We start from the raw sequence: 48,046 nt of genomic DNA on the forward strand, positions 1-48,046 counted from the left end.
GGCAGGATGCCGGAAGCGACCGCCGCACAGGGACGTGCCAGTGTCGCGGGAGGCAGGATGCCGGAAGCGACCGCCGCACAGGGATGTGCCAGTGTCGCGGGAGGCAGGATGCCGGAAGCGACCGCCGCACAAGGATGTGCTAGTGTCGCGGGAGGCAGCATGCCAGCAACAGCCGCCGCCCCCGGTTTGCAGGTGGATGTTTATGGCCGCTATTGGGATCAGGACCCCGAGGTGGCGGCGTATTATCGCGGCGAGTTGCAACATGGCGTGGCGGTGGCGGATGCTTATCGTTCGGCGCGCTATGCCTTGGTTTGCCATCCTTTCGAAATCAACTCCCAGCGCCTTGCCGAAGTAGCCGCCTGCGGCTGTATTCCGCTGGTATACGATTGCCGGGATGTCGCCGAGCCGCCGCATTGGGACGAGTATTGTCTGTTCTTCAAAACAGCCGAAGAATTGCAAAATATCCTGCGTCAGCGCTTGCAGCCGGCCAAGCCGCCGGAGGGCCTGGCCCGACAGTTTACGTATAAGGCCGCAGTCCGGCGTTTAATCGATTTAACCGATTTACGCGCGCTGAGCAATAGTGAGCATATCAGAGCACCGGAGCCGGACCCGGTAGTAGTTTTGCCCGCACTTTGTGGCGAGAACGTATTGCTAATCAATAGCTTGGAGTCTGCGCAGCAAACCTGTCTTGCCAATCTGCAAAACAATCTGTTGTGCCTGGCCGAATACCGCCCTGAGTTAGGCCAAGCCTTACTTGCCGCCTGGCCGCGGCAGCAGATAGCCATCACGGTCGAGCAAGCTATCGCCGGTGAATATTGGCGGATTTCGGTGGAGACGGATGGCAAAGAAAGCTATCGGCTCGACAATATTGCACTGCTCGAGCATAAAGGCTTGATCGATAACAACGTTGCTGAGATGATCCGCGAAAATACCTGCTGCTATGCTTTGGTGGGCTTGGGTTCTGGTTACGAGTTATTGGCAGCATTTAATACGACTGCTCTACCGATCACCGAGATGGCAGAATTTGAAGTACCCGTTTATTTGATCGAATCCAAGCCGGAAATATGGCTATTGAATCTGTTATTGCATGACTTACGGCCTTTATTGCTTGCCCCGCGTGTGCGCATTTATAACGATGAACATGTTGAGGCCGATTTATTTGTCGAGTTTTCGAAATTCGAAGCCGCCGTACCGGACGTGTTGTTCAATCTCGATCCGCAAGCGCAGATTGCGGCAGAGCGAGTTTATCAATTATCCATGGCAGCCAAGCAAGATAAAGCCGAGCGGCATCTTGTAAATTTGCAGCAAATTGCTGATTACTATCGCGGTATCACAGCAGATGAGTGGCGGCGGAAATTTAGTCCGGAACACGTCGGCCAACTGCGCGTGCTGGGGTATATCTCGCGTTTCTCCAGTTTTCTCAAATACTGCATGCGCGACTGGCTGGACGGTTTCGAGCGTTCGGGAGCGACGATCCGCTTATGTAGCGAAACTGAAAATTATTACTTGAGCAATATCGAGCATTTGCTAGACGAGATTAATTCTTTCAAGCCGGACATTATCCTGACCATAGATCATTTTCGGCATGAGTTTGCCGGCATTCCCGAGTCCGTGCCATTTGTAAACTGGATACAGGATATGTTGCCCAATATCACGGGTAACACACTGGCGATGGCTAAAATGGATTTTACCTTCGTGTTTTCTCAACATTGGCTGGCAATGAACGGCGGATCTTTATACAAAGATTTTCCGGTCGAGTATCTGCCTGTGGGATTCAACGATCAGTATTATCATCCGCAGCAGACCAATGCTTTCGAGTACGATTTTCTGGTGATCAGTCATTTAGTCGATGCGGAACGGACGTTTTTAGCGTTTGAAAATGTTTCCTCCGAACATTGGCGTTTCGATCATCATGAAACTGCGCTATTGGATCAGGGAATATTCGAGCGTGCCGAATTAGTCGACATCTACCGATGCGTAATCGCTTATCTGCAAGGATTGTCGGCCAACCAGTTTCATCAGCTCAGGGTAGATAGTCAAAGTGACGGCTTTTCCGCCGTCGCGGCCTTGTTGAAAAGCCAAGGTGTTTTGGTGGACGCTGCGGCAGTTAATTTATTGCTGGCTGGAAGTTCCACCCGGTTTCATTTTGACTATTTGCTGAGAATGAAAACAGCGCCGATTGCCGCGTTGATCGATGCCGGCTTGAATATTAAATTGGCGCTGTATGGCAGAAATTGGGACAGATTTGACCGGTTTGCGCCTTATGCCAAAGGTATTGCCGACAACGGCGAATTTATTAACCACCTAATGAATTGCTCGAAAATCTGTTTTAACGGCAGTCCGGGGACGACGCTACATATGCATGCTTTGGAAATAATGGCGGCTGGCGCATTCATGCTGTCCCGGGCCATCTACAAAGATGGCGCGCCACTAGCCGATTACTATGACGAGCATGAAGTGGCCTATTACAACGATGAAGCCGATCTCGTCGAAAAGGTTAAGTATTATCTAGCCAACGGCGAAATACGTAGGAAAATCGCCGAGCGAGCCTATGAAAAAACTGTCGGGTTATTTTCTTATCAGGCTATTTCAGGGCGGGTTTTGGATGCTATATGTAATAGATTCGGTGCTAATTAGTCGGTTAGTGTATTTCAGGATAGCGGAGTAATGGCATGTTGATGAGTGGTCAAGAGTTTGGCGAGTTATTGGGGGTTAAACCCTTGCCAAACTTACATCTGGAAATATCACTGGGCTGCAATATCAGTTGTGCAATGTGTACTTTTCACGATAAGTTGAAAAAATTCCGAGTGATGTCCGCTGCTCAAGTTAAAAATTTGAAATCGGGTTTCGATTATTTCGGTCAAATTCATATTGGCGACGGTAGCGAACCGTATATCAATCCGGATTTATTCGAAATCGTCGGATATTTAAACGATATGGGTGCCAAAGTTTCGGTACAGACTAATGCCAAATTGATTAGGACTACCGCCGATGCCGAGAAATTGGTTAAATCCGGATTGATGCTGTTGTCGCTCTCGGTCGACGGCGTTGACGATGCTACGGTGCGCAAAATCCGTGGCGGCCTGGGGTTTAGCGAAATTTCCCGGGCTATAGATTTAATCAACGAGGCTAAATTGCGTTTGAACTCAAGTACTCCGCATTTGGCAAGTAACGCTGTTGCCATGCGCTGTAATTTGGATGAGTTGCCGGACCTTGCGCGCTATCTACTCGATAACGGTTTTTGCTCGTTTCGCATTGGTTTTTTGGAGCTACGGCAACCTAATAACGACTTGGTCGGAGAACTGCTGATTTACGATATTCCGAAGGCGATAGAGACTGTGGCGCGGGTCAGAAAACTTGTGGAGTGCCATCCAAAAGCTATGCATTTTGATGACAGTATTTTTCAAGTCGGCGTTGGTTTGTTACGGCGCGAACAATGCACCGGATATCAGGACAGACTATACGTCAATCATGCCGGCGATCTTTGGACCTGCTATGGCAAACAGAAATTAGGCAATATATTCGAAAATGGTCTGGAAGGGCTGATAGTTTCCGATACTTACGCCACTTATAAACGACAAGTGACCGAGCCGGGAAATCCGATATGTCAGGCTTGCACTTTTTGCCAGATTATGTCCTTGGATAAAGTAACCGATCATTTCGGAAAGCCAGCGCTGGAGTATTATTCTCTTGAGAAAATAGATGAATCCATTATCTATGCTAACTCGGGTGGTGAAGTGAGAAACTTTTGGCGAGATGCGGTTTTAACCACCTAAGCTATTTTACAAACATAATAAGAAGCAGACTGGATAGTCGTTAAATAAGTCAGATATTACCGGAATGATTAAGCATATTTCTATTTTCATGCCCACCGAAAGTGCGTTTCATCGGCGGCTGTTCCGCTTTATAGGTTTAGCGTTTCAAAAGCAGGGCTTACTAGTCAGCGGGGCTTGCAGACTATTGAACGAGCTGGAAATAAGGGATTGGGTCAGGGAGAAAAAACCTTGTGCTATTTTTGAAATGAACCGGGTTAAGGATGAAATTCCGGTATTGCACGAGCTGAATATTTTACATATTTCCTGGGTGGTCGATATGCAAGGCCGTTGTGAAAGTGACATTACCGGTAGTGATATTACCTATGCCTTGGACCCTGGATGGCTGGTAAATTTTAATCCTGGCGGATATTTGGATTGGATGCCGCCCGGTACCTGTATTGAAACCTATTTTCCTGAAAATATTGAGAGCAATAGCAATACTGAGTTCAGCTTTGTTGGTCATATTCCTCAACCGTGGACGACACAAGAATTATCCAGGGTTTTGCATCCGGATAATCAGTGTGTCACGTTTGAGATGTTGCTCAAACGATATAGCGACTATATGGATATCAATACCTATTGTGAGCAAACTCACGAGTCCTGCGTCGGTATAATTGATCGAATGACAACTGAATTGCTGGGGTATTCGTGCGAGTTGAGTGACGATATTTATTACGATCTACTAATTCGTATAAAACGCATGAGTAATCGTACCGAATTGATTGACTTTGCATTGCGGTATTCCGAGTCAATTGCTATTTACGGTAGTCAGAACTGGCGTGTCTGGAGTAAGTATCGGCAGTATTATCGTCGTTTTATAGAGAATCCGTTGGAACTCAACAGGGTTCATCAAAAATCCAATATCAATTTGCACGACGGCATTTCCTTTCATTTTCGCGCCATCGATTGCATGGCCTCGGGCGGATTGTTGATGTGGTATGACTATCGCGATGGCGATAAGTACGATAGCTATAATCCGGGAAGAGCAATTTATACCCGCGGACTTTCGGATTTTTTCACGCCGCAATTTCATTATTACGAGTTTAAATGGCTGGATTTTGACGATGTTTACCAGCAATTGAAAAGTATCCGCTATCAAGGCAGTCATGCGCAAAAGCAAACGCTGGAGCTCATTAAAAATCATCATACTTGGGGTGTCCGCGCCGAGCAGATTCTCGAGCATATTCAAGCGTTGTAGTACGTCCGGACTAGTTATTAATTTTTAAATTGAATCGCGACCGAGTGTTAATAGATTATTCAAAAAAAACTTTACAGGAATATCACGTTAGTGCTGTTCCCTTCGTTGGGCTTCAGCAGGAGTTTGCCGAACGCCGACAAATGTTGACTGCCGCTTTCGAGTCGGTAGGGTCTTCCGCCAGCTATATTTTGCGAGATGACGTAAGAGCGTTCGAGACGGCCATCGCCGATAAACTGGCGGTGAAGTTTGCGATTGGCGTCAACAGCGGTACCGACGCATTGTTTTTAGCGTTGAAAGCCTTGGGTATCGGTGCCGGCGACGAAGTGATAACCGTTGCGCATACTTTTGTCGCAACGCTGGCGGCTATTGTGCATTGCGGCGCCAAGCCGGTGCTTATCGATATAGGCCAGGACTTTAATCTAGTGCCCGATGCTTTGCGGGCCGCAATTACGCCGGCTACCAAGGCGATCATTCCTGTGCATATGAATGGCCGTTGTTGCGATATGCCGGCTATATTGGCAATAGCCGATCAGTACGGGGTGCCGGTGCTCGAAGACGCAGCCCAGGCGCTGGGAGCGCATATCGATGGTCGGTATGCCGGCAGTTTCGGCCGATTAGGTGCCTTTAGTTTGCATCCGATGAAAAATCTGCATTGTTACGGAGACGGCGGATTGGTGACCACTAACGATCCGTTACTGGCGGAGAAAATCCGGATGCTGCGCAACCACGGCCAGAATGAAAACAAGGATTTGATGGCATTTGGTTTCAATTCCCGGCTGGATAATCTGCAAGCAGCCTTGTTGAATGTGAACTTGCGATATTTTGCGGACGATATTGATAGACGTCGGCAGATAGCTGTTCGTTACCATGCCGGCCTTAGCGATTGCCAAGCTGTGCGTTTGCCCGTTTCCAGTCAGCCCACTGGGTATTTTGATGTGTTCAGCGCTTATCCGATACTTTGTCGAGACCGGGATGGGTTGATCAGGCATTTGCAGTCGCGCCACATCGAGTGTTTCGTGCATTGGCCGCAGCCCTTACATCTAAATCCGCATTTGCAGTTGGCACCGGTTTCTCTGCCAATGACCGAACAGGTGGCCCGAGAAGTGTTGTCATTGCCGATACATCCATTTCTGGACGATGCGCAATGCGATTATGTGATTGCGTCAGTCCGGGAGTTTGCCGGTGGCCGTTAATTATTTCATTACCGGAATCTGCGGCTTCGTCGGCAGTGAACTGGCTATCGCCTTGGCGAAAGCAGGCTATCGGGTTGCGGGCGTGGACAGAATGATGCCGCACGCCGACACGGCCGGCGAGTTTGCCACGCTAGGCATTCGGTTTCATCATTTGGATTTACTGGACAGGAGTGGCTTGACTCCGTTACTGACCGATATAGACATTGTGGTGCATGCTGCTGGAGTATCACGGGTTAGCGATGCTCGAGCCAACCCGATGGACTGCATCAACTCCACGGTTCTGGCTACGACCAACTTGATAGAGTTACTCGCCGGAGCGGCTCGCAAGCCATTGATTATCTATCTTAGCACCCGCGAAGTCAGCTACTACGATACTTTGGACGATACTCAGGTCAATGTCGATCACATCTACGCCATATCCAAAAAATCTGCCGAACAATTGTTGTTGGCTTTTGCCAATAGCTATGAGATGCCTCTAGCGATTTGCCGGCTGTCGGATGTTTATGGTGGAAAGCGCGATCACGTCAACAAATTGTTGCCGACGTTTGTAAAACGCGCCAAGCAGAATCAGGCGGTTAGGGTGTTGAATAACCAAACCCGCTTTCATTTCACCCACATCCAGGATGTCATCGATTCGATTTTGGATATTGTCATGCTGCTGCAAACATCAGGACATAGGCAGCGGTGTTTCGAATTATGGTCGGATGAGTCATACACCGCTGAAGAGTTGGCGGCTTTGGTTGTATCCAGTTTTAAGTCCAACTCGCGTATCGATTACGCTGTGCACGGTGTGGCGCAGGATATCGGGCGGATTCGGCTTGAATCTCGGACCTGGCAGTTCTCACCCAAATTTAGTCTGAAGGACGAATTGAACCGCCTTTCGGAAAGTTATTAGCCGGGCGGCTCTGAAAGATGTTGTCTTAGCCGGTAGCTTAGCCCTGAAAGCCCATCGACCTGAATGGATTTGCTACTGCTGTAAGCCGCCAGGTCTGCAAATCTATCCAGCAAACTATAAATATCGTGCAACGGATAGCGGAAAATGTTTTCGTCGGGGTAATCGCCTTGCAGCGCAGCAAAATTCAAGTCAACTTTTAAGTCATCAGCCAGATCTATGGCGGTGCGCATCTCAGCCAAGGTGCTGTTCATCACCACATAGTTCCAACGGACCAGTTTGCGGCCGCTCCGATTAGTCGCTTGAGCCGACGCCAGAATCCGCAAGGTCGCCATCACTTGCCGATAACTCAGCCCGAGCCGTATTTTTTCGAATGTCGATTGCTGAACGCCGTCTATCGACAGCAGAAAAAACACAGGATTGTCATGGTCGGTCAGCGCGGCAATCCGCTCTTCGGTCAGCAGGCTGCCGTTGGTGATCACATATTTGACGAGATCGGGATTGTCGGTCGTGTCGAATTGATGCAGATAATGGAAAAAGCTCTTGCTGCTGAATACCTCGCCGCCTTGCCAACGGAATACTTTGGCTGTTGCTCGCAGTGTTTCCAGTTTTTGCAATATTTCCTCCGAATGCCGCATGTCGCTCATGTGCGGTTGCGGACACATTATGCAGTCGGCATTGCAGCGTAATACCGGCTGAGTGTCGACATAGATTGGTAAGCCGGACAGCACTTGCGCCTTGTCGCTGTATTCGGCGATGACTGTGGCGATATTGCGCTGCAGGTCAGACTCTGTTGTGGGCAGCTCGAAGTCCAAGTTAATCAATTCGTTCGCTGGCGGCGGCTGATCCGGTGCGTCCTTGCGGCCACGCAAATAGGGACACTCGATTTCACAGCCGGCGGCTATGTAATCTCCCTCTGCTATCAGTCTTCGCACAGTTTGTGCGGCGTCCGAATTCCAGAGTTGCTCGATACTGTGTTGATGAATATTACCGAAGCGGCTACGGTTTTGCGGGCAGCAGGTGGCGTGCCCTGCGGCGTTGATCCACAGATCGGCCCACGGGTGTATGCAATGATGATGCTCAGCGGTATTTTGCAACTCCGAGAATGTCGCCGGTTTGTTCATTTCATACCGTCTTGTGAATAACTCAGAAACAGATTGGGTGGGCTGAATACCCAATCAACGGCACCATGTGCGAGCGCTTTGATGATGTCTTCGGCACTGTTAACGATGGGGTCTTCGTGCATATTGAAAGATGTATTTAATAGGCATAGCCCACCTGTTTTTTTGTGCCAGGCCATCAATAAATCATAAAAAAATGGGTTGGCTTTCCGGGTGACGATCTGCGGCCTGACGGTGTGGTCTACATGAATTGCTGCGGGTGAATTTAAGCTGAACTCAGCGGTAACCGGAAAACTCAGCGTCATAAATTCAGCGGATAAACAGGTGTTCTGATAATTTTGTAGGCAAAGGTCCGCTAGGTCTTCCGCTATGCTGGGTGCAAAAGGCATGAAATCATCGCGTTGCAGGCTATGATTGATTTTGGCAGTGATATTTCTATCCCGCGCCGAGGCCAATATACTTCTATGCCCTAAGGCCCGGGGGCCGAATTCGCTGCGACCCGATACGAGGCCGACGATAGCCTGGTTCTGCAGAATGCTTATCAGCTTTTCGATTGCATTGACTTCAACCACAGCGCGAACGCCATGTTTGAGCCAGGCATTGGCATCGGTCGATAATTCGCACTTTGGACCCAGATAGACATGATCCAGTAAGGTCGGAACTTCCGCCTTACTCAACAAATAATGATAAACACTGCCGGCACAGATGCCGGCATCGCTCATGGCTGGATAGACGAATACCTCGTCGACGCAGTCTAACTGACGGATTTTCTGGTTCAACTTAACGTTGGCAAAGACGCCGCCTGCCAAGCAGATTTGCCGCAAGCCGGTGGATTTGGCATGTTTTTCGATTAAGCGACAGACGATATTCTCCAGCTGTTGCTGGGCGGCGGCGGCCAGATCGTCGCGTTTGAAGCGCGCAGCTTTTTCGGTCAATGCCGCCGAATAATTGCTGAAAAACGGCGTGTAGAGTTCGCCGAACGCCGGACAAATGACCTCATCCTCCAAACGTATGATTTGCCCGATAAAGTCTTGCGCGGCTTGCGGATCGCCTAAAGCGGCCAAGCCTGTGACTTTGCCCTCATGGCGATTGGCGCTGAAGCCGCACAAATGGGTGATGCGGCCATAAAAATAACCCAGGCTGCGCCAACTAGGGCTGGCGTAGAGTTCTTCGATACCGTTGCTGCGGTCGCCGCGGCTAATAGTCAGCGATTTAAAGTCGCCGCGGCCGTCGGCGGTCATCACCAGCGCCTGGGCAAATGGCGATGGTGCAAAAGCCGCTGCCTGATGGGATTGGTGGTGGCTGCAATTGTGAATCGGCGTATCTGGAAACAGGTCGCGGATTGCCGCGAAACATGCCCGGCGTTTGGTTTTGTCGATTTGCCGCTCGGTTTCGACGCGCTGCCTGATGATGGCGAGAGTGGTTTCGTCGGTAGTGGTTTCCGCTGACAGTAAGCTGTCGATATAGGCTTGTTCGGCATCGCTGTCAGCAAAGTCTTGACTGAATCCGTAACAGATCAAGTCAATATCGTTGCACAACAAGCCACCTTCTTGCAGGATCCAGGCTATTGAGTGCGCGGGAAAACTATCGTCAAATTTTTTGCGAGTTAAACGTTCTTCACTCACCGCCAAAACTATTCGACCATTCTGAAACAGGCAAACGCCGCTTTCGCTGCCGGAGGTTATGCCCAGTATATTCATTGCTTAAGCCAGTCGCGGAAATAGGTTAACGAGGCGTCTAATTGCGCGATACGCCAATCCGCCAGCTTGGGATTAGGTGCGGCATCGGCGATTTGCCCGCGATAGGCATCGACGCCGCTGTGCTTTCTGACCAAAAAATACAGTGCTACGAGTACGGTGGCCGCGTCGCGCTTGGGGTAATGGCTAAGGCTTGCCAAAAGCTTGGTCAATTTGCCGGCCAACTCGGCGATTTCCGGTGTAGGCAGAGCGTTCTCGGTAAGGGCTTGGCCGGTTGCGATCAGCCGGTTGCTTGGGTTGATCGCGATAGGGTCGTCTATATGCCATTTCACGCGAAAGTTTTCATCCTGATCCGAGAAATCGAAGTCAAATGCCGCAGCCGAACACTGCCATTTTAACTGTAGTCGTTCGGCATCGGCGATGAATTGCTGTGGCCGAAATGCTAGCCATTGCGGGGTCAACAGGTCATCAATCAAGTCGCCGACAAACTGATTGTCCAGTGCGTATGGATGTAACAGGCGGTAAGCGCTTAGCAGCTGTTCCGGCGTTAATCTGCCGATGCTGGCGGTTCTTAACATCGCCACCAGCCAGCGGCTCCAGGTCCCGGCGCGGTAAACCCTGAATAAAATGTCGCTGTTTGCGGCCATGTTCGGCAATAGTTTACTTAGAAAGCCTTCGCGGTCTGCTAGGTGATGATAAACCCCGGCGACGAAGGCCAGATCAATGTGATGCGCGGAACCCAGCGAGCTGCTGATATCAGCTTGTTCACTGATAATATTTTTTATGCCGTTTTCAGCGATGTAACGATTTAGAAAATCGACGTGTTTGGCATTGATATCCAGGTGGTAAACCTGCCGGCAACCCAGTTCCTGGAAGACGATGGCCTGCCAGCCCGAACCAATATCGAGTATGGTTTTGTCGCGGAGTTGTTCTATCGAAATATCGAATTTGGCCAGTTCGGAGCAAATTCTGCGTCGATACTTTTGCAGAGTCTGGTGTGGATTGGCGTGGATATGGCTGTGTACATGTTCGGCGTAAAACTCGGTCATAGCCAACTGTGCCGGTGGCTCGGGATCAGACCACATGGTAATAGTCCTTGATGATCTTGGCGGCACGCTGAGTCCAGGTATGTTTGGCCTGGATTTGTTGGGCGGCGTTGGTGACGATTATTTGTCGAGCCTGTGCGTCGTGCAGATATTTCTCGGCATGTTCGGCAAAATCGTGTTCCGAAAACGGCACGTAATGCACGAAAGGTTCGAAAATTTCCAGGATGCCGCCCTCCGCTTTATCGTCCGGTGTCCGCTTTACGAACATCAGGCCACCGGCCGACATGGCATCAAATACCCGAAAATGCGGGCCAACACCTTCATGCAGATTCAATTTGGTGGACTGATAAATTTGCTTTAACTCATAACTGTGGTCGACAAAGTGATGATAGTGAGGGCGGTATTGCGGCCAGTCCTTCCAATTTTCCGAGCCGTAAATTCTCACAGACGCCGAGTTTTCCAGGACTAGCGACATCAACTGATGACGATTTCGGAGCCTGATCATGCGACAACCCAGATCGTAGCGTAGCCTTTGATCGGCGATCTCCACCGTATGGCCGTAACGTTCTTCGATCAATTGGTAGGCAGAGTTTAGGTAAGTTATGTTCTCAAAGTTTTCGAAACTGATGTTTTGCCAATAATCGATCAGTTCGTCGTGCAGCCTGCCGAAGTTGATGGGTTCTTGTTGATATCGGCAAATTTCTCGCGACAACTCTTCCTCGGTCCAGGGTTTGGGAATATGGCCGACAAACGAAAAATCCGAGAGTGCTTGTTGCGGTTGAAAGTTATAACTAACTTCGCATGTGCCCGGCGGTAACCAGTCAACCAAGCCACCGTCAGCAGTAAATGCGCGCTTCCAATTGCCGCCGAAAAAATAGGTTATGTCACTGCCATGGTAGTAATCTACGGTATGGCCCAGGGTGTCGACAATCCAGGCAATATGCTTGATGTGGGCCGGCAGATTGGGTAAGGCACTGCGGGCACGGTTCATTTCAAAGATCAGATCGGGTTTGAACTGATGGCAAAATTCCAGCAGGCAGGGTTCGTCATAATGGCTGACGGAGGCAAACACCTCGACGTTGTGTTGTTCCAGGCCTCTTTTTAAACCGAATAGTAAAGATAAGTAGAATGTGTTGGCGCGAGGCATGAATATTGCCGCGCGTAAGCGTCGCGAAGTCATAATTGCAGCGTATCAAATCCAGTTTTGATGGGGCCGATTGCGGACCCGAAAGCTAAAGCAGATTGGTCTATTCTTATGTAGAGTTCCAATTTTTCAGGACAAATTAAACCACGGGAATGCAAATTAACACACTCGTTGTCGTTCCGGCTCGGGGCGGCTCTAAAGGCTTGCCGGATAAAAATATTAAGTTACTCGGCGGCAAACCGTTGCTTGCCTGGACCGCGCATGCCATAGCGCAAGCTGGTTTGACCGGTTGTCTGAGCATCTTATCGACCGATTCGCAGAAATATGTAGAGGTGGCCGCGCAAATAGGCCTGGAAGCGCCATTTATTCGTCCCGATGATTGCGCGACGGATACCGCATCGGCCCTCCAGGTTGTAGAACATGCTTTGCTTTGGTTTCAACAAGCGTATGGCTATTTACCGGACCAGCTAATGTGGCTACAACCGACGTCCCCTTTCCGTTCCCCGGCTATAATCCATCAGGCGTGGACCATGCTGGAGTCGGGAACAGCCGATGCGGTGGTTGCTTGCAAAGAAATCCACCGCGACTTGAGCACACTGTTTCGTTGCGATGCCGGTTTTTTGTCGCCGCTGAACAAGGCTACGCCGGTCCAGACTACGCGTCAGCAGGTCCAACCCTTATTGACACCCAATGGTGCGATGTATTGCTGCAAAACCATGCACCTGCTCGAACATAAATCGTTTTATCCCGAGAGAACCGTGCCGCTGATTATGAATACGATCCAGAGTCTGGACATCGACACCGAAGAAGACTGGGCTATCGCGGAGGCTTTTATTAAACAAGGACTGGTATGAACAAGGTTTTAGTCACTGGCGCCGACGGTTTTATCGGCTCGCATCTTACGGAAATGTTGGTGGCGCGCGGCTTTCAGGTGCGGGCGCTGGCGCAGTACAACTCCTTCAACAATTGGGGTTGGCTGGAGGATGCGGCCTGTAAACAAGAGATTGAAGTGATTTGCGGCGATGTCCGCGACCCGCAGTTTTGCCGGCTTGCCTGCCGTGATATCGATACCGTGTATCATCTGGCGGCGTTGATCGCCATCCCGTATTCGTATCAGGCCCCGGACAGTTATGTCGATACCAATGTTCGCGGTACCCTGAATATTTGCCAGGCGGCGCGGGACAATGGCGTCGCGCGAGTGATTCATACCTCTACCAGCGAGGTGTACGGCACTGCGCAATATGTGCCGATAGACGAGAAGCATCCGTTACAACCCCAGTCGCCCTACAGCGCGTCGAAAATCGCTGCCGACGCAATGGCGATGAGTTTTTTCAATGCCTTCAATCTGCCGCTGACCATAGCTCGGCCGTTCAATACCTATGGCCCGAGGCAATCGGCGCGGGCGGTGATTCCGACTATCATTACCCAGATTGCCAACGGTAAAAAACAGATCCAGCTCGGCGATGTTTCACCGACCCGCGATTTCAATTACGTGGAAGATACCTGCCGGGGCTTTATCGCCTTGGCCGAAGCGACGCAAGCCATAGGCGAAACGGTCAATATCGGCTCCAATTTCGAAATCTCGGTTGGCGATACGTTAAATATGATTAAAAGTATCATGGGTAGCGATGTCGAGTTTTTGGTTGACGAGCAAAGGCTGAGGCCGGAAAAATCGGAAGTGAACCGCTTGTGGTGCGACAACAGCAAGATCAAGCAACTGACGGATTTTGCGCCACAAGTGAGTTTGGAAGAAGGTTTGCGCCGCACCGTGGCTTGGTTCGGCAACGCAGACAATCTGAAAAGATACAAAGCGGATATTTACAATGTTTGACAGTTTTATCCGCCTGGTCCGCGAGATTTATCAAACTAATGATTTTATTCCGCTACACGAGCCGCGCTTTGCCGGTAATGAAAAACAGTATTTGCTGGATGTGATCGACAGTACTTTCGTGTCTAGTGTAGGCCCTTATGTCAGCCAATTTGAAACCAAAATAGCCGAATACACCGGAGCGAAGCATGCGATTGCCACTGTCAACGGCACTTCTGCGTTACATGTGGCGCTGTTGTTGGCAGGCGTTAAGCCGGGCGAAGAAGTGCTTACTCAAGCTGTGACCTTTGTTGCCACCTGCAACGCGATTCATTACTGTGGTGCCGAGCCGGTGTTTGTGGATGTTGACACGGCGACGCTGGGGTTATCGGCGCAGGCGCTGGCGGATTTTCTCGTCGAATTTGCCGAATTGCGTGGGGATGGCGTCTGGAACAGACTTAGCGGCAAGCGCATAGCCGCTTGTCTGCCCATGCATACCTTTGGTCATCCGTGCGACATGGCTGGGTTGTTGCGAGTCTGTGGAGGGTATGGGATTCCTGTCGTCGAAGATGCTGCCGAAGCGTTGGGCAGCTTTATCGTAGGGGCGAATTCATTCGACCAATCGTCGGAGATCAAGCAGGCGAAGCACTGCGGTATTTTCGGCAAGTTAGGTGTGCTGAGTTTCAACGGTAACAAAATCATCACCACCGGCGGCGGCGGTATGATACTGACTGATGATGACGAGCTGGCTCGGCAAGCCAAACATCTGACTACCACCGCCAAACTGCCGCATGCTTGGAAATTCACGCACGATCAAATCGGCTACAACTACCGGATGCCTAACCTGAATGCAGCGCTGGGGTTGGCCCAACTCGAGCAGATGCCCTTATTTGTCCAGCGTAAGCGCGAACTGGCCGAACGTTACATTACCTGGAGCAGGCAAGCCGGCGTCGAGTTTGTCCAGGAACCAAACGGCGCGCAGTCGAATTACTGGCTAAACGCACTATTGCTCAACGACGCTGGCGAGCGCGAGCAGTTTTTGACCGACAGCAACGCTGAAGGGGTGATGACTCGGTCGTTATGGGAGTTGATGGCCAACTTACCAATGTACAGCCATTGCCAGCGTGACGGTTTGCTGGAATCCCACCGCTTGGCGCAGAGACTGGTGAATATTCCCAGCAGCGTGGTGTTATGACGGCGCGTAAAATTTGCGTGGTGACCGGCTCGCGCGCCGAGTATGGCCTGTTGTACTGGTTGCTGAAAGAGCTTCAGGCCGACACCGAGCTGGAATTGCAATTAGTGGTTACCGGCATGCACTTGTCGCCGGAGTTTGGTTTGACCTGGCAACAAATTGCCGCCGATGGTTTTTCAATTTCTCGCAAGGTGGAAATGCTGCTGTCGTCGGATACTCCGGTCGGGATCAGCAAAGCCATGGGTTTGGGGCTGATTGGCTTCGCCGATGCGCTGGCCGAGTTAGAGCCCGACTTGCTGGTGGTGCTGGGTGATAGGTTTGAGATTTTTGCTGCGGTTCAAGCGGCGATGAATCAACGCATACCCATTGCACATATCCACGGCGGCGAACTTACTGAGGGGGCAGTGGACGATGCGATTCGCCACGCCATCACCAAAATGTCTCATCTACATTTCACTTCAACCGAGATTTACCGGCAGCGGGTAATTCAACTCGGCGAGCAGCCTGACCGGGTATTCAACGTCGGCGCGCCAGGTTTGGATAATGTTTATCGCTTGCCGTTGCTGGATAAAGAGCAACTGGAACAGGTACTCGATTTTAAGTTTGGCGCACATAATTTGTTAGTCACCTTTCATCCGGTCACATTGGAAACGGCTACCGCTACCGAGCAGTTTGAGCAGTTATTGGGGGCTTTAGATGGCTTCGACAATCTGCATATCATATTTACCCACGCGAATGCCGATGCTGATGGCAGGGCTATCGCCGGGATGATAGAAGATTATCGGCAACATCATGCGGATCGGGTGGCGAGCTTTGTTTCCATGGGCTCTCAGCGCTATCTGTCCACATTGCGGCTAGTCGACGCTGTTGTTGGCAATTCTTCCAGCGGTATTTTAGAAGCGCCGGCATTTAAGGTTGCCACCGTTAATATTGGTGATCGCCAGCGGGGGCGAATCTGTGCGGATAGCGTATTACATTGTGCGCCGTACACCGGCGCGATCCGCGATGCATTGTTAAAAGTGTTTTCCGGGTCGTTTGCCAATACGTTGGCGCAGCTTGAAAACCCGTATGGTCGAGGCGGGGCATCGTTGAAGATTAAAAATTTACTCAAACAGACACCTGTGGATGGGCTACTGAAAAAGCATTTTTACGACTTAAAGGTGATTGAATGAGCGTTTTCATCATTGCCGAGGCGGGGGTTAATCATAACGGTTGCTTGCAAACCGCGATGCAACTGGTCGAAGCCGCTGTGGCTGCGGGTGCCGATGCGGTGAAGTTCCAAACCTTCAAAGCCGAGAAACTGGTCACCCAGTCGGCAAGCAAGGCCGAGTACCAAAAACAAACCACGGGCGCGGCCGAGAGCCAGTTAGAGATGCTGCGCAAGCTTGAGTTGAAATATGAGTTTCATTTCCAGTTGCGAGATTATTGCCGGCGCCAAGGCATTGAATTTCTGTCGACCGCGTTCGATATTGATAGCTTGGCGTTTTTGGTGAACGAGCTTGGAATATCCAGATTGAAAATTCCGTCCGGCGAAATTACCAATGGCCCGTTTTTGCTCGCCCATGCCCAAACCGGCAAGGAGATTATTGTCTCTACCGGCATGTCCACTTTGGGTGAAGTAGAAGCAGCGCTGGGGGTGTTGGCGTTTGGTTTTTTGGGTTGGGAACAACCGTCCTGGGAGGCTTTTCAACAGGCCTATAGTGCGGAGGCCGGTCAAGCCGTTTTAAAAGAAAAAGTCACTTTGCTGCATTGTACCAGCGAATACCCAACGCCTATGGCTGATGTGAATTTGCGGGCGGTGGACGTATTGCAACAGGCTTTTGGCTTGCCGGTTGGTTACTCCGATCACACTGAGGGGCTGGTGGTGCCGATTGCCGCTGTCGCGCGCGGTGCGGTATTGATCGAAAAGCATTTCACGTTGGATCGTCGTCAAAAAGGCCCTGATCATCAGGTTTCGTTGGAGCCGGACGAATTGAAACAAATGGTGCTGGATATTCGCGCGGTCGAGCAAGCGTTAGGTCGGCCTAGCAAAATGCCGCAAGCCGTGGAGTTACAAAATCGCATTGTCGCTCGCAAAAGTCTGGTTGCAGCTGCTTCTATAACAGCCGGCGAAAAATTCAGTGCCGAAAATTTGACAAGCAAGCGGCCTGGAACCGGGTTGAGTCCGATGGAATATTGGCGATTGCTCGGCCACACCAGCCACCAGGATTATCAGACGGATGATTTGATCGAATGAGCAAGCCGGTTATTTTGCTAGGTAGCGGCGGTCATGCCCGTGTTCTGTTGGATATGTTGCGGCGTCTGGGTGTTGAGGTGCTGGGCGTCGTCGATCCTAATCGATTGGCGGGCAGCGAGTATTTGGGTGTGAACATCCTGGGCGACGATTCGGCGATATGGGCTTATCCGGCGGATAGTGTTGAGTTAGTCAATGGTATCGGATCTTTGCCTAGGGACGCCGGTCTGCGCGCGGCTTTATTCGAGAAATGCCGTGCGCAGGGTTATCGTTTTCGCACGCTGATCGATCCGCACGCTTTTACGGCGACCGATGTAGTGTTGGCAGAAGGGGTGCAGCTGATGGCAGGCGTCATTATTCAGTCAGGCGCGGAAATTGCTGAGAATTGTATTGTTAACAGCGGGGCGATAGTGGAACACGATTGCCGGATTGGTTGTGATGTGCACATAGCACCAGGTGCGGTGTTGAGCGGTGGGGTGGAATTGGGCGATAAAGTGCATATCGGCACCGGTGCGACCATTATTCAAGGCATACGTATCGGTTCCGGTAGTGTAATTGGCGCAGGCAGTGTGGTGACTCGAGATGTAGGATGCAGCAGGATCGTCTATCCGGCCCGTTCACTTGTACAGGATTTGCAACAGGATTAACAGATGAGACAGCATTGGCAACAGGTATTGATTCGACCGGAAGCGACATTGCGGGCAACTATCGAGGTGATTGATCGCGCGGCGTTACAGATTGCCTTGGTGGTGGACGAACAAGAGCGGTTGCTGGGAGCTGTCACGGATGGTGATATCCGCCGAGCCTTGATTCGGGGATTATCCCTAGAGCATCCTGTTGGCGAGGTAATGAATAAGCGCCCGAAAGTTGCCGCCTTGCAGGATAGCAAAACCCAGTTGATTGCGATGATGGAAGGCCATCATCTCTATCAATTGCCTGTGGTGGACGATCAGGGCCGGGTGGTGCGACTGGAATCGTTGCAAGCACTCTACAAGCAGCCGACGTTTCCGAATCCGGTGTTTTTAATGGCGGGAGGATTCGGTACCCGTTTACGACCTTATACCGACGATTGCCCCAAGCCGCTTTTGGAAATTGGCGGTAAGCCGATTCTGGAAACCATTATCGAAAATTTCGTCAAGTCAGGTTTTCGGCAGTTTTACATCGCCGTGCATTATCGGGCGCAGCAGATAAAAGACTATTTCGGTGATGGTGGGCGTTGGGGAATCAAAATCGATTATATCGACGAGACGGAACCAATGGGTACGGCCGGCGCGATTGGCTTGATGCCGGACAATCTGCCCGACGTGCCGCTGATCGTGATGAACGGCGATATTCTGACCCAGGTCGATTTTTCCAGATTGCTGGCCTACCACAACGAACAACAAGCCATAGCGACGCTATGCGTGCGGCAGTACGAGTACCAAATTCCTTACGGCGTGGTTACTTTGGAGCAGCAACGTGTCATCGGTATCGAGGAAAAGCCGTTGCAAAGTTGTTTGGCCAACGCGGGAATTTATGTGCTGGATCACAGTTTGATCAACAGTATCGCGGCCGAGAAAAAGTTGGATATGCCGACTTTATTGAACCAGCAAGTGGCTCGAGGCGAGACAGTATCTATGTTTCCGGTCAATGACTACTGGCTGGACATTGGCCGCGAAGCCGATTTTTTAAGAGCACAGGGCGAGTTCGCCCAATATTTCTGAATTAGAGGGTTAAAGTTCTCCAAACCCGGGCCGATACATCATTCGAGTTTGAAACAAATCTTTTTAATTCAACACAACACAAAATTTTCGAAGCGCTGAACGTTCTCGAAATTTGGAGGGTAGCATCATGGCAATGGTAATCAGTACAAACGTCAATTCGTTGAACAGTCAACGTTTTTTAAATAAAACCAACGATTCGCTAGCGACCTCAATGGAGCGCTTGTCATCTGGTTTGAGAATTAACTCTGCACGGGACGACGCGGCCGGTCTGGCAATCAGCGATAAAATGACATCTCAAATCCGTGGTATGACCGTAGCGGTCAGAAACGCCAACGACGGTATTTCGATGGCGCAAACAGCTGAGTCCGGAATGGGCGCCGTTACCGAAACTCTACAACGGATGCGTGACCTTGCCGTCCAAGCTGCCAATAGGGCCGCAGTAAGTGGTTCAGACCGTGATAAGCTGCAAACTGAATTTAAGCAGCTCGGTCTTGAGATTAAAAGGATTATTCAGAACACCGAATTCAACGGTAAGAAAATTCTGAACGGTTCGTTGGCGGGTGCCAACTTCCAAGTGGGTGCTAATACTACGACCGACAACCAAGTATCTGTTACTGTTTCTAATTTGGAAAAAGTTAATAGCCTTAGTGCCTTGTTTGGGGCTGCTGGTTACTCAATCGGATCGGGTGCGGCTTCTGCTAAAGTCAGGTCAGCAATATCAGCTATTGATAGTGCCATTAAAAAGATCGATACTTTCAGGTCAACCTTGGGTGCGATTCAAAACCGGTTTATGACTACTGTTGCTAATTTGCAGTCTTCCATAGAAAATCAAAGCGCTGCTAGATCCCGGATCCTGGATACCGATTTTGCAACTGAGACATCCAATTTGAGTAAAACGCAAATTTTGCAACAAGCTGGTACAGCGATGTTGGCGCAGGCTAATCAGTCCGGTCAGTCCGTGTTGAGTTTGCTAAGGTAGTTTTGATAGGGAGGTTGCGGATCGTAACCTCCCATTTAATACGAAAAGCATAAGGTGAATGTCATGAACAGTGAGATTTCAAATGTGTTAAAGCTATCTCCCGTGACTGTTGCTAAAGCCGATAAGCAAACGGATGAAAAATCATTTGCGGGTGCCAAGGCCGACGCTGAAAAGCGTAGCCTTGGTGTTTCCGCTTTGCAAAGTGATTCGACTGTGTCCTCTTCAGTTTCGAACCAAGAGCAGGACAAACAGAATGAAGCCAAGCCTTCTTTCGATTCGGTGAAAAAAGCTGCGGATAAAGGAAATTCGCTGCTTCAATCAGTTAACCGCAATCTCCAATTCAAAGTAGACGATTCAACTAAAGAACTAGTGGTGAAAGTTGTCGATAGTGAAACAGGCGATGTTGTGCGGCAAATTCCCTCCGAAGAAATGCTGGCGTTTATCAGAAGAATGCAGGAGTTGGATGGTCAACAAGGCTCTATGATTCAGGATCGTGCTTAGTAAGTTAGTCGGATTAGGAGAGGTGTCATGAGCATAGTGTCGTCAACGGGTATTGGTAGCGGTATCGATATTAACTCCCTAGTAACTCAATTAGTGTCGGCTGACGGGCAGCCGGCGCTAAACGCTATTCAACGACAAGAAGACTCGGTAAATACTAGGCTGAGCGGGATCGGTAGCTTGAAAAGCGCGTTGTCGGATTTTCAGACTGCGGTAAACAAACTCAAAGATGGAAATCTATTCAAAACGCATAAAGCTGCGTCTGCCGACGAGTCAATCTTAAAAGTTGCCGCTGGCGCGGGATCCGTGGCCGGCTCTTATGCCCTGGAAGTTACCCAGTTGGCAAAGGCGCAAAAATCTATTTCGGCGGAGTTTGCCAGCTCGGCTGCCACCGTTGGCACGGGATCTTTGACTATTGCTACCACAGCGGGTGTCTCGTTCAACGTGACGGTTGGTTCCGGTAATAATACGTTGACAGGCATAAGAGATGCCATCAACAACGCTTCCGGTAATACCTCCGTTACCGCGAGTATCGTTAACGTCGACAACTCTACCGGCACAGGTACAATTTCCAAGTTGGTCCTCACAGCCAAAAACTCCGGACTTGCAAACGCATTTACCGTGACGGGTAGCGACGACGATGGAAACAACACCGATACCACCGGATTGTCACAGGTTTTCTCCTCCAATTTGAGCGCTCAGGCGACCGCAGCAGACGCTATTATTAAAGTCGATGGTCAGACCGCAACGCGTAGCACCAATTCGATAACCGACGTAGTACAAGGTCTGACTTTAGACTTGAAATCCGCTCAAGTGGGTACCAAGGTGAACGTTGATGTCAGCTTGGATAATGAAGCTATCAATAAAACTCTGACAAGTTTCGTAACCGCATACAACAAGCTACACACGACTGCCAAAGATTTGGGTAAATACGGTGGCGGTTCCAGCGGTAGCAGTTCCGGAAACGGCGCGCTAATCGGCGACGCCACACTGCGTTATGTGAACTCACAGATCAGACAAGATTCGACAAATCCGGTTTCGTCCTCGACCGGGAATTACAATTCATTAGCCATGATAGGCGTGAAGATAGATAAAGATGGTGTGATGTCATTGGATAGCACGCAGCTTAACACTGCATTGAGCGCCAGTTTACAGTCGGTCAGCGATGTGTTTTCGTCGTCTGACGGTGTGGCGACTCGGCTTTACTCAAAATTGGATAATTTGTTGCAATCGGGTGGGCCTTTGGATAGTCAGCAAACATCGCTGAAAAAACAACTGTCTACCTTGGGAGATCGCAGAGCCGATGTGCAGATTAGATTAGATAATCTACAAAAAACATTGCAAAAACAATTTACAGCGATGGACGTTACAGTCGGCAAATTTAAATCAACCGGTTCTTTTTTAAGTAACTGGATCAACAATTTGTAATATAGAGGTTTTTTCCCATGTACGTTGATGCTCATAGAAAAGGCGCTAGACAATATGCTGAGGTTCATACCTCCAGCAATTTTGGCGAGGAATCTCCCCATCGATTGATACAAATGTTGATGGAAGGATTTTTGGCTCGAATCAATTCAGCTAAAGGAGCCATTACTCATGGCGATATGGAAGCCAAAAGTATCTATATATCAAAGGCAATCGGCATAGTCGGTGGCTTAAATGAGGTGCTTGACTTAGAGCAGGGTGGTGAAATTGCTGCCAATCTTCGCCAATTGTACGATTACATCAATTTTAGGTTGCTACAGGCGAGTAGTGAAAACAGCGAAGACATATTGAATGAGGTAACTGTGTTGATGAAAGAGGTTAAAGAAGCTTGGGATGCGATTGCCTAATGTCTGTCGATGTCCCGGACCCTGATTTTTTGGAGTGGCAACAGCAGTTGCAAGGTTTTGCCGATAATATTCAAGATTGCATAGTAAAGGCGGAATGGGAGCGTCTAGCTGATATTTTAGAGGTCAGGCAAGCTTATTTAGAACAGTTTTTTGCGAGCACTGCGGCCTTTTCCGAGCAAAAAAAACGTCTTTTAAAGCAATTAGCTCAGTCCCTGCTTGAGCAAGATGCTGTTTTTATTTCTTATATCGAAGAGCAAAAAATGCGCTCGGTTTCTCAGCAATCGGCATTGGATCGTGGTCGGAAGGCCATGCAGGCTTATAACAGTTATTAAGTCGGCTAGCTCAGACCTATCCTCGTATTTTTCCAGATCATCCCGAAAACACGCTGTTCAGCGTATCGATATACCCCTTAATTTCACCTGATTAGTAATTCTACAAAAAAAGTCCGTCATGGCCGCTAGGGTACCCAATGGGCACAAGAGTGGCATCCAGTGCTATGGATGGCAAGCTTTGAGCTTATCCTTGCAGTTATTCATTCCCCTTGCCCCAGAGGGTATGCCGAAATGACGATTTTGCGGATGTGCGACGCATTCGGCTGAAGTAGCTTGCTAATCAGATAATTTCATTGATCGTTGTCCTAGCGGCAACGAAATGCCGCTTCCATTTCTCTTCCACATTTATGGCCGGCAATTGTTTGTCGGATTCTAGCTCACAATTTTCCTCGGTATTTTTGTAAGCCTTTCATCCATTAATTATCGATTTTCAAATTACGCGAAAATTTTCCATATTATTGATTTTAATTTTGTTTTTACGCTTTGTTGTGAGGTATTTGACATGTGGCTTTTCTAGGTAATGGTTTTCGGAGGGGGAGTCAAAAAAATGTCGTTCTAATTGCCTAAAGGCTGATTAAGCGGCAAAACGGGCTTTAATCAGGTGTGTTTGATGATATTAAGAGAGCTGTTATTTTGTTAATTGTTGAATTTAAAAGGGATTTTTATATATTGGCATGAAAAGTGATTGATGTTTAGTGGCGGCAATAATGCCTATTCCATTTAGTATCAACCGGGAGAACGATCATGCCATCATCAATGGTCATCAATACAAATATCGCGTCATTGAATAGTCAGAAGTTTCTGACGCGGACTAACGATAGTCTGCAAATGTCTATGGAGCGTTTATCATCAGGTCTAAGAGTCAATAGTGCTAAAGACGATGCCGCCGGTTTGGCGATTGCCGACCGGATGACATCGCAAATTCGCGGTATGACTGTTGCCATGCGCAATGCCAACGACGGTATCTCCATGGCGCAAACTGCGGAAGCCGGGATGGGTACAATCACTGAGACTTTGCAGAGGATGCGGGACTTGGCGGTCCAGGCGGCCAATAGAGCGGCTGTTAGTGGTGAAGACAGGCAAAAGCTTCATACCGAATTTAAGCAATTGGGTGCAGAAGTTAAAAGGATTATTCAGAATACCGAATTCAACGGCAAAAAAATTCTAAACGGTTCTTTAAAGAATGCGAACTTTCAGATTGGAGCTAACACGGCGGCAGACAATCAGATATCTGTTACGGTATCCGATTTGATAGCTGTGACAAGTTTAAGCGCGCTTTTTGGTAACAAGCATTCAATTGGATCAGCTGCTACCTCTGGAAATGTGCGCTCAGCAATCAATGCTATTGATACCGCAATCAGAAGAATAGATACATTTCGTTCGAATTTAGGTGCAATTCAGAATCGGTTTTCCACCACTATATCGAATCTACAGTCTTCCATTGAAAATCAAAGTTCAGCTCGTTCGCGGATTATGGATGCCGATTTCGCTGCCGAAACAGCAAATTTAAGCCGCAGTCAGATTCTGCAACAGGCGGGTACGGCGATGTTGGCTCAGGCGAATCAAGTAACCCAAGGCGTATTGCAATTATTGAAATAGAAGTAACCGCAGTATTTAGCCTGAATAGTCGGTGCATTTGAATATAGGAATGCTAAGCTGATACGTAGCTAGTGAGATTCCGTAAACTTTAATCAAGAAGTAGCAAATGGTTGATGAACTTGATCAGGTGAGACAATATGACTTAGGGCCAATATGCGTAAATAACTTTGGCGAAAAATATTTTTTCAATCTAAATAGAAACAGCTTCGATAAAGTTAGTGCCGAAGCGCTGTTTGACGCGAAGTACGGTAAGGATCTGTTTGCTGAAGATGCGCTTAATGTGATTATCGGCACGGATTCCGGGTTGCTGCCAAAATACTTGCAAAGCAAGTTTTTACCAAAAGGTACGCGTTACATCTTCATTGAACCGGAAGGTGTATTGCAGGGGTTAAAATACAACCAATTGCTTGATGGATTGGATGAGAAGATTCTGTGTATCGGTTTGGAACAATGGCCGGAGGCTATTAAAAATTTCAAAATAAACGATTATCTATATATCAACGCAGTACGATCCTACAACGCAATTTGTGCGCAAGACGATTATATAGAGGAGTATGCAGAGTTAAGTTGGTATATCACGGAAGTGCTATCGCAACTGCATTGGCAAATTAGTGTTGAGCTGGGTAGCGAGGCGTTTATTGCCAGGCAGATTATTAATTTAGCCGATAATGGAAGGCCGGCAAAATTGCTCGAAAAGGCCTTTGCCGACAAGACGGTGTTACTTTTGGCGGGCGGCCCCTCACTAGACGAGGTTTTGCCATGGCTCAGGTTGCATCGCAACGAGGTTGTGGTTTTTGCTGTTTCCAGAATTTCTCGCCAGTTATTACAGGCCAATATCGAGCCGGATTTTGTGTTTTCAGTGGATCCGACTGAGCTGAGCTTCGATATCAGCAAAGAAATGCTCGAGTTCAGCAGCAAGCCGATTTTTGTATATTCCTACCACACTGTCCCGACTTTAGTGAATCAATGGCATGGCCTTGGGCTTTATCTTGGTCCGCGACTGCCGTGGCCCTCGCCACTAAACGTAGCGAATATTGGCAGTGCGGGGCCGACCGTAACCAATACGGCGTTAAATGTGGCGTATCATTTTGGATTCAAGAGAATTGTGCTCGCCGGCGTAGACTTATGCTTTACCAAGGAAGGCTTTACTCACGCCACCGGTAGCGACGAACAACTGGCCGGGCCACGCTTTAATCTGACATCGTTGCAAGTAGAGACAAATGCCGGTTTTATGGCGCCTACTAGTTGCGACTTCGCTCAAGCCATTCTCTCGCTGAGTTTCCAGGCGAAACAGTTGTCGGACATGGGATGTCGGATTTTTAATATTTCCGGCGCTTCTGCCAAAGTCGACAATATCGAGTATTTGCCCATATCCGAAATAGAGTTTGGGGATGGTGCCATTGATGTGGCAGAAATCGTAGCCGAGCGGGTGAGTGAATCCTCTGAACATAAAAAATATCATAGACAAATTCTTGACGAGTTAGGACGCGCCCAATTTCAGATCAAAGGAATTGCCCGCCTGGCGGAAAATGCGCGCCGTGTAAACGATGAGATGTATAGTGCTGATGGAATCATTGAAAACTACAAGGATAAGAAAAGACTCGATCAGATCGAGAAGAAGTTTAAACGTGAACATAGGCATTACAGCAAACTGGTAAAGAGCTTTGGTATCAGAAGTTTTATCAAGTTGACTAAGGCATTTACCGATGAAGAATGGAGTGCTGAAGAAGCTAAGCAACTAGGCAATGTTTTCTACGACGCCTACCGGGAAGGCGCAACAAAGTTGATGTGTTTGTTGGATGACGCTGTCGAAAGAGTCCAAGCCAGACAACAGGAATATGCGGATGTGCCGAATTTTGGTTTGGTAATGGAGCAATATCGAAAGGACAGAAGTTTTGGGCGTGTAAGATTGTGGAAGGCTATTGCCGCTGAGGTACCGGCAGATGTTCAGGCTCAATTTGCCGAGTTTGAAAAACGCTTCGTAGAGATTGTTCATGATAAAAATACGCGGCATTTTGCCAGGGCCAAAAGTCAGGGGAATCTTTCAAGTCTGAAGCAACGGGCGGGCTTGCTATTCAAGCATAAAAAAATCGAAGAATTGAGTGATTTGCTGATCAGTTTGAACAAGTACCAGGATCAAAAGGCGGTAGAGCCGTACCGGTATTTGATTACCGGATACTTGGCCGAATTGCAGCGTTCGCCGGCTCTGGCTCTGGATGCGTATCGACAAATTGTTGACGATGGTGGTGTGTTGGTCGAGCAGGCCCTGATAAGAATTGCGGATATTGGTATCGACAGCGATAACGTTCATACCGCCAATCTAGCGTTACAGTGTTTGTCGCAATTGAATCCCTTTTATTTGCCTTTGTATGCGGAAATGCAGCGGCTACATGGTGATGTTATGGTCGCAATCGATGCTTACAATAATTACATAAGTCAATTCCCTCAAGATACTCTGGTGCAAATCAAGTTGGCTAATTTGTACACGGAGCAAGGGATCTACGATGCGGCTGGCATGATGCTGGATTATATTTTGGCTCAAAAACCTGGTCTTGAAGTCGCTGTGACCATGAAGGCTGCGTTGGTTTCCGCCGGATTTTAGCTGCGGATATTGTGTCTGTTAGTCTTGGGCTGTTTTAAATGCTCAAACTTTTTTCAATATCAATTCCAAAACCATTTTGCTGCCGAAATAGGCCAGCAGTAATGAAGTAAAGCCAATGAGTGTCCACTGAATTGCGCTTTGTCCGCGCCAGCCGTAGCGAATCCTGCCGAACAGTAGTGCGGAAAAAATTATCCAGGCCAGGATTGATAGTACGGTTTTATGAACCAAATGCTGTGCAAATAAATCCTCAACAAAAAAGAAGCCGGTGACCAAGGATGCGGTCAAAAACAGTAATCCCGTGGCAATCATTTGAAACAACAGCGATTCCATGGCCTGCAAGGGCGGTAAAGCCAACATAAAGCGTTTGGGGTGGTGATGGCGCAATTGTTGATCCTGAACGGCCAATAAAATGGCTTGTAAGGCAGCGATATTTAACAGGCTGAATGCCAATATCGATGTCAAGATGTGTGTGCTCATCTGCCAATTATGATTGATCAGCAGGTGCGGTGTTGCCGGATAACTCATATCTAAAGCCAGCATCGCTGCCGCCACTGGGAAAATCAATACGCCAAGTTTTGCTACCGGTTTGTCCAGTGAGGCAATTAACAGTAGAAGGCAAATAACCAAACCTGCCAGCGACGCCGTGCTGAAAAAGCTGAAGTTGAATCCTTCATGGTTTTGCACGTTCAATACTGTATAGGCGCTATGCATGCCTGCGCCAAGCCAAGCCAGTTGCATGGATATCCGGTGCTGTTTGGCACCAAAGATTTCTTTAACGATTAATGTTGCGGCAATCGCATAGCTTAATATCGAAAATAGGCCGACGGGTATGGTGTACATGGCGATGGCAGGGGAATAATCAAAAGGTGTTGCGGTACGGTTATGTTAAACTAAGCAGACCAATTGTTGTAATCCGTTTGTGTTGGCAAACATCCGCCGGAACCCTAGAAAAATAAACACGCAGCTATGTTTGATAATTTATCCGATCGCCTCAGTGGCACGCTAAAAAAAATTAAAGGCCAAGGTCGTCTGACCGAGAGCAATATCCAGGAAACCATGCGCGAAGTGCGAATGGCTTTGCTGGAGGCCGATGTTGCTTTGCCGGTGGTGACCGATTTTATCGATCAGGTTACTCAGCGCTCCTTAGGGCAGGAAGTGCAAACCAGTTTGACGCCCGGGCAGGCATTGATCAAGGTGGTGCAGTCGGAATTGGTCAAGGTGATGGGCTCTGCTAACGAAGAGCTGAATCTACGTACCAATCCGCCGGCAATCGTATTGATGGCTGGCCTGCAAGGTGCGGGTAAAACGACTACGGTGGCAAAATTAGGCCGCCATCTAAAAGAAAAGAAAAAGAAAAAAGTTGGGGTGGTTAGTGTTGACGTTTATCGTCCTGCGGCGATTAAGCAATTGGAGACATTGGCCGCCGATGTTGGCTTAAAGTTTTTCGAAAGCGATGCCAGCGAAAATCCGGTCGACATTGTTAACAGAGCTATAGATGCGGCAAAGCGCCAATTTTTAGATGTGGTAATCGTCGATACCGCCGGTCGTTTGCATGTCGATGACGAGATGATGGATGAAATCAAGGCTTTGCATGCCGCGATCAAGCCGATTGAGACTTTGTTCGTGGTGGATAGCATGACGGGCCAGGATGCCGCGAATACCGCTAAGGCTTTTCATGACGCCCTGCCATTGACCGGCGTGATACTGACCAAGGCTGATGGCGATGCGCGCGGGGGTGCGGCACTGTCCATCAGGCATATTACCGGTAAACCGATCAAATTTATCGGTGTCGGCGAAAAAACCGACGCTTTGGAGCCTTTCTATCCTGATCGGTTGGCTTCACGTATTCTCGGTATGGGCGATATGTTGTCGCTGATCGAGAATATCGAGCAAAATGTCGACAAGAAAAAGGCCGAGCAATTAGCCAAAAAGCTGCAAAAAGGTAAGAGCTTCGATTTGAACGACCTGAAGGAGCAACTCGAACAAATGCAGAATATGGGCGGGCTTGGCGCGATGATGGATAAGCTGCCGGGTATGGGCGGCGTGCCAAAAGATATTAAGGATAAAGTCAACGACAAGGATCTTGCGCATCAGATTGCCGTGATTAACTCAATGACCAAACAAGAGCGGCGTTTTCCCGATCTGATTAAAGGCGGTCGGAAGCAACGTATCGCCGATGGTTGCGGTTTGGACTTGCAGGCTGTAAATCGTGTGTTGAAGCAGCATCAAATGATGGAAAAGATGATGAAAAAATTCAGCAAGGGTAATATTGCAAACATGATGCGCGGCTTGAAGAGCAATATGCGCGGCATGAGAATGTGATTGTCGTAATTTGTCCTTCACTTATTGTAAAAATCGCGTAGAATAGTTTGATTAAGTTTTTTGATTCAATGTTATTTAAGGTATCCAAATGGTAAGCATTCGTTTGTCCAGAGGCGGCGCTAAGAATCGTCCTTTCTATCATGTTGTTGTTACCGACAGCAGAAGCAGTCGCGATGGTCGTTACATTGAGCGCGTAGGTTTCTTCAATCCTTTAGCCCGCGGTGGTGAGCAAAGATTGGTATTGGATAGCGAACGCGTCCAATACTGGAAATCCAATGGCGCGCAACCTACTGATCGCGTCGCTAGATTGATCAAAGACGCCGATAAAGCAGTCGCTTAATTTTAGTTTTGCCAGCAGGGGAATTTTTGAACGTCGGTCAAGTGTCCGGCGTTTTTGGTGTAAAAGGATGGGTAAAAGTCTACTCTTTCACCGACCCCCGCGAAAACATATTGCAGTATTCGCCGTGGATTCTCCAGAAGAATGGCCAAATCCAAGAAGTTAAATTGCTTGGTGGTAGGCGGCAAGGCAGCTTAGTTGTCGCAGAGTTGCAAGGCATTAGCGATAGAGACCTTGCCGCTGAGTTGATGGGGGCGGATATTCTGATACGCAAGCAACAACTCCCCAAAGCCGGGGATGGCGAATATTATTGGGCCGATCTGATAGGGCTGGAAGTACGCAATCAAGAAGGTTACAAATTAGGCAAGGTTGACTATCTGCTAGAGACCGGCGCTAATGACGTGTTGGTGGTGGTAGATGGCGACGTAGAGCGCCTGATTCCTTTCTTGCAGCAGAGTACTATTTTAAAAATCGATCTTGACGATGGCCTGATTATCGCCGATTGGGATCCCGACTTTTAACTCAAGGCATGCGTTTCGATGTTATCAGTCTCTTTCCTGATATGGTATCGGATGCCGCTGGTTACGGGGTAACTGGTAGAGCAATCGAGCGAGGCTTGGTTGATTTGTCTGTTTGGAATCCTCGTGATTACACGCACGATAAACACCGGACGGTCGATGATAGACCTTATGGCGGCGGGCCGGGCATGGTGATGAAATGTCAACCTTTGCTCGACGCGGTAGATGCAGCCAAACAGCATAATGTCTTGGCTAACAGCAAAGTGATTTGCCTGAGTCCACAGGGGCGTTTGCTTAGTCAGGAGTTGTTGTTGGATGCGAGTTGCTATGATCAATTGATCCTCGTGTCCGGTCGCTATGAAGGTATAGACGAGCGTTTTATCCAGCATGCTTGTGACGAAGAATGGTCGCTGGGGGATTACGTAATCAGTGGTGGCGAGCTGGCAGCCTTGATAGTAATCGATGCGGTTACCAGGTTAATTCCTGGCGTACTTGGCGACGAAGAATCTGCTAAACAAGATTCGCATTTTGATGGGTTGTTGGATTGTCCGCATTATACGCGGCCCGAGCATAGCGATATTGGCGACGTCCCGGATGTACTACTCGGCGGAAATCATGCCGACATCAAGCGATGGCGTATGAAACAGGCGTTGGGACGGACTTGGTCGAGGCGCCCGGATATGCTTGGAAAAGTAACATTAAGCGCAGAGCAGGATGCTTTGTTGAAAGAATTTAGAACTGAAGTTGTTTAATAGGGTGTGGTTATGAGTAAAATTATTGAAGAATTGGAAGCTGAACAGCTGAAAAAAGATGTACCGGAATTCGGACCTGGCGATACTGTCGTGGTGCAAGTTAGAGTAACTGAAGGCACACGGGAAAGGTTACAGGCTTTTGAAGGCATCGTGATTGCTAAACGTAATCGCGGTTTGAATTCAGCATTTACCGTCAGAAAAATTTCGCATGGCGTGGGTGTTGAGCGTGTTTTCCAAACCCACAGTCCATCGGTTGGCAGTATCGAAGTAAAACGTCGCGGTGACGTTCGTCGCGCTAAACTTTATTATCTGCGCGATTTGGCCGGTAAAGCCGCACGTATCAAAGAAAAACTTTCTTAATACGCTGCAATCTGGTTCGTTTATAGCGAATCAGTTAATTAGAAAAGGCGGCCTGCTTAGCTGCCTTTTTTTTTGCCGACAGCAAGAGAGAAGTGATGCCTTTACATATCGTTTGGCAAACTGTTGCAGATGGCGCCGAGTCCCTGCTCGCCGTGCCACTACTCGATGCGGAATTGAGATTAACCATGGTTGGTGAAATCATTACGGATGCCTCTTGGCATGTTGGGGGGGAGTTAACCAAGGCTTTGCCATCGCAGGCTGCCCGCCTACAAAGTTATCTGTTAAACCCGATACAAACTGAACTGCATGTCAACTTGCTAAGCCAGGGTAGCGCACACGGCAATGCCGTTTGGAGAGCGCTATTGGCTATTCCCGTCGGGCAAGTAGAAACATACTCGGGATTGGCTGAGAAGTTGGGCTCAGGACCTAGGGCCGTAGCGGGAGCTTGCCGCAATAACCCTTATGCGGGAATTATCCCCTGTCACCGTGTGGTGGCAAAGCATGGCATCGGCGGTTTTATGGGGCAGGCTGACGGCGAGTTTGTCGCGCTTAAGCATCGTTTACTTGAATACGAGCGTGGCTTGGCGTTGGCCGGCGAATGAATTCGACGCAGACCATAGAGTCTTTCTTAAACACGTTGTGGCTGGAATTTGGATTAAGCGACAATACGCTATCGGCTTATGGCAGCGATCTCAAATTGTTTGCGAAGTGGCTGAAGGATAAGGATATAACGGCAGTTGACGAAATCACGATCAAGAGCTTTTTGGCTAACCGACAGCAACAAGGCATAACCAGCCGTTCGTCGGCCAGAATCGTGTCCTGTTTGCGGCGCTTTTACGGTTATCTGCTGCGCGAGGGTAAAATCACTATCGATCCTACCCAATTGATAGATGCGCCGCAGCTTGGTCGCACGTTGCCGGATTCATTGTCGGAAACCGACGTCGAATTATTGTTAAACGCTCCGGAAATTACCGATAAGTTGGGTTTCAGGGATAGAACCATGCTCGAAATGCTTTACGCCACCGGGCTGCGGGTTTCAGAATTAGTCGAACTTAAGTTCGGTCAAATCAATTTCCGGCAAGGTTGCGTGCGTATCGTCGGCAAAGGCGACAAAGAACGTCTGGTGCCGGTTGGCGAAGATGCGATGGATTGGACCGATCGTTATCTGAATACTGCCAGGCAGGCAATTCTGGGAAATAGACAAAGCGACTATCTGTTTGTTACCAGCCGGGGCACATCTATGACCAGACAGGCTTTTTGGCATATTATCAAGCGCTATGCCGCGCTGGCCGGTATCGACAAACATCTGTCGCCGCATACACTGCGCCATGCGTTCGCCACGCATTTGTTGAATCATGGTGCTGATCTTCGAGTCGTACAGCTATTGCTTGGTCATTCGGATTTATCCACTACCCAAATTTATACGCATATTGCCCAACAGCGTTTGAAAACGTTACATACCCAACATCATCCAAGAGGCTAACCATGACTGCATCGATTCATCCAACTGCTTTTATCGAAACCGGCGCCAGGCTTGGAGAAAATGTCAGCGTTGGGCCGTTTGCGGTGATAGAGGCGGGGGCTGTGATTGGCGCGAATAGCCAAATAGGCGCCCATGCCGTAGTGCATGCGCATGTCAAAATGGGCGACGGTAATGTCTTACATCCGCACGCTGTACTGGGTGGTTTGCCGCAGGACCTGGGGTTTGATGCGCAAACCGAGTCGTGGCTGGAGGTTGGCGACAATAACGTGTTTCGAGAAGGATTTACCGCGCATAGGGCTACTGTAGCAGGCAGCGCTACCCGGATCGGGTCAGGTTGCTATTTCATGAATAACAGCCACGTCGCCCATGATTGCTCGGTGGGCGACAAAACTATTTTTGCCAATAATGTGGCGATTGGCGGCCATGTAGAGGTTGGCCATAACGTGTTTATGGGCGGCGCGGTAGTCGTACATCAATTTTGCCGGATCGGCGCTTACGCCATCGTGCAAGGCACAACAGGGATTAACATGGACGTGATCCCGTTTATGCTGATAGGTGGGCGGCCCGCGAAACATTATCGGCTCAACATCGTAGGGTTAAGACGAGCCGGTATAGTGGGCGAGAATTACAAAGTACTCTCCGCAGCGTTCAGATTGTTGAAAAATAAAAAAAGCCTTGAAGAATTGCAATCTACCGAAGAGCTGCAATACTTACGGCGTTGGCTGGCAGTCGATTCTAAACGTGGATTACACGGATTTATCGATGTTACCAACTGAATTTAATAGTCAGGGGCAAATGCCGTAGGAATTAAACAAATTAGTTCCGGCGGCCAAAGTTGCAAGCCAGTCAGCTAACAGACAGCAAGATTTATCATGAAAATTCAAGTAATCGATAACATCGGCCAAATCCAGCCACTGATGCTGATGGCGGAAGCGGATGTTGCTTTTTATTCAGATGAGATTCAGGCTCTTAATGCTGCCGAACAACTCCAACCCAATATCATTTTGCTGAATTTTGCGTTGCGCGGTAGCCAAACAGCCGATTATACCAACTTGTTATTGGCGGCCAGTCCGACCAGTAATATCGTGATCATCGGCGATGACTTACATGAAGAGCAAATTCTGCACTGCGTGCTGGCCGGAGCCAAGGGCTATCAAAACAGTCTGTCACTGGCGGCTTATATCAATAGAATGATCCACGCTGTCGCCGCGGGTGAGGCTTGGTTGAGCCGTAAGATCGTTGCTTACCTTCTGGACGCCATTCACCGGAATTATTCGGTTCAAGCAATTAGTTAAAAGTGTAAACCAGCTTCGAAATAAAAAGTTTGTCCGGCGATTGGCAAATTATAAGGATAGCTGGACGTAGCCGGTTCCTTGCCGTGGCTATCGAATAGGTTCCGAGCAGATGCAGTTAGATCCAGATATCCCATCAGTTTTTTAGCATTTAAAGTTAAATCGACCGTTTCATAATCTTTTAAAACGCGCGTATCCTCTGGACTGCTAAGGCGGTGACCTATCCAGTTGATTTGAGTTTGAATCTGCCATTTTGGCGCAAAATTCCAGGCGAGTGCGGTGTAAACATGATGTTCGGGGACATTGCTAACCCGAGTATGAGTCGCTTCGTTGCGGGCAAATTGCCAAGCATAGTTACCACGTAGATTCCAATCTGAGTGAAACTTCCAATCCCATTCAAACTCGCTGCCGTAGCCGTCTTGACCTGGCGTGTTACGCTCGGTCAGGGTGCCGGCGCCGGAAATCGGGCCGCTAATCAAATTGCGGATCTCATAATGGTATAAATTCAACGCGGTTCTCAGATTCTTCGTCGGACGATAATCGAATGCCAGTTCGGTAGTAGAAATGGTTTCCGGACTTAAAGCCGGGTTGCCAAGGAAAAGCGGGCTATTTTGCTGATACTGTTCGACGAAGCTTGGTGCCCTGTAAGCCTGACCATAGAGTAACTTGGCAGTCAATTGTGAATTGATATTCCAGACCAGTGCCGCGCGGGGGTTCAATGTGCCGCCAAAGTCTGAATAGTGGTCAAAGCGCAAACCCGTGGTCAGGTGCCAGTCTTCGGCAAATTGCCATTCGTCTTGTATCGCTGCGGACCAAATGTCGCGATGATGGTCGTCAATAAATGTGAGAGGGGTTCCGGTTAAGTCTTGTAAGCCCCCGGCAAGGTTGATGGCGGGAAATGCAGATAGTCCTGCGCCGTTGATAACGCCTACGCCATAATTCCGTGCTTCCTGAGTGTTCATTTCCTCATAGCGGAAACCGGCGATCATACGGATCAAATGATCTGAGAAACCTTTGTAAATACCGGTGAACTCAAAGCTGGGTACGGTATTTTTAAAACCGGCTACGAAACGTAGCCCCTCCGGAAATAGCATTAAGCCTCTAGTCGACGCCAGCTGGTCGGTGACGTTGCCGTCCGCACCGATTGGTAAAATTGCACCGGCTGGAAAGCCGTATATATTGGCCGAGACATCAGTATGCAGAAAGCTGGCATGGGCTTGCAATTCCCAGTTCTCCAGATCGTCCTCGGTCGAGTAACGCATATCGGCCAGGTAATTGGAGCCATTCCCCCGGCCTTTGTTATCCAGAGCACCGAAGGTACCCGAGCGAAAACCGTAATCGCTCTCGTTAAAAGCCCAAAACCCCAAATCCCAATGTTTGCGCTGTAAGCTGAGATGGCCGTTCCAACGTTCGTTTTGGGTTTGCATTGGGCCGGGGGCGAGCGATATATTCGTGCCCAATACTTGGTCGACTTGGGTTTGCGCGTCGGCCGTGATGATTCGATCCGGATCTACCCCGTTATGGCTATATTGCAGGCTGCCAGCCACATCCCAGCCTTGCCATTTGCCGCCGTATTGGCCCCAAGCGCTTTTAGTATCGGCATTGCCGCCACGCGCGCCAACCGTGGCTCCGTCAATATCCGCCGCCTTTTTGGTGACGATATTGATTACACCCGCAAAGGCGTCAGCGCCGTATAGCGCCGAGCCCGGTCCACGGATTACTTCGACGCGTTGAATGTTTTCGACGGGAATAATCATTCCCGCCATATGCGTGCCCTGATAAGGCACCGAAAAACGCGTGCCGTTGAGCATGAGTAATACTTCCGCATTGGTTTCGTTACGCATGCCGCGCATCGTGTAACTATAATCGTTAGTAACCGGTTGAATCGTAACATGCATGCCCGGCACGGTTTCCAGCACTTCGTGCAGATCGGTAGCGCCCATCGTGGCAATTTGATCGGCGGTGATTACAGTGGTCACCGCGGCGGATTGCGACACGGGTTTGGCTGTGCCCGACGCAATGCTTACTGAAATATTGGCTAATTCTGCTGGAGATAAATCCAGTAAATCGGTTACGGTTTGTTCTGCATGTGCCTGCTGACCAATTAGACTAAGCACCAAAGAGTGTTTGAAAAGCTGCTTTTTGACTGTTTTCAGCATATTGTTTCTCATAATTCCCGCAGGGGTACCGGCTTGGCAATACCGTAGCCTTGGGCGTAATTCACACCCAAGGTTTGTAGTAGATCGAAAATATTTTGGTTCTCCACAAATTCGGCGATGGTCTTTTTGCCCATCACATGAGCGACCTCGTTAATGGCTTTAACCATAGTCAAATCCACACGATCATCCAGTATGTCCTTCACGAACAGCCCGTCTATTTTTAAATAGTCGACCGGTAGGTTCTTCAGGTAAGCAAATGACGATAAACCGCTGCCGAAATCGTCCAGGGAAAAAGAGCAACCTTTTTGGCGTAGCGAATCGATAAATTGCCGGGCATAGGAAAGATTGCTGATGGCGGCTGTTTCGGTGATTTCGAAACAAATTTTGTGGGTTGGTATCTGCCATTTTTGGAATTGCTCGTCGATAAAGCCGAGCATGGCTTGGTCCGATAGGGATAAGCCGGACAGATTGACAGAGCACATTTCCAAACGGTCCAGGAAGCCGGGCGTCGTTGCCAGGTACTGGAACAAACGGGAAATTACCCAGCGATCCAAAGGCGAAGCCATATTGTAGCGTTCTGCCGCAGGTAGAAAGGCGCCGGGCGGAATCACTTTATCTTGATCGTCTCGGTAGCGGATTAAGGTTTCGAAATGCAGACCGCCGCGATTAGCGGCGATCGGCACAATTAGCTGGCCGAATAACTGGAAGCGGTCACGCTCGATTCCCATGCGGATTTTTTCGACCCATTGCATTTCGCCTTGTCGGAGCGTTAGCTCTTCGTCGTCCGGACTAAATATATGCACCCGGTTGCGGCCTTTTTCCTTGGCGGCGTAACAGGCGGCATCGGCTTCTTTCAATACATCCACGGCATTGCCGCAGGCGCGATTGATCGGGGCGATACCAATGCTAACCCCAATGTTGAAACTACGGCTTTCCCAAGCAAATTGGAAGTCGCATACCGCATTGCGTAGCTTTTCGCCGGTGATGATGGCTTGTTCGAGCGAGCAATACGACATCAGGATGCCGAATTCATCGCCGCCCAGTCTAGCTAATATGTCCATTCTGCGCACTTGTTGGCGCAGTACCTCGCCTAGCTGCCTTAGTAGCTCGTCGCCCGCCAGATGGCCGCAGGTATCGTTGACGATTTTAAATTGATCCAGATCTAAATAACACAAAACGTGGTGGCTATCGTTGGCTTGCGCCTCTAACACCAAGTTCTGTATATGGATATCGAATTGGCGGCGGTTGACCAGACCTGTCAATTCGTCGTGGCTGGCTTGATAGGCGATTTTTTCCGACAGGCGTCGGGTTTCGGTAATGTCTTCGCAAACCAGCAATAGGTGAGAACGATTGTTTTCGTCCTTCACCAAGCGCGCGGTTTCCCTGGCCCAGATGATGTTGCCATTACGACAGATGATACGGCTTTCCAGCTTATGTACCTGCTCGGGATGATTGCGGCAGATTTGGAAGAACTGGTTGCAGTTGCCAATATCTTCGGGATGGGCAAAATTGAAAATAGAGCAGCCTTGCAGTTCCTCTACGCTTAAACCCAACTGGCGGGCGCCGAAGCGGTTTACCGAGATGATTTGCCCCTGCATATCCAGGTTAAACACCATGGTCGGGTTGTTGTCGTACAAGGCCTGGAAATTATTTTTGACGCTAATCAAGGCTTTGTTTTGAATCTCGACGGTATCCAGCATACCGTTGAAGGCATCGACCAGAATTCCCATTTCATCGTTGCTGTGCTTGGCTGCGCGCAAGGAATAGTCGTGTTCCTGGCTGACTTTCTGCGCGGTTTTAGCCAATTGGGCGATGGGTTTGGCCACCCGGTTCAATAAGGGTGCGGTCAGCAAAAAGGTAATAGACAAAGCGACAAACAACACAATCAGCACCACACCGACAAATTGCAGTTCCCGCCAGAACGCCGCACTGAGGTCCGAGGACAGAAAAATGCCGCCGACGATTTCGTCATCCAGACGCATGGGCTGATAAACATAGATGCTGAGTTTATCGAAATAGTTGCGCAAGCCATGCGATACGGCAGGGCAGGTGGCAGATTGCTTGTCCAGCGAGGTAAATAACTGACCTCTTTTGGTGTAGACGCAAGCGCTACGCAAATCGGGGAGATTATTCAACGACACCAGGTTTTCCTTGGCCAAATTGGCGTCGTCGAACATTACGGCAGCGACACTTCGATTGGCGATCAAGCTGGCCACGGCCATTAAATCGCTCTGGGCTTTACGCTTTACTTCGGTGACATTCACCGTTACCAATATCACCAAGGCCAACAGCATGGAAAACAGGCTGGAGGTAATGGCGATGCTAAACAATTTGCCTTTGATGGATAGCCGCGAGAAGAATCTACTCATGCTCGGCCCCCTCCACCAGTATGGCAACTTCGATGAGTTTGGCGCTGACGTTAAAACCGCTTTGTTTTAAAGCCTTGAGGTTGAGGTGCAGTTTGACTTTGCCGTCGTCCAGCGCAAAGCCGATCATTCCGCCGGATTCGGCAAAAAACGGCTCGCTGCTGACCGTCAGTGATTTTTTCAGCGAACCGACCAGTAATACACCCGGTAGAGCAAGGTCCGCGCGCTGTTCGGGATTGTCAAAATAGACGATATCGCAATCTTTAGCCTGTTTGGGCGCATCGAACTTGAACAACCGAATGGGTTTTTCCTGAACGGTCTTGCTCTCTAGCGGGCTAAGCAAACTCCCGAAGGGGTCGTGGCCGATAATGCAGATATTAAAGGTGGGGCTGGCTTTTTCCGGCCACGTGATGAATTTGGTGAAGTTATAGAGATAGGCAGCCTTGACCTTGTATTCCAGATTCAGTTCGTCTGCCGACGACGGCTGACTGACACAGCAGCATAGGATTACCCACTTTACGAGCTCAACGGCGCGCCGCCACAACAATGCGTCATCAGTGGAAAAGACGGAAACCAAGGTTATTCCCTACCGGATAAAATCATCAGGCAAGGATAGTTGAAAAATTATCGGTTGCTGAAAAATCCCCGCAAGGCCCGAATCATATAGCTATGGTCCAGTACGCCGGCACTTTCGCGAATGCTGTGCATGGCCCACATCGGCGAACCCACATCGACACTGCGGATACCCAATTTCGCCGAGGCTATTGGTCCTATGGTGCTGCCGCAGGGCAGGTCGCCGTGATGCGCGTATTTTTGATAAGGCACCTCGGCTTGCTGGCAAATGCGGATGAAAGTGGCCTCTGAAATACATTCGGAAGCATAACGGTGGTTAACATTTACCTTGATGACCGGCCCGTGGTTGACGATGATTTTGTGGCCGGGTTCGTAGGCGCCGGGAAAGTTAGGTTGATAGGCGTGCGCCATATCCGCGCTAATCATGAAGCTATTGGCTAGCGCGCGCCGGTAGTCGTCGGGGTTATTGCCAACGGCATTGGCGATGCGCTCAAGCACATCGGGCAGGAAACTGCCGGCGGCTCCCTTACAGCTCTCACTGCCGATTTCCTCATGATCGAAAAACGCGCAGACCAGCGTGCTGTCGGCATCCAGTGTCGAAGGATCCAATAATGCCGTCAATCCGGCATGGCAGGACGCCAGATTGTCCAATTGACTATCCGCATAAAACAGTTGCCCGTCACCCCAAAGAGCACCTTTCTGGGTGTCATAGGCATTTAGCTCCCAACTTAAAATTCGCTCGGCAGCAATGTTGCTGACTTGCTCCAGCAATTGCCGAAACCGGTCGCCGGGTAATTGCTGTTCGACACTGGCCGAGAAAATTAGCGGCAACTCGCTTTGCTTTTTAAGCTTCAGGCCGTCTTCGTTGACGCTGCGGTTCATATGAATCGCCAGATTCGGCAAGCGCAGCAGCGGTTCCTCGAAGCGCAGCAGCTGGCTGGCGATGTTGCCGTCGCTATCCAGATAGGCAATGCGGCCGGCCAGGCTCAGATCGCGGTCGGCAAACGTAGCGAGAATCGGGCCGCCGTATATTTCAACAGCCAGACGCAACAGCTTGTCCGAGTCGAGCACCGGTTGCGGTTTTACCCGCAGACCCGGCGAGTCGGTATGGGCGCCGAGTATTTTGAAGCCGGTTTCCGCCAAGGCTTGTTTACCGATCACGAATGCGGCGATAGAGGAATCGTCTCTGATCACATAGTAGCGCCCGCCGGCAGCCAATGACCATGCATCGCTTTCCTGGATGCGCTGGAACTGGTGCGCCTGCAAGCGTCCTTCTATGCTGGCGACCGCATGCCAAGGGCTGGGGCTGGCGTCGATGAAATCCAGCAAGTCTTGCGCTTGTCGCTGAGCGGTCATCATGGTTTTTCCAGCGTCAGTGCCACGGAATTGATGCAATAGCGCAGGCCGGTCGGCTGCGGTCCGTCTTCGAATACATGCCCAAGATGAGCGCCGCAGGATTGGCATGTCACTTCAACCCGGCGCATGCCATGGCTGTTATCGGGGTGCTGATCCAGGCTTTCCGAGCTCAGTGGGTTCCAAAAGCTGGGCCAGCCGCAGCCGGAATGGAATTTATGCTCGGAGGTAAATAAGGCGTGACCGCAGCAGACGCAGCGGTAGATGCCGGCTTCGTCGCAATCGGTATATTTGCCGGTGAAGGGCGGTTCGGTGCCTTTTTCCCGGCAGACATGATATTGCTCGGGAGTTAGCTTCTCGCGCCAGGCTTGTTCATTGTCGTGTTTCTCGGTCATTGTGGGGTTCCGCAGGCTAGGTGTAGTAGGCATTGTACTCAGTCTACCTCGGCATAAAAAGCAATCAAAAGCCGGGAATATTTCAGTTGATTGCATCAGGAGGTTCTAATATTCTTGAGCTGCATGGTTTTGAAGCTTATAACATCAGTATAAAAATAATAAATACGCAGAGTGTGTTCATCTAAACAGCAGCGAGGAGAATGTCATGGCAAGAATTGTAGTGTTGGGTGCGGGGATCGGGGGTGTGCCGATGGCTTACGAAATGAAGGAAACAGTGGGTAATGCGCATGAAGTCGTGGTGATATCCGATTCGCCGACTTTCCACTTTGTGCCGTCCAACCCCTGGGTACCGCCGAAATGGCGGAAACCGGAGGATTTGAAAATAGAGCTGGCGCCGGTGATGGCGAAAAAGGGTATCAACTTTATTCAAAAGGCTGCCACTAAAGTCGATCCGGCCAACAACAAAATTGATTTGGCTGACGGCTCTTCGGTTGAATACGACTATCTCATTATTGCGACCGGTCCACGCCTGGCCTTTGATGAAGTACCCGGCCTCGGGCCTCACAGCGGGCATACCTCGTCGGTCTGCCATGTCGATCATGCCGCATTGGCTGCCGAGGATTGGAGTCGATTCATGACCGATCCCGGTCCGATTGTGGTCGGCGCGGTACAAGGTGCATCCTGTTTCGGCCCGGCTTACGAATACCTGATGATTCTGGAAACCGAACTGCGTAAACGCAAAATCCGCGACAAAGTGCCGATGACTTTTGTCACCTCGGAACCTTATATCGGCCACTTGGGTTTGGGCGGCGTCGGCGATACCAAAGGCTTGCTGGAAAGCGCGCTGCGCGATAAAACCATCAAATGGATTACCAACGCCAAGGTGGACCGCATCGAAGCCGGCATGATGTATGTCACCGAAGTCGATGAAGACGGTAACGACAAGAAAAAACACGAAGTGCCGTTTAAACACTCAATGATGCTGCCGGCTTTTACCGGCGTGGATGCGGTACGCCACTCCGGCGCGGAAGGTTTGACCAATCCGCGCGGTTTCGTCATCGTCGATCAGCATCAGCGCAACCCGACGTACAAAAACATTTATTCGGTCGGGGTCTGCATCGCCTTGCCGCCGGTGGAAAAAACCCCGGTGCCGACCGGTACCCCCAAAACCGGTTATATGATCGAATCCATGGTTACCGCCACGGCCCATAACATTCGCGACGAACTGGCGGGCAAACAGCCGTCTGATATACCCAGTCTGAGCGCATTGTGCTTGGCTGATTTGGGCGACACCGGCGTGGCGTTCTTGGCTGTGCCGCAAATTCCGCCCAGAAATACCACCTGGTCCAACCATGGCAAATGGGTGCACCTGGCGAAAATCGGTTTTGAGAAATACTTTATGCGCAAGATTAAAAACGGCATCAGCGAGCCGTTTTACGAACGCATGATATTGAAATTCCTGGGCGTGGTGCGTTTGAAATAGGGGGTTATATGTCTATAGATCGCATGGTTATGGCGTTCGCCGGCTCGTTTATCCTGATCAGTCTGGCGCTGGCGCATTGGCATTCGCCGAATTGGCTGTGGTTCACCGCCTTTGTGGGGGCCAATCTGTTGCAGGCGTCGTTCAGCGGATTTTGTCCGATGGCGATTATTCTGAAAAAGCTGGGTGTTAAATCCGGCTGCGCATTCTGAAGGCTTAAATCTTAGGGGCCGGATCGTTGCCAGGCGGCGATCCGGCTTTTCTTTTCGGCTTGTGTAAGTTTGTTCTCGCATACAGTACAGCGGTTTATTTTAAATAGGCCGCCACTATTCGCGAATCCCAAACCCCGTCCGGCAATTCACCCGGTGGATTTACAGGCCAAGTCCAACTCGCCAGCTGATTGGCATGCTGAATATAGCCCTCCAAAACGGGTCGGTAATCGGTTCTATCAAGCAACCCGTTGCGACTATGACGTTGATCTTCAATTTCCGTGATCAGGCAAACCGGAGTTTGCCAACTATCCAACCAATGTAGATGGGCCAGCATCAAGGCCCGGCCAAAAGCTTCCAACTTTAGAGTCTCCACGCCGGCATTTGCCAACCAATCCAAGGGCAGCAAAGGCAATTGCGTCAGGCAATTGACCGACGCGACCCAACGCGGTTTGACTACTAACTTAGGGACTATCGGATTCAGTACCAATGCTTGTGGCGGTATTTGCCGATGTTGCACCAGCCAGTCCACGATACCGGTGACGTCATGCAGACGACAAAACACCCGATTTGGCCAAAGTTTGGCAAGGTGTCGGCTTTGATAAGTAAAGGCGATATCCAGCAGCACGATTTGTTCGAAATGCTGCAATAACTCGGCGATGGGCAGATCGTGCGCGCTGCCGCCACCGACAATCAGGGCGGCGCCACCTTGTTTGTCCAGCCCTTGTGCGGCACTCAACAACGCCTGTTTGGTTGCCTGGATATGCGGGTCCCAAGCTTGGCGACAGCGGCAATGCCGGGCTTGCAAAGCCGCCATTTCCCTGGCGTAACCCAATATGCGCGCTTCGCGGCTGGCGGCGCGTACCCCCAGGTAGTGCCAAAACTCTTCCAACATCAGCCGACTATCGGTATTGGCGGTTTAGCGTTCAGTTTGGCCATCACTCATCCAAGCGGTGCCCGCAGAACTTGCAATGCGCCGCGTCGAAATCGTGGCTGGCGGCGCCGCAATTTGGGCAAGCGCGATTATCCAGATACTGGTTTTTGCGGGTATTCAGTAATTCGGCGCTGTATATGCCGGTTGGTACCGCTATGATGCCGTAACCCATAATCATGATGGTCGAAGCGATCATCTGCCCAATCGGCGTTTTGGGGGCGATGTCGCCGTAACCGACGGTAGTAATGGTGACGATGGCCCAGTACACCGCTTTGGGAATGCTGGTAAAGCCGGCGGCCGGACCCTCCACCACATACATCAAGCTGCCGAATACCACAACCAGGGTCAGCACCGCATATAAAAACACGGTGATTTTTCGCACGCTATTGACCAAGGCCACCACCAGAATGTCGGCTTCCTCGAGATATTCGGAAAGCTTCAGCACCCGGAAAATCCGTAACAATCGCAAAATCCGCAAGGTCAGCATGTACTCCGCGCCGGGTAGCAGCAAGCCCAGGTAGGCAGGCAGTATCGACAACAAGTCAACGATCCCGAAAAAGCTGCGTGCATACAGCCATGGGCGGCGCACACAAATCAAACGTAAGGCGTACTCCAGCGTAAACAAACCGGTAAACAACCATTCCGCCCAGAGTAACGCTGCCGCGTAGCGTTGTTGAAAGTCGGCAACGCTGTCGAGCATCACGACAAAGATACTCAACAAAATCGCCACGATCACGGCGATATCGAAACGCCGGCCGGCAGCGGTTTCCGAACCGAATACGATTTGGTTCAACGCCTCGCGCCAGGCGGAAAGTGTCGTGCCTTGGTTATAGCTGTGCTGGCGTTTGGGCTTTGCGTTCATGGCTCTCGATTGTAAACGGTGGGGGAGTGCTGTCTGTTCGGCAAAGTATAAATCCAGCCCTGCTTGTCGGACGAATTCAGACAATATTTTGTTTGGCGCTAGCGGCCGATTGTCGGGTTTGCTACAAACAGGCTTGGCTCAAACCATAGAAAATTCAGTGATTTATAAGTTGGCACAACCGTTGCTGAAGCTTTAATAAAAACGTGAGGTTGTGTTATGAAATCGACCAAAGACATTGCGGAACTGCTGGACGAACCGGCTTGCGAGCATAACAAGAAGGAAAAGTCCGGCTGTGCCAAACCCAAACCCGGTTCAGCAGCAGGTGGTTGCGCCTTCGATGGTGCACAGATTGCACTATTACCGATCGCTGACGTCGCGCATATCGTCCACGGCCCTATCGCCTGTGCCGGCAGTTCCTGGGATAACCGCGGCACCCGCTCTTCCGGCTCGGAGTTATACCGAATCGGTATGACCACCGATTTAACCGAGCAAGACGTGGTGATGGGCCGCAGCGAAAAGCGCCTTTTCCACGCCATCAAACAAGCCATCGAAACCTACAATCCGCCGGCGGTGTTCATTTATAACACCTGCGTCCCGGCTTTGGTGGGCGACGACATCAACGCCACCTGCAAATCCGCTGCCGAACGCTGGGGCGTGCCGGTTGTGCCTATCGATTGCGCCGGTTTTTACGGCACCAAAAACCTGGGTAACCGTATCGCCGGCGACGCGATGGTCAATCATGTGATCGGCACCCGTGATCCCGACCCGTTGCCACCTGGCACCGAACGGCCCGGCATCAAGGTGCACGACGTCAATCTAGTCGGCGAATACAACATTGCCGGCGAGTTCTGGCATGTGTTGCCATTGCTGGACGAAATGGGTCTGCGTGTCTTGTGTACCTTGTCCGGCGATGCCCGTTTCCGCGAAGTGCAAACCATGCACAAAGCCGAAGTCAACATGATGGTCTGCTCCAAAGCCATGGTGAATGTGGCGCGCAAGCTGCAACAAAGCTATGGCACGCCCTGGTTCGAAGGCAGTTTTTACGGCATCACCGACACCAGCCAAGCCTTGCGCGATTTTGCCAGGGTGATTAACGACCCCGATTTAATCGAACGCACCGAAGCGATCATAGCCCGGGAAGAAAACCGTATTCGCGAAGCGCTGGCGCCATGGCGCGAAAGACTAAAAGGTAAACGCGTGTTGTTGTTTACCGGTGGCGTGAAAAGCTGGTCGGTCATTTCCGCGCTGCAAGATTTAGGCATGGTGGTAGTGGCGACCGGCACCAAAAAATCCACCGAGGAAGACAAAGCCCGCATCCGCGAACTGATGGGAGAAGAAACCCTGATGATCGAAGACGGCAGCCCGAAAGCCTTGTTGAAAGTGGTCGCCGATTACAAAGCTGACATCCTGATCGCCGGCGGCCGCAATATGTATACCGCATTGAAAGCGCGCATCCCGTTCCTGGACATCAACCAAGAACGCGAGTTCGGCTACGAAGGCTATCAAGGTATGCTGGAATTGGTCCGGCAATTGGCTTTGACCTTGGAAAGCCCTGTCTGGGAGGCCGTGCGAGCCACACCGCCTTGGCGCACCGGTGGCCTTAAAAAATCTACGGCTACAGAGATTCAAGCAGAGCCTTTATCGGCTCAGGCGGCATAACATGGCCGAAATCGTCAAACGCAATAAAGCCCTGTCGGTCAATCCCTTAAAGGCCAGCCAGCCTACCGGCGGCTCCTTGGCCTGCTTGGGCTTTGACAGGGCGATCCCGATGTTGCACGGTTCGCAAGGTTGCACCGCGTTTGCCAAGGTATTTTTCGTGCGGCATTTCCGCGAGCCGATTCCCTTGCAAACCACTGCGATGGATCAAGCCAGCTCGGTATTGGGCGCAGATGAAAATGTCATCGAAGGCATCAAAGCCATCGCCGAAAAATCCAACCCGGCTTTGATTGCGGTGCTGACCACCGGTTTGGCGGAAACCCAGGGCTGCGATGTGCATCGTAACGTCCGCGAGTTTCGCGAACGTTACCCCGAGTATGCTCATGTGGCGGTGGTTGCAGTCAATACGCCGGATTTCACCGGCTGCGTGGAAACCGGTTACGCCGCTACGATTTACGAAATCGTCAAGGCCTTGGTGCCGGACGCGGCCAGTGCCGGTACTAAACCCGGCAATCGCCAACGGCAGGTCAATTGTTTGGTTAGCCCGATGCTGACCCCCGGCGATTTAGAAGCCCTGCGCGATTTGATCGAGCAATTCAATTTACGGCCCGTCTTGGTGCCGGACTTATCCGACTCGCTGGATGGCAGTTTAACCGACGACGACTTTTCGCCAGTGACTATCGGCGGTACGCCGGTCTCTGAATTGGCAACCTTGGGCGAAGCCAGAGCCAGTTTGATTATTGGTGCATCCCTGCGTAAATCCGGCGAGCTGTTGCAGGAAAAAACCGGCGTGCCCAGTCACTATTTCGATCATCTGTATGGTTTGCAAGCCAACGATGCGTTGATTACCACTTTGGCCGACATCAGCGAAATGCCGGTGCCGCAAAAGATCGAACGTCAGCGCGCACAGTTGCAGGATGCGATGCTAGATACCCATTTTATGCTCGGTCAACTGCGGGTGGCTATCGCCGCCGACCCCGATCAACTCAATGCCTTGATTCATTTAGTGCAAGGCATGGGCGCGGAAGTGGTAACCGCTATCTGCGCCGGCAATACCCCGGTGTTGGCGACGGCGCCTGTTGACAGCATCAAGATCGGCGATTTGGAAGATCTGGAAGTGATGGCGAAAGAGCGCAAGGCGCAATTGCTGATCGGCAACTCGCATGCAGTCGCCAGCGCTGAACGGCTAGGTATCCCCATCCTGCGCATCGGCTTTCCGCTATATGACATCATCGGCGGCTATCAAAAAACCTGGATTGGCTATCGCGGCACCCGGCAAACCTTGTTCGATTTAGCCAATCTGGTGATCAATTTTGCCCATGAAGAGATTGAGCCGTATTACTCGCCGTATGCGCAAAAACCCGAATCCGAACGTCAAGCCTGCTCGCCGTCATGTCATTAACACGTCGCATACAAGTTTTGCATACAAACGAACAGAGGATTTCCATGGAAACCGCTATTAAAGTCGCTTTTGCCACTACCGACATGGATCATGTGGATCAGCATTTCGGCTCCGCCAAATCGTTTGCCGTTTACGCAGTCGATCCGGAGCAGTCGGAATTGATGGAAGCTGCCCAATTCGGCGAACTGGCGCAGGATGGCAACGAAGACAAATTGTCGGTGAAGATCCAACTGTTGGAGGGGTGCTCGGCGGTTTACTGCCTAGCCATCGGCGCCTCGGCGGTTAACCAGATTCTGTCTCATGGCATACAGCCGATCAAAGTTCACGAGGGCAGTACTATCAAGGATTTGATCTTGGACTTACAAACCGAAATGAAAGCCGGACCTTCCAGCTGGCTGGCGAAAGCCATCAGCCAACACAAAGGCCCGAATCCGGAACGGTTTAATGCGATGGAAGAGGAAGGTTGGGATGAATAGATTGTGTAGATAGCTAGGATGAAACAGTTTTAATCATTCTCGGACCCCACCCTTCAGTAGGAGAAGGGTGATCCATAAATAGTTAAAAAGCTTGGCGTGGTGGGGTGGTTTTCTCCCGTATGCCGCGCCGAGCACCGGAGCTTTTGAACGGAATAGCCCGCAGGGGTGCGGCAGGGATGCCGCACGTTGCCGAAGGGGCAGGAAGCCCCTTTCGGCAACCCCGTTCAAAAGCTT

Annotated in this window: 45 protein-coding genes; 33 read left to right on the forward strand and 12 right to left on the reverse strand. The window is 50.1% G+C overall.

Going from position 1 to position 48,046, the window contains the following annotated elements; genetic code table 11:
• The 5 genes from NP589_RS12405 to NP589_RS12425 all read left to right on the forward strand — a co-directional run.
• The coding region (locus tag NP589_RS12405; RefSeq protein WP_256607281.1) for a glycosyltransferase family protein at positions 1-2,637 on the forward strand (2,637 nt) is incomplete at its 5' end.
• A 35-nt stretch (positions 2,638-2,672) separates the two neighbouring features.
• A complete protein-coding gene (locus NP589_RS12410) occupies positions 2,673-3,776 on the forward strand; it encodes a radical SAM protein (protein WP_256607282.1) in 1,104 nt (367 codons plus the stop codon).
• 64 nt (positions 3,777-3,840) lie between these two features.
• The gene (locus NP589_RS12415; RefSeq protein ID WP_256607283.1) at positions 3,841-5,013 is read left to right on the forward strand and encodes a glycosyltransferase family protein; all 1,173 of its coding nucleotides are present in this window, start codon (positions 3,841-3,843) and stop codon (positions 5,011-5,013) included.
• A gap of 140 nt (positions 5,014-5,153) precedes the next feature.
• Positions 5,154-6,206, forward strand: coding sequence for a DegT/DnrJ/EryC1/StrS family aminotransferase (locus NP589_RS12420; RefSeq protein ID WP_256607284.1), 1,053 nt, complete (start codon positions 5,154-5,156; stop codon positions 6,204-6,206).
• A complete protein-coding gene (locus NP589_RS12425) occupies positions 6,196-7,101 on the forward strand; it encodes an NAD-dependent epimerase/dehydratase family protein (protein ID WP_256607285.1) in 906 nt (301 codons plus the stop codon). Before NP589_RS12420 ends, NP589_RS12425 begins: the two co-directional genes overlap by 11 nt.
• Here NP589_RS12425 and NP589_RS12430 read toward each other — a convergent pair.
• From NP589_RS12430 to NP589_RS12445, 4 genes are read right to left on the reverse strand one after another with little or no spacing between them, the layout of a single operon-like run.
• Positions 7,098-8,222, reverse strand: coding sequence for a radical SAM/SPASM domain-containing protein (locus NP589_RS12430; protein WP_256607286.1), 1,125 nt, complete (start codon positions 8,220-8,222; stop codon positions 7,098-7,100). The two genes, NP589_RS12425 and NP589_RS12430, sit on opposite strands and share 4 nt — an antisense overlap.
• Complete coding sequence (locus NP589_RS12435; RefSeq protein WP_256607287.1) at positions 8,219-9,919, reverse strand: carbamoyltransferase C-terminal domain-containing protein; 1,701 nt, start codon at positions 9,917-9,919, stop codon at positions 8,219-8,221. The genes NP589_RS12430 and NP589_RS12435 overlap by 4 nt, the downstream gene beginning before the upstream one ends.
• Complete coding sequence (locus NP589_RS12440) at positions 9,916-11,001, reverse strand: class I SAM-dependent methyltransferase (RefSeq protein ID WP_256607288.1); 1,086 nt, start codon at positions 10,999-11,001, stop codon at positions 9,916-9,918. Before NP589_RS12440 ends, NP589_RS12435 begins: the two co-directional genes overlap by 4 nt.
• On the reverse strand, positions 10,991-12,109 hold the full coding sequence (locus NP589_RS12445) for a glycosyltransferase (protein ID WP_256607289.1): 1,119 nt from the start codon (positions 12,107-12,109) through the stop codon (positions 10,991-10,993). The genes NP589_RS12440 and NP589_RS12445 overlap by 11 nt, the downstream gene beginning before the upstream one ends.
• 149 nt (positions 12,110-12,258) lie before the next feature.
• On the opposite strand from NP589_RS12445, the gene NP589_RS12450 reads away from it, so the two are divergent.
• From NP589_RS12450 to NP589_RS12515, 14 genes are all read left to right on the forward strand, one after another.
• Positions 12,259-12,960, forward strand: coding sequence for an acylneuraminate cytidylyltransferase family protein (locus NP589_RS12450; RefSeq protein ID WP_256607290.1), 702 nt, complete (start codon positions 12,259-12,261; stop codon positions 12,958-12,960).
• The gene (locus tag NP589_RS12455; protein ID WP_256607291.1) at positions 12,957-13,937 is read left to right on the forward strand and encodes an NAD-dependent 4,6-dehydratase LegB; all 981 of its coding nucleotides are present in this window, start codon (positions 12,957-12,959) and stop codon (positions 13,935-13,937) included. The genes NP589_RS12450 and NP589_RS12455 overlap by 4 nt, the downstream gene beginning before the upstream one ends.
• Positions 13,930-15,108, forward strand: coding sequence for a LegC family aminotransferase (locus NP589_RS12460; RefSeq protein WP_256607292.1), 1,179 nt, complete (start codon positions 13,930-13,932; stop codon positions 15,106-15,108). The genes NP589_RS12455 and NP589_RS12460 overlap by 8 nt, the downstream gene beginning before the upstream one ends.
• Positions 15,105-16,277, forward strand: coding sequence for a UDP-N-acetylglucosamine 2-epimerase (neuC, locus tag NP589_RS12465; protein WP_256607293.1), 1,173 nt, complete (start codon positions 15,105-15,107; stop codon positions 16,275-16,277). The genes NP589_RS12460 and neuC overlap by 4 nt, the downstream gene beginning before the upstream one ends.
• Entirely contained in the window at positions 16,274-17,341 is a 1,068-nt protein-coding gene (neuB, locus tag NP589_RS12470; protein ID WP_256607294.1) for an N-acetylneuraminate synthase, read from the forward strand. The genes neuC and neuB overlap by 4 nt, the downstream gene beginning before the upstream one ends.
• Complete coding sequence (locus tag NP589_RS12475; protein ID WP_256607295.1) at positions 17,338-17,985, forward strand: acetyltransferase; 648 nt, start codon at positions 17,338-17,340, stop codon at positions 17,983-17,985. Before neuB ends, NP589_RS12475 begins: the two co-directional genes overlap by 4 nt.
• Positions 17,986-17,988: 3 nt before the next feature.
• Positions 17,989-19,041 (forward strand): nucleotidyltransferase family protein, encoded by a 1,053-nt coding sequence (locus NP589_RS12480; protein WP_064007967.1) that lies wholly within the window; start codon positions 17,989-17,991, stop codon positions 19,039-19,041.
• 127 nt (positions 19,042-19,168) lie between these two features.
• A complete protein-coding gene (locus NP589_RS12485; RefSeq protein ID WP_064007966.1) occupies positions 19,169-20,020 on the forward strand; it encodes a flagellin N-terminal helical domain-containing protein in 852 nt (283 codons plus the stop codon).
• Between the two features lie 63 nt (positions 20,021-20,083).
• A complete protein-coding gene (locus tag NP589_RS12490; protein WP_256607296.1) occupies positions 20,084-20,521 on the forward strand; it encodes a flagellar protein FlaG in 438 nt (145 codons plus the stop codon).
• A gap of 27 nt (positions 20,522-20,548) precedes the next feature.
• Positions 20,549-21,946, forward strand: coding sequence for a flagellar filament capping protein FliD (fliD, locus tag NP589_RS12495; protein ID WP_256607297.1), 1,398 nt, complete (start codon positions 20,549-20,551; stop codon positions 21,944-21,946).
• Positions 21,947-21,963: 17 nt separating this feature from the next.
• Complete coding sequence (gene fliS / locus NP589_RS12500; RefSeq protein WP_064007963.1) at positions 21,964-22,350, forward strand: flagellar export chaperone FliS; 387 nt, start codon at positions 21,964-21,966, stop codon at positions 22,348-22,350.
• Positions 22,350-22,682 carry a hypothetical protein gene (locus NP589_RS12505; RefSeq protein ID WP_256607298.1) on the forward strand — a complete coding sequence of 111 codons (333 nt, stop codon included), beginning with the start codon at positions 22,350-22,352 and terminating at the stop codon, positions 22,680-22,682. The genes fliS and NP589_RS12505 overlap by 1 nt, the downstream gene beginning before the upstream one ends.
• A 744-nt stretch (positions 22,683-23,426) precedes the next feature.
• Positions 23,427-24,281, forward strand: coding sequence for a flagellin N-terminal helical domain-containing protein (locus NP589_RS12510; protein ID WP_026147176.1), 855 nt, complete (start codon positions 23,427-23,429; stop codon positions 24,279-24,281).
• 106 nt (positions 24,282-24,387) lie between these two features.
• Positions 24,388-26,883: a 6-hydroxymethylpterin diphosphokinase MptE-like protein gene (locus NP589_RS12515; protein WP_256607299.1), complete on the forward strand. Its 2,496-nt coding sequence runs from the start codon at positions 24,388-24,390 to the stop codon at positions 26,881-26,883.
• Between the two features lie 42 nt (positions 26,884-26,925).
• Here NP589_RS12515 and NP589_RS12520 read toward each other — a convergent pair whose 3' ends face one another.
• The gene (locus tag NP589_RS12520) at positions 26,926-27,723 is read right to left on the reverse strand and encodes a cytochrome C assembly family protein (RefSeq protein WP_064038819.1); all 798 of its coding nucleotides are present in this window, start codon (positions 27,721-27,723) and stop codon (positions 26,926-26,928) included.
• 126 nt (positions 27,724-27,849) lie between these two features.
• Between NP589_RS12520 and ffh the strand changes: the two genes are divergently transcribed.
• From ffh to NP589_RS12565, 9 genes are all read left to right on the forward strand, one after another.
• Positions 27,850-29,205, forward strand: coding sequence for a signal recognition particle protein (gene ffh, locus NP589_RS12525; RefSeq protein WP_256607300.1), 1,356 nt, complete (start codon positions 27,850-27,852; stop codon positions 29,203-29,205).
• A gap of 88 nt (positions 29,206-29,293) precedes the next feature.
• A complete protein-coding gene (gene rpsP / locus NP589_RS12530) occupies positions 29,294-29,545 on the forward strand; it encodes a 30S ribosomal protein S16 (RefSeq protein WP_064007959.1) in 252 nt (83 codons plus the stop codon).
• A 26-nt stretch (positions 29,546-29,571) separates the two neighbouring features.
• On the forward strand, positions 29,572-30,063 hold the full coding sequence (gene rimM / locus NP589_RS12535) for a ribosome maturation factor RimM (protein ID WP_256607301.1): 492 nt from the start codon (positions 29,572-29,574) through the stop codon (positions 30,061-30,063).
• 8 nt (positions 30,064-30,071) lie between these two features.
• Positions 30,072-30,812 carry a tRNA (guanosine(37)-N1)-methyltransferase TrmD gene (trmD, locus tag NP589_RS12540; protein ID WP_064038821.1) on the forward strand — a complete coding sequence of 247 codons (741 nt, stop codon included), beginning with the start codon at positions 30,072-30,074 and terminating at the stop codon, positions 30,810-30,812.
• A gap of 12 nt (positions 30,813-30,824) precedes the next feature.
• On the forward strand, positions 30,825-31,172 hold the full coding sequence (gene rplS / locus NP589_RS12545; protein ID WP_020484866.1) for a 50S ribosomal protein L19: 348 nt from the start codon (positions 30,825-30,827) through the stop codon (positions 31,170-31,172).
• 95 nt (positions 31,173-31,267) lie between these two features.
• Positions 31,268-31,774, forward strand: coding sequence for a methylated-DNA--[protein]-cysteine S-methyltransferase (locus tag NP589_RS12550; protein WP_256607302.1), 507 nt, complete (start codon positions 31,268-31,270; stop codon positions 31,772-31,774).
• Positions 31,771-32,655 carry a site-specific tyrosine recombinase XerD gene (gene xerD, locus NP589_RS12555; RefSeq protein ID WP_256607303.1) on the forward strand — a complete coding sequence of 295 codons (885 nt, stop codon included), beginning with the start codon at positions 31,771-31,773 and terminating at the stop codon, positions 32,653-32,655. Before NP589_RS12550 ends, xerD begins: the two co-directional genes overlap by 4 nt.
• A 2-nt stretch (positions 32,656-32,657) precedes the next feature.
• Positions 32,658-33,431, forward strand: coding sequence for an acyl-ACP--UDP-N-acetylglucosamine O-acyltransferase (lpxA, locus tag NP589_RS12560; protein ID WP_256607304.1), 774 nt, complete (start codon positions 32,658-32,660; stop codon positions 33,429-33,431).
• Between the two features lie 96 nt (positions 33,432-33,527).
• Positions 33,528-33,950 carry a transcriptional regulator gene (locus NP589_RS12565; RefSeq protein ID WP_082879595.1) on the forward strand — a complete coding sequence of 141 codons (423 nt, stop codon included), beginning with the start codon at positions 33,528-33,530 and terminating at the stop codon, positions 33,948-33,950.
• Here the strand turns inward: NP589_RS12565 and NP589_RS12570 are convergent.
• From NP589_RS12570 to msrB, 5 genes are read right to left on the reverse strand one after another with little or no spacing between them, the layout of a single operon-like run.
• On the reverse strand, positions 33,947-36,106 hold the full coding sequence (locus NP589_RS12570) for a TonB-dependent receptor plug domain-containing protein (RefSeq protein ID WP_256607305.1): 2,160 nt from the start codon (positions 36,104-36,106) through the stop codon (positions 33,947-33,949). The two genes, NP589_RS12565 and NP589_RS12570, sit on opposite strands and share 4 nt — an antisense overlap.
• An 8-nt stretch (positions 36,107-36,114) precedes the next feature.
• Positions 36,115-38,475 carry an EAL domain-containing protein gene (locus NP589_RS12575; protein WP_256607306.1) on the reverse strand — a complete coding sequence of 787 codons (2,361 nt, stop codon included), beginning with the start codon at positions 38,473-38,475 and terminating at the stop codon, positions 36,115-36,117.
• A complete protein-coding gene (locus NP589_RS12580; protein ID WP_256607307.1) occupies positions 38,468-39,049 on the reverse strand; it encodes a YfiR family protein in 582 nt (193 codons plus the stop codon). Before NP589_RS12580 ends, NP589_RS12575 begins: the two co-directional genes overlap by 8 nt.
• Positions 39,050-39,096: 47 nt before the next feature.
• A complete protein-coding gene (locus tag NP589_RS12585) occupies positions 39,097-40,401 on the reverse strand; it encodes a M18 family aminopeptidase (RefSeq protein WP_256607315.1) in 1,305 nt (434 codons plus the stop codon).
• On the reverse strand, positions 40,401-40,793 hold the full coding sequence (msrB, locus tag NP589_RS12590; RefSeq protein WP_256607308.1) for a peptide-methionine (R)-S-oxide reductase MsrB: 393 nt from the start codon (positions 40,791-40,793) through the stop codon (positions 40,401-40,403). The genes NP589_RS12585 and msrB overlap by 1 nt, the downstream gene beginning before the upstream one ends.
• Positions 40,794-40,998: 205 nt before the next feature.
• Between msrB and NP589_RS12595 the strand changes: the two genes are divergently transcribed.
• Together NP589_RS12595 and NP589_RS12600 are read left to right on the forward strand one after the other, a co-directional pair.
• Positions 40,999-42,276 carry an NAD(P)/FAD-dependent oxidoreductase gene (locus NP589_RS12595; RefSeq protein ID WP_256607309.1) on the forward strand — a complete coding sequence of 426 codons (1,278 nt, stop codon included), beginning with the start codon at positions 40,999-41,001 and terminating at the stop codon, positions 42,274-42,276.
• 8 nt (positions 42,277-42,284) lie between these two features.
• A complete protein-coding gene (locus NP589_RS12600; protein WP_064007949.1) occupies positions 42,285-42,485 on the forward strand; it encodes a YgaP family membrane protein in 201 nt (66 codons plus the stop codon).
• Positions 42,486-42,579: 94 nt separating this feature from the next.
• On the opposite strand, the gene NP589_RS12605 is transcribed toward NP589_RS12600, so the two are convergent.
• Both NP589_RS12605 and NP589_RS12610 read right to left on the reverse strand, forming a co-directional pair.
• On the reverse strand, positions 42,580-43,377 hold the full coding sequence (locus NP589_RS12605; RefSeq protein WP_256607310.1) for a hypothetical protein: 798 nt from the start codon (positions 43,375-43,377) through the stop codon (positions 42,580-42,582).
• Positions 43,378-43,420: 43 nt separating this feature from the next.
• Entirely contained in the window at positions 43,421-44,278 is an 858-nt protein-coding gene (locus tag NP589_RS12610) for an ion transporter (protein WP_256607311.1), read from the reverse strand.
• A 216-nt stretch (positions 44,279-44,494) separates the two neighbouring features.
• On the opposite strand from NP589_RS12610, the gene nifE reads away from it, so the two are divergent.
• Genes nifE through nifX form a run of 3 tightly spaced genes read left to right on the forward strand, consistent with a single transcriptional unit; the run spans position 44,495 to position 47,812 of the window.
• On the forward strand, positions 44,495-45,937 hold the full coding sequence (nifE, locus tag NP589_RS12615; RefSeq protein WP_256607312.1) for a nitrogenase iron-molybdenum cofactor biosynthesis protein NifE: 1,443 nt from the start codon (positions 44,495-44,497) through the stop codon (positions 45,935-45,937).
• 1 nt (position 45,938) lies between these two features.
• Complete coding sequence (gene nifN, locus NP589_RS12620; protein WP_256607313.1) at positions 45,939-47,336, forward strand: nitrogenase iron-molybdenum cofactor biosynthesis protein NifN; 1,398 nt, start codon at positions 45,939-45,941, stop codon at positions 47,334-47,336.
• A 44-nt stretch (positions 47,337-47,380) separates the two neighbouring features.
• Positions 47,381-47,812 carry a nitrogen fixation protein NifX gene (gene nifX / locus NP589_RS12625; RefSeq protein ID WP_256607314.1) on the forward strand — a complete coding sequence of 144 codons (432 nt, stop codon included), beginning with the start codon at positions 47,381-47,383 and terminating at the stop codon, positions 47,810-47,812.
• Positions 47,813-48,046 lie beyond the last annotated feature (234 nt).

It is taken from the genome of Methylomonas rosea, from assembly GCF_024505055.1.
In the GTDB taxonomy this organism is placed as follows: domain Bacteria; phylum Pseudomonadota; class Gammaproteobacteria; order Methylococcales; family Methylomonadaceae; genus Methylomonas; species Methylomonas rosea.

Coding starts and splice junctions, on each gene's coding strand:
- NP589_RS12565 (WP_082879595.1), top strand. CDS start 33,528: ATGAAAATTCAAGTAATCGATAACATCGGCCAAATCCAGCCACTGATG.
- nifX (WP_256607314.1), top strand. CDS start 47,381: ATGGAAACCGCTATTAAAGTCGCTTTTGCCACTACCGACATGGATCAT.
- NP589_RS12570 (WP_256607305.1), bottom strand. CDS start 36,106: ATGCTGAAAACAGTCAAAAAGCAGCTTTTCAAACACTCTTTGGTGCTT.
- ffh (WP_256607300.1), top strand. CDS start 27,850: ATGTTTGATAATTTATCCGATCGCCTCAGTGGCACGCTAAAAAAAATT.
- NP589_RS12455 (WP_256607291.1), top strand. CDS start 12,957: ATGAACAAGGTTTTAGTCACTGGCGCCGACGGTTTTATCGGCTCGCAT.
- NP589_RS12445 (WP_256607289.1), bottom strand. CDS start 12,109: ATGCCTCGCGCCAACACATTCTACTTATCTTTACTATTCGGTTTAAAA.
- NP589_RS12575 (WP_256607306.1), bottom strand. CDS start 38,475: ATGAGTAGATTCTTCTCGCGGCTATCCATCAAAGGCAAATTGTTTAGC.
- rplS (WP_020484866.1), top strand. CDS start 30,825: ATGAGTAAAATTATTGAAGAATTGGAAGCTGAACAGCTGAAAAAAGAT.
- NP589_RS12460 (WP_256607292.1), top strand. CDS start 13,930: ATGTTTGACAGTTTTATCCGCCTGGTCCGCGAGATTTATCAAACTAAT.
- NP589_RS12510 (WP_026147176.1), top strand. CDS start 23,427: ATGCCATCATCAATGGTCATCAATACAAATATCGCGTCATTGAATAGT.
- NP589_RS12415 (WP_256607283.1), top strand. CDS start 3,841: ATGATTAAGCATATTTCTATTTTCATGCCCACCGAAAGTGCGTTTCAT.
- NP589_RS12550 (WP_256607302.1), top strand. CDS start 31,268: ATGCCTTTACATATCGTTTGGCAAACTGTTGCAGATGGCGCCGAGTCC.
- NP589_RS12585 (WP_256607315.1), bottom strand. CDS start 40,401: ATGACCGCTCAGCGACAAGCGCAAGACTTGCTGGATTTCATCGACGCC.
- NP589_RS12600 (WP_064007949.1), top strand. CDS start 42,285: ATGTCTATAGATCGCATGGTTATGGCGTTCGCCGGCTCGTTTATCCTG.
- NP589_RS12440 (WP_256607288.1), bottom strand. CDS start 11,001: ATGTGGTCTGATCCCGAGCCACCGGCACAGTTGGCTATGACCGAGTTT.
- NP589_RS12520 (WP_064038819.1), bottom strand. CDS start 27,723: ATGTACACCATACCCGTCGGCCTATTTTCGATATTAAGCTATGCGATT.
- lpxA (WP_256607304.1), top strand. CDS start 32,658: ATGACTGCATCGATTCATCCAACTGCTTTTATCGAAACCGGCGCCAGG.
- nifE (WP_256607312.1), top strand. CDS start 44,495: ATGAAATCGACCAAAGACATTGCGGAACTGCTGGACGAACCGGCTTGC.
- fliS (WP_064007963.1), top strand. CDS start 21,964: ATGTACGTTGATGCTCATAGAAAAGGCGCTAGACAATATGCTGAGGTT.
- NP589_RS12595 (WP_256607309.1), top strand. CDS start 40,999: ATGGCAAGAATTGTAGTGTTGGGTGCGGGGATCGGGGGTGTGCCGATG.
- fliD (WP_256607297.1), top strand. CDS start 20,549: ATGAGCATAGTGTCGTCAACGGGTATTGGTAGCGGTATCGATATTAAC.
- neuB (WP_256607294.1), top strand. CDS start 16,274: ATGAGCGTTTTCATCATTGCCGAGGCGGGGGTTAATCATAACGGTTGC.
- NP589_RS12515 (WP_256607299.1), top strand. CDS start 24,388: ATGGTTGATGAACTTGATCAGGTGAGACAATATGACTTAGGGCCAATA.
- msrB (WP_256607308.1), bottom strand. CDS start 40,793: ATGACCGAGAAACACGACAATGAACAAGCCTGGCGCGAGAAGCTAACT.
- NP589_RS12505 (WP_256607298.1), top strand. CDS start 22,350: ATGTCTGTCGATGTCCCGGACCCTGATTTTTTGGAGTGGCAACAGCAG.
- NP589_RS12475 (WP_256607295.1), top strand. CDS start 17,338: ATGAGCAAGCCGGTTATTTTGCTAGGTAGCGGCGGTCATGCCCGTGTT.
- NP589_RS12435 (WP_256607287.1), bottom strand. CDS start 9,919: ATGAATATACTGGGCATAACCTCCGGCAGCGAAAGCGGCGTTTGCCTG.
- NP589_RS12485 (WP_064007966.1), top strand. CDS start 19,169: ATGGCAATGGTAATCAGTACAAACGTCAATTCGTTGAACAGTCAACGT.
- NP589_RS12490 (WP_256607296.1), top strand. CDS start 20,084: ATGAACAGTGAGATTTCAAATGTGTTAAAGCTATCTCCCGTGACTGTT.
- xerD (WP_256607303.1), top strand. CDS start 31,771: ATGAATTCGACGCAGACCATAGAGTCTTTCTTAAACACGTTGTGGCTG.
- trmD (WP_064038821.1), top strand. CDS start 30,072: ATGCGTTTCGATGTTATCAGTCTCTTTCCTGATATGGTATCGGATGCC.
- NP589_RS12480 (WP_064007967.1), top strand. CDS start 17,989: ATGAGACAGCATTGGCAACAGGTATTGATTCGACCGGAAGCGACATTG.
- NP589_RS12420 (WP_256607284.1), top strand. CDS start 5,154: ATGTTGACTGCCGCTTTCGAGTCGGTAGGGTCTTCCGCCAGCTATATT.
- nifN (WP_256607313.1), top strand. CDS start 45,939: ATGGCCGAAATCGTCAAACGCAATAAAGCCCTGTCGGTCAATCCCTTA.
- rpsP (WP_064007959.1), top strand. CDS start 29,294: ATGGTAAGCATTCGTTTGTCCAGAGGCGGCGCTAAGAATCGTCCTTTC.
- NP589_RS12605 (WP_256607310.1), bottom strand. CDS start 43,377: ATGTTGGAAGAGTTTTGGCACTACCTGGGGGTACGCGCCGCCAGCCGC.
- neuC (WP_256607293.1), top strand. CDS start 15,105: ATGACGGCGCGTAAAATTTGCGTGGTGACCGGCTCGCGCGCCGAGTAT.
- NP589_RS12410 (WP_256607282.1), top strand. CDS start 2,673: ATGTTGATGAGTGGTCAAGAGTTTGGCGAGTTATTGGGGGTTAAACCC.
- NP589_RS12430 (WP_256607286.1), bottom strand. CDS start 8,222: ATGAACAAACCGGCGACATTCTCGGAGTTGCAAAATACCGCTGAGCAT.
- NP589_RS12450 (WP_256607290.1), top strand. CDS start 12,259: ATGCAAATTAACACACTCGTTGTCGTTCCGGCTCGGGGCGGCTCTAAA.
- NP589_RS12610 (WP_256607311.1), bottom strand. CDS start 44,278: ATGAACGCAAAGCCCAAACGCCAGCACAGCTATAACCAAGGCACGACA.